The organism is Paraburkholderia acidicola, from assembly GCF_002362315.1.
GTDB classification, from domain to species: Bacteria; Pseudomonadota; Gammaproteobacteria; order Burkholderiales; family Burkholderiaceae; genus Paraburkholderia; species Paraburkholderia acidicola.
The window spans coordinates 1,599,293-1,654,601 of sequence record NZ_MTZV01000004.1 but is presented as its reverse complement, the minus strand read 5'-3'; the positions used below and the strand labels follow the sequence as shown (position 1 = coordinate 1,654,601).

Here is a 55,309-nt window from a genome sequence, read left to right as displayed (position 1 = left end):
TACGCCGCGGCCACCGACAACGTTGGCTTGTTCTTCGGCGAAGACATCTTCGTGGCATTCGGCGCGATCGTGCTGATGGTCACGTTCCTGAAGGAACTGGGCATCGTCGTCGAGCCGCTGCACGTCGCGGTGTGGGGTATCCCGACGGCCATCTGCGCGTTCCTGATTCATGGCTTCCGGTTGCTGTTGCTCGATCGCAGGCTCGAGCGAGAACTGCGCGGCAATAACGACGCAGCAAACACATCGGCGACGGGAGACCGCACATGACGATCACCATCAACTATCTGTTCTGGCTGCTCGGCATCGTGCTGCTGGTGGTGGGCGGAATGATCCTCAGCGATCGCGACCATCCGCGCCGCTTCACAGCCGGCGGCTTCTGGATCCTGTACGCACTGATCTTCCTGATCGGCGACCGTCTGCCCGCGGAAGTGGTCGGTGTGCTGGTCATCGCGATGGCGCTGATCGCCGGCTTCGGCGGCGTGACGGCGGCCAAACCGAAGGTGCTATCCGGCGAAGCGCGCGAAGCCAGCGCAAAACGTCTCGGCAACCGGCTCTTCATCCCCGCGCTGACCATTCCGGTCGTCACCGTCATCATCACGCTCGGCGCGAGCCACCTCGTGTTCGGCGGCGTGCCGCTCGTCGAGCTGAAGAGCGTCACGCTGATTGGCTTTGGCATCGGCTGTGTGATCGCGCTCGCTATCGCATGCGTGATCACACGCGACACGGTCGGCCAGTCGATGAAGGAAACGCGCCGGCTCGTCGATGCGCTGTCGTGGGCCGCGGTGCTGCCGCAGATGCTCGGCATGCTCGGCCTCGTGTTCTCGGATGCGGGTGTCGGCAAGGCGGTCGCGCACGTGACGACCGCGTACATCAGCCTCGACTACCGGCTCGTCGCCGTGGCGGTGTACTGCATCGGGATGGCGCTCTTCACGATGGTGATGGGCAACGGCTTCGCGGCGTTTCCGGTGATGACAGGCGGCGTCGGTGTGCCGATTCTCGTCAATGTGTTTCACGGCAACCCGGCGGTGATGGTCGCGATCGGCATGTTCTCCGGCTACTGCGGCACGCTGATGACGCCGATGGCCGCGAACTTCAACATGGTGCCGGCCGCGCTGCTCGAACTGCCTGACAAGAACGCGGTCATCAAGGTGCAGATACCGACTGCGTTGAGTCTGCTGGTCGTGAATATCTTCCTGCTTAACTTCCTGATGTTCCGCTGAGCTGCGTTGAGTTGTGTTTATGCCGCGGTGCGCTCAGTAGGGATCGACGATGAACCCGTGCTGCCGCAACAGCTGCAGCACGCCCTTCGGCCCACCCAGATGCAATGCGCCGATCGCCACGAACACCGGCTTGTTCGACCCGGCGATCAGCAGCATCCGCGCGACGAAGCGCCGGTTGCGTTCAACCAGGATCTTGTTGTCGATCGACGCGGCGACCCGTGGATCGTGCGCGAGCTTTTCCGACTTCGCGGTTTCCCACGCGGCGATCGCATCCGCATCACCGACCCGCCATAGACGCAGCAACGCTTCCACATCCGCGACGTTTTCCGCCGGTGTCTGCGCGAGGTCCTGCGCGAGCATTTCACGCTGCTGGGCCAGCGAGAGTCCGGTGAACGCGCGCATCTGTTCCGACAACGTCTCGAGCCCGACGATCTTGCCCTTCGAGCGCAGATAGATGTTTTGCAACTGCGCCTCGGTGCCGTATTCGGTCTGCAGGCCGGCGCTCAGCGAATCGTAGGTTTCGACGAGCAGCGATGCGAGCCACGGCCGCATCTTCTTGATCTCGTCGAGCGCGTCGGGATTGCCGCGCAGTCGTGCTTCGAGCTTGCGCCATAGCGGCTCGGGCAGCAGCCGTGGCAAGCATGGCCGCGAACAGACGCCGTAGCGCGACACGTCGTCCTGCGATACCAGCAGATCGTCCGGCGAGAGTTCGAGCGCGAGCGTCGGCGATGCGGCAAGCGCGCCGAGAATTGGCCGACGAAACGGTTGATTCGGCGGGTAGTCGGCGGGGTCGCCTACGTGCAGCGTGCCGAGCAGATAGATGGTGGTCGTGCCGCGCGTGGCGACATAGAACGGCATGCGGGCGGGCTGGGTGCGCACCCGGCCGCTCGCGGTCGTGCCGGCACTGGGCGGCGGTGGATTGAAACCGGGCAGCGTTGCGCGCGGTGGTGCGGATGGTGCCGCCAGCGCGGCCCGTCCGCTCTGCGTCGGCGTGTTGGCCGACGCGCCGGCTGCATACGCGGAGGCAAGCAGAAAACCGGAGAAATACAGGTGTGGCGCGAATGTCGCGTAACCGCAGCTCAACGCAACGGCAAACGCCAGCGCGAGCGTCGCCCGGCGCCGCGTGAAAACGGCGCGGCGGCCGCCCTCACGCAGGCGGCGCGCAGGACGACGCGCCGCCGACGCTTCAGGCATCCGCTTCCCCCACCTCCTCAGCACGGTGACACGACACCTGGCGCCCATCCACTTCGCGCAGCTTCGGTTCTTCGCTGCGGCAGCGGTCGATGACATACGGGCACCGCTGATGGAACGTGCAACCCGACGGCGGATTGAGCGGCGACGGCATTTCTCCCTGCAGCTTGATCTTGATGCTGCGATCCGCCTCGAAGATCGACGGCGTGGCCGACATCAATGCCCGCGTGTACGGATGCCGCGGATGCGAAAAGATCCGCTGCTTGTCGCCCAGTTCCGCCACGCCGCCGAAGTACATCACCATCACATCGTCGGCGATGTGTTCAACCACCGACAGGTTGTGCGAGATGAACACATAGCTGGTCTTGAACTGCTCCTGCAGATCCATGAACAGATTGAGAATCTGCGCCTGGATCGACACGTCGAGCGCGGAGACCGGTTCGTCAGCAACGACGATCTGCGGATCGAGGATCATCGCTCGCGCGATCGCGACGCGCTGGCGCTGGCCGCCGGAGAACATGTGCGGATAGCGCTTCGCGTGCTCCGGCCGCAGGCCGACGGTGCGCATCATCTGCGCGATCCGGTCGGCGCGCTCGGTGGCGCTGGCCGGCGTATTGATCGCGAGCGGTTCGCCGAGTGTTTGCTCGACGGTCTTGCGCGGATTCAGCGACGCAAACGGGTTCTGGAACACCATCTGCACACGGCGGCGCAGCGCCGCGACCTTTGCACGATCGGCACCGGCCACGTCCTCGCCGTCCACGAGCAGGCGGCCCGAGGTGGGCGGCTCGATCATCGTCAGTTGCCGCGCGAGCGTCGATTTGCCGCAGCCGGACTCGCCGACTACCGCTAACGTCTTGCCGCGTTCGAGCGCAAACGACACACCGTTCAGCGCCTTCACCGTACCGCTGCTGAACATGCTGCGGCGCACGTCGTAGTGCTTCGCCAGTTGCTCGGCGACGAGTACGGGGCCGCCGGGATGCGCGTCACGGCGCGCTTCGGGTACTGCATTCATCGTGCGCCTCCGTGTCGAATTGCGTCGGTGGTGAGGTTGAGCGGCTTGATACAGCGAACCAGCATCGCATCGCTGTGGTCAGGAAGCGGTGCAAGCGCCGGCCGTGCCTTCATGCAATCGTCGACGACATACTTGCAGCGCGGCGCGAACAGGCAACCGCGCGGGCGGTCGTCGCGCCCTGGCACCATACCCGGCAACGCGGCAAGCCGCACAGCCCCCACATTGTGCTCGGGAATCGCCGCGAGCAGCGCCTCCGTATACGGATGATGCGGGGCCGCGAAAATATCGGGCACGCGATTCGTCTCGATCACCTCGCCGGCATACATGACGGCGACGCGCTGCGCGACTTCGGAGACAACCGCAAGATCGTGCGAAATCAGCACGAGCGCCATGCCGCGTTCCTTCTGCAGCTTGACGAGCAGCTCCATGATCTGCGCCTGGATCGTCACGTCGAGTGCGGTGGTCGGTTCGTCGGCAATCAGCAGCTTCGGGTTGCACGCCACCGCCATTGCGATCATGACGCGCTGGTTCATGCCGCCTGACATCTGGTGCGGAAACGAGCCGATGCGGTTCTTCGCATCGGGAATGCCGACCTGGTCGAGCAGTTCGAGCGCGCGCCGGTTCAACGTGTCGCCACGCAGCCCTTCGTGCAGCTTCAGCACTTCCTTGATCTGGTAGCCGACGGTGTAGCTCGGGTTCAGGCTCGTCAGCGCGTCCTGGAACACCATCGCGACATCTTTGCCAATGATCTTGCGGCGCTCTCTTGCCGAGGCGTTCAGCAGATCCTTGCCGTCGAACGTGACCTCGTCGGCGCTGACCTTGCCGGGCGCATCGATCAGGCCCATCAGCGCCATCATCGTGACGCTCTTGCCGGAACCCGATTCGCCGACGACGCCGACGACTTCGCCGGGCGCGACGTCGAGGTTGAGGCGGTCCACTGCGGGCAGGCCGTTGAAATTCACAGCCAGATTGCGGATGGTCAGTAAATTACTCATCTCATGCCATCCGTTTCAGTTTGGGATCGAGTGCATCGCGCAGCCCGTCGCCGAGCAGATTGATCGCGAGCACCGAGATCAGGATGGAGAGACCCGGCATGGTGACGATCCACCACGCGCTATCGATGTAGTCACGCGCGGATGCGAGCATCGCACCCCACTCCGCCGACGGCGGTTGCACACCGAGCCCGAGAAAGCCGAGCGCGGCCGCATCGAGAATCGCCGACGAGAAACCCAGCGTGGCCTGCACGATCAACGGTGCGGTGCAGTTCGGCAGCACCTGCGAGAACATCAGCCGCAGCGTGCCCGCTCCGGCAACGCGCGATGCGGTCACGTACTCCTTCTGCAATTCGCCAAGCGCCGACGCGCGCGTGAGACGCACATAGCCGGGCAGCGCGACGATTGCGATCGCGAGCATCGTGTTGACGAGCCCCGGTCCGATGATCGCGACCACCGCAACCGCGAGCAGCAGCGACGGCAGCGCAAGCAGCACGTCCATGATGCGCATGATCGGCGTATCGGCCCAGCGCTGGAAGAACGCGGCGATCAGACCGAGCACGATGCCCGGAATCAGCGCCAGCACGACGGAAACGAAGCCGATCCAGAACGACAGACGCGCGCCGTACATCAGGCGCGAGAGGATGTCGCGGCCTGCTTCGTCGGTGCCGAGAATGAACTTCCAGTTCCCGCCGTCAAGCCACGCAGGCGGAATCTTCACGAAGTCGCGGTACTGCTCGATCGGGCTATGCGGTGAAATGAGCGGCGCGAAGATCGCAACGAAGATCAGCACCAGCACGATCAGGCCCGCGCCGACGGCGCCGCGGTTGCGCGAGAAATTCGCCCAGAATTCGCGGACGGCCAGCGCTCGACCGCTGGGGGGAGTGACTGCCTGGGGGATTGTATTTTGTAGGTCGGCCATATCTGTTTTCTACCTCGTATGGCGAATGCGTGGGTTTAACACGCCGTACAGCAAGTCGACGACGAGGTTCACGACGATCACGAGCGTCGCGATCATCAGGATGCCGCCCTGCACGACCGGATAGTCGCGCCGGCCGATCGCATCGATCAACCATTTACCGATACCGGGCCACGAGAACAGCGTTTCCGTCAGCACCGCGCCGGCGAGCAGCGTGCCGACCTGCAGGCCGATCACAGTCACAACCGGAATCAGCGCGTTACGCAGCGCATGCACGACGATCACGCGCACCGGCGACAACCCCTTCGCACGCGCAGTCCGGATGTAGTCTTCGCGCAGCACTTCGAGCATCGACGAGCGTGTCATGCGGGCGACCACGGCGAGCGGGATCGTACCGAGCACGATCGCCGGCAGGATCAGGTGGCTCAGCGCCGACTTGAACGAACCTTCATCGGGGGCGAGCAGCGCATCGATCAGCATGAAGCCGGTGACGTGCGGAATGTCGTACTCGACTGCGATGCGCCCGGACACCGGCGTCCAGCCAAGCTTTGACGAGAAGAACATGATGAGGATCAAGCCCCACCAGAAGATCGGCATCGAGTAGCCGGTCAACGCCGTGCCCATCACGCCGTGATCGACGACCGTGCCGCGTCGCAACGCAGCGAATACACCGGCAGGCAAACCGACAAGCAGCGCAAACAGCATCGCGCAGATGGATAGTTCGATCGTGGCGGGAAAGCGCGCGAGGAATTCGTCCATCACACTGGTATTCGTGATGATCGAGGTACCGAGGTTGCCATGCAGCGCATGGCCCACATAGTGGATGTACTGCATCGGCAGGGGCTCATCGAGCCCGAGGCGGTGCATCGCGTCGGCGTGCATCGCGGGATCGACTCCACGCTCGCCCATCATCACTTCGATGGGATCGCCCGGAATCAGGTGAATCAGCGCAAACGCCAGGATCGTAATACCGATGAAGGTCGGTATCACCATCCCGATGCGGCGCAAAACAAAGCGGAACATGATTCGTCCCTATGGTCTTGATGAACGGAAAACACAACCGGCGACGAGGGCTTGTGACCCCGGTCGCCGGACCATTTCGACCAGTTTTCTAACCGTGCGAAAAGCTTAACGCGAAAGTCTTACTGCATGCCCACACCGTCGAAACGCAGGTAACCGAGCGGCTCGATGCGCATGTCGATCACCTTCTTGCTGACCGGCTGATACACCGTCGAGTGCGCGATCGGCGAGAACGGCAGTTGCTGCGCGAAGATCTGTTGTGCCTGCGTGTAGATCTTCGTGCGCTCGGCCTGATCGGACGTCGTGCGGCCCTTCTGCACGAGGTCGTCGAACGGCTTATAGCACCACTTCGAGAAGTTGTTGCCGTTCACCGCTTCGCAGCCGAGCAACGTGCCGAGCCAGTTGTCCGGATCGCCATTGTCGCCAGTCCAGCCAATCAGCATCGAATCGTCTTCACCCGCGTGGGCGCGCTTGATGTACTCGCCCCACTCATACGTAACGATCTTCGCGCGCACGCCGATCTTCGCCCAGTCGGCCTGGATCATTTCGGCCATCAGCTTGCCGTTCGGATTGTACGGACGTTGCACCGGCATCGCCCACAACGTCATGTCGAAACCGTTCGCAAAACCGGCCTTGGCGAGCAGCGCCTTCGCCTTTTCCGGATCGTAGGCTGCGCTCTTCAGGCTCTTGTCGTAGGACCATTGCGTCGGCGGCAGCGGGTTCGTCGCTGGCTGCCCCGCACCCTGATACACGGACTCGATGATCGCCTTCTTGTTGATCGCCATGTCGAGCGCCTGACGCACGACCAGGTTGTCGATCGGCTTGTGCGACACGTTGTACGACAGATAACCGAGGTTGAAGCCCGGTTGCGACGGCATCGCGATGTTCGGCTCGGCCTTCAGCGGCGCGATGTCGGCCGGACGCGGATAGCTCATCACCTGGCATTCGTCGCGCTTCAACTTCTGCACGCGCACGCCTGCATCCGGTGTGATCGAGAAGATCAGCTTCGAGATCTTCACGGCACCCGGCTTCCAGTAATCCGGATTGCCGTCGAAGCGGATCGTCGCGTCCTTCGTATAGCTGCGGAAAATAAACGGACCCGTACCCACCGGCTTCTGGTTGATGTCGGCGGCTTTGCCGGCCTTCAGCAGCGAATCTGCGTATTCAGCAGACAGGATCGAGGCGAATTCCATCCCGAGGTTCTGGATGAACGGCGCGTTCACTTCCTTCAGCGTAAAGCGGACCGTGTACGGGTCGATCTTTTCGACGCTCGTGATCAGCTTGTCGAGGCCCATGTCGGTGAAGTACGGGAACGATGCCGGGTACGCCTTGCGGAACGGCTGGTTCGGATCGAGCATGCGCTGGAACGAGAACACGACGTCGTCCGCGTTGAATTCGCGGGTGGGTTTGAAGTACGCCGTGGTCTGGAACTTCACGCCATGACGCAGATGGAACGTGTAGGTCTTGCCGTCCGGCGAGATGTCCCACGATTCGGCGAGGCCGGGTTCGACCTTGGTGCCGCCGCGCTCGAATTCGACGAGGCGGTTATAGACGGTGAATGTATTCGCCGTGAAATCGGTGCCGGTGGTGTACTGGCTCGGATCGAAACCCGCAGGGCTGCCTTCTGAGCAGTAGACGAGGGTCTTGTTCGGGATGTCGGCGGCGTTCGCCAGTTGAGCGCCCGCCATCGATGCCGCTGCGGCCGCGACGAGCGTCGTGAGCCGTGCCGCGCGCAACAGTTTGTTTTGCTTCATGTTTCCTCCAGGTTTCGGCGCCGGCCAAAGCCAGCGTAGCGCGATATTACTGAGCTTTACGGGACGCCACAAGCGGACTAAATTCGCCGCGCGGCACGGCGCGAGCGCGGTGTGGCGGGTGTCTGCGGAGGTTTTGTGGGTCGGGGCGCGCGATTTTGGGATAGATAATGGCGCCTGGCCGGGCACACGCCCGGCCGTTACTCAGGTACCCAGCCGTTCGCAGATCGATTTTGTCGCGGCCGCGCCGTTCAGCGTGTAGAAATGCAGGCCCGGCGCACCCCCGTCGATCAACCGCCGACACAGGTTCGTCACGACGTCGAGTCCGAACGCCCTGATCGCATCGCGATCGTCGCCGAAACTCTCGAGCTGCCGTGCGATCCAGCGCGGCACTTCGGCACCGCACATTTCGGAGAAGCGCATCAGTTGCGAAAAATTCGTGATCGGCATGATGCCCGGCACGATCGGCACATCGACGCCGAGCTTGCGCGCATCGTCGATGAAGCGGAAGTACGCATCCGGGTTGAAGAAGTACTGCGTGATCGCCGAGTTCGCGCCGGCCTTGACCTTGCGCGCGAAATTTTCCAGATCGTGACGCGGCGAACGCGACTGCGGATGGTACTCGGGATAACCCGCCACTTCGATGAAGAACCAGTCGCCGAACTCGGAGCGGATGAAGCTCACCAGTTCCGACGCATAGCGCAGTTCACCGACTTCGCCCATACCGGACGGCAGGTCGCCGCGCAGCGCGACGATATGGCGAATGCCGTGCGAGCGGTACTCGTTGAGAATGGCGCGCAGGTTCTCGCGCGACGAGCCGATGCACGACAGATGCGGCGCCGCCTCGAGACCTTCCTTCGCGATATCGACGACGGTATCGAGCGTGCCCTGCTGCGTCGAGCCGCCGGCGCCGAACGTGACGGACACGAACTTCGGCTTGAGCGCCGCGAGCTGCACGCACGTCAGACGCAGCTTGTCGACACCTTCCTGCGTCTTCGGCGGGAAGAATTCGAATGACAGTTCTATCGGATTCATGGATGTGGATGCCAGGCGAAAGGAGCGGCGTGCGTCAGATCAGCGAACGATTGCCGAAAATCAGCGCGGACAGCAGCCACGACACGATGCTGTACAGGATCGAGCCGAAGAACGCGGACCAGAAGCCCGACACCTCGAAACCCTTCAGCAGCGATGCGCACAACCAGAAGCACAGCGCATTGACGACGAGGATGAAGAGACCGAGCGTGACGATGGTGACCGGGAGCGTCAGCAGGATCAGGATCGGCCGCAGTACCGTGTTGATCAGCCCGAGCACCACGGCGACGATCAGCGCGGTGCCGAAACTCTTGATGTGGATCGACGGTACGAGGTACGTAATGATCAGCAGCGCGAGCGCGTTGATGAGCCAGGTCAGCAGTACGGTCATGTCAAGCTCCTTGGAAGCGCGAAGTCCGGATTGAGCGAAGCGGCCGGATACCGTGTGAGTTGCACGATACCGGCCGCCCTGTCTGCAGCGTCGTGCGACGCCCGCGGCCTGATTGCCCGCCGCGGGCGCCATCACGATGTCGTAGCGCTATTAGTAACGATAGTGATTCGGCTTGAACGGACCGTCCTTGTCGACACCGATATAGCCGGCCTGCGTGTCGGACAGCACGGTGAGGTTCGCACCGATGCGCGCCAGATGCAGACGCGCCACCTTCTCGTCGAGCTGCTTCGGCAGTACGTACACCTTGTTCTCGTACTTGTTGCCTTCCGTGAACAGTTCGATCTGCGCGAGCGTCTGGTTCGTGAACGAATTCGACATCACGAACGAAGGATGGCCCGTTGCGCAGCCGAGGTTCACGAGGCGGCCTTCAGCGAGCAGGATCACGCGCTTGCCGTCCGGGAAGATGATGTGGTCGACTTGCGGCTTGATGTTGTCCCACGTGTACTGGCGCGTCGACGCGATGTCGATTTCCGAATCGAAGTGACCGATGTTGCAGACAATCGCGTTGTTGCGCATCGCCTTCAGGTGGTCATGGCCGATCACGTGGAAGTTGCCGGTTGCCGTGACGAAGATGTCGGCCTTGTCGGCCGCGTATTCCATCGTGACCACGCGGTAGCCTTCCATCGCCGCCTGCAATGCGCAGATCGGATCGATTTCCGTCACCCACACCGTCGCACCGAGGCCACGCAGCGACTGTGCACAGCCCTTGCCCACATCGCCGTAACCGGCGATAACCGCGATCTTGCCTGCGATCATCACATCGGTCGCGCGCTTGATACCGTCGACGAGCGACTCGCGGCAACCGTACAGGTTGTCGAACTTCGACTTCGTCACCGAATCGTTGACGTTGATGGCCGGGAACGGCAGACGCCCTTCCTTTTCCATCTGGTACAGGCGGTGCACGCCCGTCGTCGTTTCTTCGGTAACACCCTTGATGTGCGCGAGACGCGTCGAGTACCAGGTCGGATCGGCTTCGAGGTGGCTCGCGATCGACTTGTACAGCGCGACTTCTTCTTCGTTGGTCGGCTTGGAGATGACCGAACGGTCCTTCTCAGCCTTCGAACCCAGGATGAGCAGCAACGTGGCGTCGCCGCCGTCGTCGAGGATCATGTTGGCGAATTCGCCGTTCGGCCATTCGAAGATGCGGTGCGAGAACTCCCAGTATTCGTCGAGCGATTCGCCCTTGTACGCGAACACCGGCGTGCCGGTCTTCGCGATTGCGGCAGCGGCGTGGTCCTGGGTCGAGAAGATGTTGCACGACGCCCAGCGGACATCGGCACCGAGCGCTTTCAGCGTCTCGATCAGCACACCGGTCTGGATCGTCATGTGCAGCGAACCGGCTACACGTGCGCCCTTCAGCGGCTGCTGGACCTTGTACTCCTCACGGATCTGCACGAGGCCCGGCATTTCCGTTTCGGCGATGTTGAGTTCCTTGCGGCCCCAGTCGGCCAGCGACAGGTCGGCAACGGAGAAATCTTGAGTACTTGCGGAATCGTAGACTGCGGCGTTCATCACGCCCTCCTTTCTAAAAATGACTAGAAATTTGACGTGAGCGCCGTTCGATGCGGTGGTTTGCGAAGCGCTACGTGCACTCTTCAAGCCGTCCGATTGAAAGCCTCCAAGCCTGGCGGGGTGAACCCGTCGCAACGCTCCTCGAAGGCGAACCGCGATTGTAGCAAATCGCGATGACGGCGTTGGGTGGGTTTTTTCTGGTTTTTCTGGTTCTGGCTACGACAGCCGCTAGACGGGCAGGAAGCCGAGCAGCGGTGCGATCAGTACCATGACGACGCCAGCGATCATCATCGTCAGGCTCGCGACGACACCCTCCTCGCCGCCCAGCTCGCGCGCCTTCGCGGTGCCGACGCCATGCGCGGCCGCTCCGAACAATGCGCCGCGCGCGAGCCGCGTGCGCAGTGGCACGAGCGCCAGCACGAGTTCGCCGAACAGCATCCCGACGATACCGGTCGCGATCACGAACAGCGCAGTCAGCTCGCGTGGCGCGTGGATCTTGTCGGACACGGCGAGCGCAAACGGCGTCGAGATCGAGCGTGTCATCAGGCTGCGCTGTAGCTCCGGCGACAGATGCAGCAGTCTCGCCAGCAACAGCGACCCACCGACCGCGACCACGATGCCGACCGTCACGCCAACGGCGAGCGAGATCCAGTGACGCTTCAGCAGCTCGCGATATTCGTAGATCGGCACGGCAAACGCGACCGTCGCGGGCCCGAGCAGCCACATCAGGCAGCGCGTGTCGCGGAAGTACACCGGATACGGAATATGCGCGATCAGCACAATCGCGGCCAGCACGGCCGGCACGGCAACGAGCGGCGTCAACCACGGCGAGCGGAAGCGCGCGTACAGCGCCTTCGAGACGAAGTAGAGCGCGATCGTCACGACGAAACAGCCGGCCGCGATCAGGCGTGAAGCGCCATCCGCGAACAGGGAGGTATAGAGCGCGCTCATGGTCGTCTCAGGCCCGCGCCAGATGGCGCGCCAGCCGCACGCGCCGCAGCGCGACACGGCGCTCGATCTTCGCAGCCTGTTCCACGGCGAATGCGACCGCGAACATCACCATCAGCGTCCCACCGACGACCACCAGCGCCAGCCGCCAGCCATCCTCGCGAAACAGACCGCCGTACTGCACGACCGCGACCGCAGCCGGGATAAAGAACAGCAGCATGTCGGACAGCAGCCAGTCGGCGCCAGCCTTGACCCAGCGTGTCGTCACGCCGCCGCAGAACAGCAGCGCGAGCAGGACGACGAGGCCGACCACACCACCGGGCACCGGCAGGTCGAGCATGCGCACGACGAAATCGGCGGCGAGCCAGATGCCCGCCAGCGCAGCGCTTTGCACCGCAATCCGCGCGATCCGCACAATCCGGACGATTTGCAGCACGCCGGCAGCGCGGCTGTTCGCGACGGCGCGCAACAACGGCGGCAAGTGGGCAAAGGCGCGGGAGATCATGGAAAACCCTTAGTTTTTTGACGTAACCGAGTATAGGGAGCACCACGCCATAAATATAATGACTTAGAATCATCCACATCATTCCGAATTGGAATTCTCCTGCACCGAGGGCCTTCAGCCATGGAACTGCGCGCGCTCCGTTATTTCGTCGAAGTCGTTCGTCAGCAGAGCTTCACCGTGGCGGCCGAGCAGATGTTCGTCACGCAGCCGACCATCAGCAAGATGGTGAAGTCGCTGGAAGATGAGATCGGCTCGCCGCTGCTGCTGCGCGATGGCCGCCAGATGGTGCTCACCGATGCCGGGCGCATCGTGTTTCAGCGCGGTCAGGAGGTGCTGGCCGCGCACGCACAGTTGCAGGCAGAACTCGACGATCTGGACAAGCTCGGCCGCGGCCAGCTGACCATCGGCATCCCGCCGATGGGCGGCTCGCTGTTCACGCCGACCATCGCGGCGTTCCGCCAGCGCTATCCGAAAGTCGAACTGAAACTCTTCGAGCAGGGTGCGCGCGGCATCGAAGCCGCGTTGATCGCCGGTGAACTCGAACTGGGCGGCGTGTTGCAGCCCGTCGATCCGCAAGCACTCGACGTGCTACCAATGACGCGCCAGCTACTGTGGCTCGTCGCGCGTCGCGGCTCGCGCTGGGACGGCGCGCAGCAGGTGCCGCTCGGAGATCTGGCCACCGAGCCGTTCGTGTTCTACGGGGAAAGCCTCGCGCTCAACGATGTTGTGCTGAATGCGTGCCGCACGGCCGGCTTTGCGCCGATCATCGTGGGTCGTAGCGGTCATTGGGATTTCATGGCGGCGCTCGTGCAGGCTGGCGTCGGCATCGCCCTGCTACCGGCGCCGTATTGCCGGCGGCTCGATCCGGTGCAGTTCACGTGTCTGCCGGTCGTCGAACCGGAGATTCCATGGGAGATGGCGATCGGCTGGCGCCGCAATGGCTATCTGTCGCATGCCGCGCGCGCGTGGCTCGATGTGGCGCGCGAAACGCTGCCGAGCCAGGCCGGCGACGAGTTCATGCATACGCCGGTGTAGCGGCAACCGGCCGGCGCGCGAGACGATTCGCGCGGCCGGCCTGTCCGTTCGACATCAACGCGGCTTGTTCGCCGCGTTTTCCGCCTCGGCACGCAGACGCTGCTCCTGAGCCTGCAGTTCGGGCGTGAGTTCGGCGCCGAAATCAGCGGCTTCGAACAGCGGACGAATTTCGATTTCGGAATCGCTTTCCATCGGGTTCGGGCAACGCTTGACCCATTCGACGGCTTCCTCCATCGACTTGACCTGCCACAGCCAGAAACCAGCGACCAGTTCCTTCGTCTCCGCAAACGGCCCGTCGACCACAGTCCGCCCGCTGCCCGAAAATTGCACGCGCTTGCCGCGCGAGCTTGGGTGCAGCCCCTCGCCCGCCTGCATCACACCCGCCTTGACGAGTTCTTCGTTGAAGTTGCCCATCGCGGTCAACAGCTCCGTGCTGGGCATCTTGCCGGCTTCCGATTCGCTGCTTGCTTTTACCATCACCATGACACGCATCGTCTTCTCCTTGAGTGGGTAGTGGGAACCGTGCAGATTGTGCTGCGGTTCTACCACTACGACGAACGGAAATCCCGGGAATCGACATCGCTTTCAGAAATTCTTCGTCATGGCCGATATCGTCGGTATGTCGGTATCGGCCCACAAGTCCTGGTTTGTATGCCAGTATCGAGTGCATGGAACTCCGTAACGTCCCGATCAGATCCCATCATCACGGCCGCAGCTCATTGCGCCGTGGTTCGTTACGTCCATAGCACGGAACCCGGGACCTCTCGAGTCCCTTCCATGCACCAACGACCAGGGCGCCCACGGCGCCCTTTTTTATTGTCTATTGTCTACAGGGAGTTCAGCATGACCATGATTCGTGGAACCCGTTTCGTCGTCGGCAATGAAGCCGCGCAAATCCGTACGCTCGAAAGTCGCTTCAGGAGCTATCTTCATTGACGCAGGCGCCGAAGAGGCCATCGTGCCCGCGCTGTGGTCGCAAGACACGTTCATCGAGAAGGCCGGCGGCAGTGAAATCATCGGCCAGATGTGGGCGTTCCCCGACAAGAAGGGGCGCCCGTGTTGTCTGATTCCCGAAGCGACCGCCCTCTTCCAGGAACAGTGCGAAGCATTGCTCGGGCGTCGGCGGGAACGCATGCTGTTTTATATCGCGCGATGCTATCGATACGAGCGGCCGCAAGCCGGCCGCTACCGTGAGTTCTCGCAACTGGGATTCGAATATCTTTGCCCTGATCCACAACAGGCGGCTGTGCGCAGTCAGGCCATCGCCGCGGGATTTTTCGATTCGCTGGGGTTGCGGTATGTCGTCGATGACGCGGCTCGCAGAGGGCTTAGCTACTATCTCGACGGCCGTGGGTTCGAGATGCGCTGCACGGAACTCGGCGCCCAGCAGCAGGTGGCGGGCGGCGGAGCGTATCGCGAGGGAGCCGGGTTTGGCATCGGTGCCGAACGGCTATTGCTGGCGATGACGGCGCAGGGAATCGATAGCCTGTCGCCGTAGTATTTCTTCCATGTAGAGACGCAGTGGCGATCAAAGGTACGTTGCCAGCAACGTCACCACGATCGCCGCTGCGGCCAGTGCCACCAGCGCGCGCCACACCGGCGCTCGTCGCGGCGCGCGGATCGAAGCCGGCAGCGGCTTGCGCCCGGTCAGCATCGGGCGCAGCAGATTGTTTCCCTTCGCGACCGCGTAAAGGACGATTGCGCCAACGTGCAGCGCAACTGCGGCAATCAACACGTACCATCCGATCGCGTGAACCGTCGAAATCGCGTTGGCGATGGAAGCGGGAACCCATGCGCTCAGCGGTCCCTCGTCGGCGACTTCGTTATAGACATAGATGCCGCTCAACGTTTCTACGAAGAGCAACGCGAGGAGCAGCAGCACCATCCAGCCGCCAGCCGGGTTGTGGCCAACCTGCAGATCCGCCTCGCGACGAAAGACATGGCGAAGATGAGCCCATGCGGCAGCAGGTGAAGCGACGAAACTGCGAAACCGCGCGGTCTCGCTGCCGAAGCAACCCCACAACAACCGGAACAACACGAGCGCGAATAACGTCTCGCCGATGCGCACATGCCAGTCGATCCAGTTAAATCGCTCGGTTATGTAGGCGCCGGCTACCAGCAGGACAGTTAGCCAGTGGAACAGGCGTATTGGGAGGTCCCAGACCTGGACGGGGCGAGTGCTGTTGTCCGCGGATGAGCCTGGCTGTTGTTGAGTATCCATCGCCTGACCTCTGTACGCCCGTGTGAACCGGAATGCAGCGCATCGCAGAAGAATCGACAAGGCTCGCGATGGCTACCAATGCAACAAGGCTGTCGCGACGCGAGAGCCCTGGCCATGATAAGTCAGGCGCGAGAGCGATGCGCTGTGAAGACACCATTCGGCTAACTTGAGACGACCGACATTGCACACTAGATTGTCGATCATCGCTCCCCCCAGAGAGTACGAACTCCGGTACAGGGCCCCAAGAGACCGCCCGGATAAATGAAGACCATTCACCGGTGACCCTTCGTGCCCTCCGGCACGACCAGGGCACTTGTCACGTATTAACATATTTGCTAACATCATCTATGACATGGACCGTCACTTACTACAACGATCGTGTCAAACGCGACGTGTTCGCCTTTCCGGTAGGCGTTCTGGCTGACTACCTGCGGCTGCTCGATCTAATGCAGGAATTCGGAGCCGATTTGCGCATGCCGCATTCGCGCGCGATGGGCGACGGTCTTTTTGAGTTGCGCCCGAGAGGGCGGGAGGGTATCGGGCGTGTGTTTTATTGCACGCACGTCGGCCGACACGTCGTTGTCCTGCATTCCTTCGTAAAGAAAACACAGGAAACGCCACCGAACGAACTGCGCACTGCTCACGCGCGTCTGAAAGAGGTACGTAATGGCTAAGGTACAACCGAAATATGCGCGCGCCGATGGATTCAACCCGGTGCCGCACACGAAGGATGACACGGCACGCCTGCTCAGCAAGCCGGCCGTTAAGGCCGCATATGATGCATTGGGTGATGAATATTCAGCCCTGCATGTGATTCTGTCGGCCCGTCGCGATGCAGGGTTGACGCAGGCGCAAATTGCCGAGCGCATGGGCACGACCGCTTCTGCGGTGTCCCGGCTTGAAGCATCGCTGTCGAGCGAAAAGCATTCGCCGTCGTTCGCGACGCTGCGTAAATACGCGGCAGCGTGCGGTAAGAAACTGGTGATTTCGTTTGCTTGATTGCGGTGCGCAGTACTGCCTTCGCCCGACGGCAGGCAAACCCGCACCGCCGGGCGAAGCAACCGCATAAACAACCGCGTTAGCGCAAACCACCACCCGCAAGAAGCTGTTCCCCCGTCAACCACCGGGCATCATCCGACGCGAGGAACACTGCGACCGCAGCGATATCGTCGGGCTGGCCAACACGGCCGAGCGGCGTCTGGCTGACGAGCCCCGTTTCCATCTCCGAACCGATGAAGCCGGCACCGCGTGCGCCTTCGGTGTTCACCATGCCCGGGTTCAATGCGTTGACACGGATCTTCTTCGGTCCAAGTTCCTTGGCGAGCACACCGGTGATCGCATCGACAGCGCCCTTGGTCGCCGTATACACGGCGCTTCCCGGCGGCGTAAGGCGACTGACGACTGAACCGATATTGATCACGCTCGCACCTTCGCCCAGATGTTTTGCAGCAGCCTGCGTCGTAAGTAGCAGACCCAGCACGTTCACATTGAACTGCTTGTGAAAGTGTTCTTCGGTGATCTCTTCGAGCGGCGAAAACTCATACACGCCCGAATTGTTGACGAGGATGTCGAGGCGGTCGTAGGTGTTGATAGCCGCATCGATGATGCCTTTTGCGTCCGCAGCTTTCGACACGTCACCGCGCACGGCAATTGCCTTGCCGCCTGCCGCCGTAATGGTCTGGACAACTGCGTCCGCGCCTTCCCTGCTGGACGCATAGTTGACAACAACCGACGCGCCTTCCGCCGCGAGCGCAACTGCGATACCCGCGCCGATACCTTTCGATGCGCCCGTTACAACAGCTACTTTGCCAGTCAGCTTGCCCATGATCGCTTCCTTTGAGATTCGATGGTTCGATGTGTCGATGCACCGTCGGGACGTTGCCCGGATCTGAGAACGGTGCGACTGGAGCCACTCTACTCAGCGAAAGGCGTGGGATAAATGTGTCTGTGGCGAATACATTTGCCACAATTTCCGAACAGTGCAATCCCGGTCAGCTCGGACGCCACACAAGAAAAAGCCTTCTCTACCCGCCGCGAAGCAGGCAGAGAAGGCCGAAGCACATCTCTTCACGAAACCAACGCTACCGCGGGCACGATCGCCCCCGGGGCATCAGACCATCCGCTTAAAACCGGTGGGTCATACCCACAATCGCCGCCACCTGATGGTTCGTCGATGAGTACGACGATCCGCTGAAGTCCGCCACCGCCTTCTTGCCCGTCGAGTCGACGCCCGAAGCGGTTTCGTAGAAACCGATCGCGTAGAGCGACGTGCGCTTCGACAGCGAATAGATGGTGCCGAGGTTGACCTGGTTGTAGCTGGCGCTGCCAACGCCATCGGCGCCGCCGTTGTGCGTATAGATGTAGGCGCCGGCCAGGATCAGGGCGGGCGTCAACTGGTACTTCACGTTCAGTTCGCCCGAATTGAACGTCGCTGTTCCACCGTTGTATTTGGTGCCGTAGCTGCCTACCGCATTGACCGCACCGAGGTTCTGGAACTGCGTATTCGAGTACAGCACGGCAATCGTTGCCGAGCCGAGCACATACGAACCGCCGGCCGTGATGATCTGCTGCGCACCCGCCGACGCGTAGCCGCCGTAAATACGGCTAGGCATGTTGTTGTTCGCGCCCGTAGCCGACGATGTCGGCGACGACGAGTTGCCCTGATCGCCGAACGTCGCGTAGTACGGGTTCTTGGTGAACATGTAGCTCGCGCCGAGCCGCAGCGGGCCGTTCAGATACGAAACGGCTCCGTCGATGACCTCGTTCTTCGTGAACTGCCCCGCCTGACCGCCAAGGCTGTACAGCAGGCCAACCGACAGGCCGTGGAAGCTGGGGCTCTGATACTTGATCGAGTTCTGCACCCGGTTCGACGTATCGACGTTATCGACGTCGCCGGCGCGCGTTCCGTAACCGAGGCCCGATGCAGCCCAGTCGGCGCCCGACGCAAAGACGGCCGTCGCATCGTTACTGGCGGAATACTGGCGCCCCGCCGTCACCGTACCGTAGGTGTCGCTCTTCAGGCCGACAAACGCCTTTCGTCCGAACTCGAGGCCGCCCTGGCTCAATCCGCCCGTGCCGAGGGTAAAGCCGTTTTCCAGATCGAAGATCGCCTTCAATCCGCCGCCCAGGTCTTCAGCGCCCAACACACCCCAGCGCGACGAGGTGCCGCTGGATTGCGCAAATTGCTGCCCGCCCTTGACGTTGTTGTTGAACAGAATACCGCCGTCGGCAACACCGTACAGCGTCACGCTGCTCTGCGCGTGTGCAACACCCGCAAATGCGCCCATCGCCATGAAGGCGACCGTGGTCTTTTGAATTTTCATCGCAGCCTTTTTCGTTCTCTAAAAGAGGATTTAACCTTGTTGATAAGATCTCTAAACCGTGTACCGCTTGATTGCTTTTATTGTTTAATTGCTATTCGATTAATTTGAAGAATCGTACGATCAAAATAATCTGCACGCTCAAACGTCCAGCATGCCGGTAGCCTGACCAGGGGCGGGGAAACCGCCTCTGGTGCCCAACGGAGAGGACTATCCGGAGCTTCCTGACGTGCGGCCAGACGAACCTTAGAGAGGCCCGGTTTCATTTCTGTGACTGTGAATCGACTTTTATTTTGTCCGAAATATTTGGTCAGAATGCGTGTTATCCGGACAACAGATTTATTGAAATCCTTTAAATCCGGTGGCGTTTCAAGTAGGTTCCGGCGCGAGATGGCGAGCCATAAAGACACAACCCGCCGTCACGCATCGCGACGGCGGGTTGTGTGCTTGCTATCTGCCGCATTCAGGAATCTGCGGTCTGCTTCACCGCTCGCGTGATCAGGCCGTCACGCCCTCCGCTGCCGGCTCGCCCACGCGTCGCGCGGCCGCGATGAACTCCGCCGCGCGCTCGCCGATCATCACGGTCGGCGCATTCGTATTGCCGCCGATCAGCGTCGGCATCACCGACGCATCGACGATCCGCAGCCCCGACACGCCGCGCACCCGCAACTTCAGATCGACCACCGACCTTTCGTCCGGACCCATCCTGCAGGTCGCGACCGGGTGATAGATCGTGTCGGCACGCTCGGTGATGGTCCGGCGCAGATCCGCGTCGTTCTGATCGGGACTTGTGTACAGCTCCTTGCCGCCGGACAGCGCGAGCGAAGGCGCATCGAGAATCCGTCGGGCAATATGCGCGCCTTCGACAAGCAGATCGAGATCGCGCGAATCGCTCAGAAAGCGCGGATCGATGAGCGGCGCGACGCGCGCATCGGCGCTCGCGAGCGTGACGGTGCCGCGGCTCTTCGGTCGCAGCACGCAGGTGTGCAGCGAATAGCCGTGGCCCCAATGCATGTGACGGTTGTGATCGTCGACGAGCGCTGCGCAGAAATGCAGTTGCAGGTCGGGCCGATCGAGGGTCGGTCGGCTCTTCAGGAAACCACCGGCCTCCGCAACGTTGCTCGACAGCATGCCGCGTCCGTGGCGGGTGAACGTGACTAACTGCGGCAGCATGCGCGCGATGCCGCGCAGCGAGAAACCGGTCGGCTCAATCGAACGTACGCGCTTGTTGATCGTGAAGTCGATGTGATCGATGAGGTTCTGTCCGACTTCCGGCGCATCGTGCAGCACCGGTATGCCGAGCGCCTGCAGATGGTCTGCAGGGCCGATGCCCGAACACATCAGCAGTTGCGGCGAATTGAACGCGCCGCTCGCAAGCACGACTTCCGCGCGTGCTTCGAGTGTTTCGGTGCGGCCACCGCGCACCACTTCGACGCCGCTCGCGCGCTTGCCATTGAACGTCACGCGCAGCACGGTGGCATCGGCGATCAGATGCAGATTCGAGCGCGGACGGTCGTAAATGTATGCCCGCGCCACGCTGCAACGGCGACCGTCGCGCTGTGTCACCTGATAGAACCCGATACCCTCCTGATCGAGCCCGTTGAAGTCGTTGTTCGGCCGATGCCCTGCTTCGAGCGCGGCCTGCACGAAACGCTGCGAAAAGGGATTGCGAAAGCGCAGATCACTGACCGTCAACGGACCGTCAGCGCCGTGCCACGCATCGGCGCCGCGCTCGTTGCCCTCGGCGCGACGAAAGTACGGCAGCACATCGGGCCAGCCCCAACCGTCGCAGCCGAGCTGTGCCCATTCGTCGTAGTCGAGCGGATGGCCGCGCGTGTAGATCATCGCGTTGATCGCACTCGATCCGCCGAAGCCGCGGCCACGCGGCTGATAACCGCGCCGCCCGGCCAGACCCGGTTGCGGTTCGGTTTCGTAACCGTAGTTGGTTTTCAGCTTGTACGGCACGGCAACGGCCACGCCGGTCGGCATGTTGACGAACATGTTGCGGTCCGTATGCGGCCCCGCCTCGATCAGCGCGATCGTTGCATCGGGGCAGCTGTCCGCGAGGCGGCTGGCAAGCGAGCAACCGCCCGATCCAGCGCCGACGATGATGTAGTCGTATTGCATCCCTGTCTCCGTCTATTAGCCACTTGAGCCTGCAACATCAGCGCCCACATTGCCCGTGCGGCATGTTGCGTGCACACTTGTCTACGTGCGTCTCATGCCGCATTGTAGGGAGCGCGACGGTGCGCGCGGCGCCCGATGTCAGAGCGATCCCTCTAAACGGATCGCATCCCGTCCCCCTATGATGAAAGATGCTGCTCGCGCCCCCGGCGCCGCCTCGCCGTCATTCAAACACCCTACGCCACAGGCAGGCTTTGCACGACAGGGCGCCGCATCGAGCGGTAAAACGACACCTCGCGACAGACGGCCCGGCACGTACCGGTGAACGGAGACAGTAGATGGAATGGCACGCCCCCGGCAAAACGCACGACGTGACGAATCAGGTCCCGCCGCTCGCGGACTACAACCTGTTCGCCACCGACGCGGTACTCGCTTCCGCCGTCGAACGCGAAGGGGCGACGTGGCATCGCGATGCGTTGTTGCGCGACGGCGCCCAACTCGGCACACCCGACATCATTGCGCTCGCAGGGCTCGCCAACCGGCATGAACCCGAGCTCTTCACGCATAGCCCGCGCGGCGAACGCATCGATGCGCTCGAATTCCATCCCGCGTGGCACTCGCTAGTCGCGTTGCTGCGCCACGAAGGTCTGCACGCGCTACCGTTTTCCGATCCGCAGCCGGGCGCGATGGCCGCGCGCTGCGCCGGTTACTTCCTGCACGGGCAGCTCGAATCGGGTTCGCTGTGCCCACTGACGATGACCTTCGCGAGCATCCCGGTGCTGCAACGCGAACCCGCGCTGTTCGCCATGCTGCGCGACAAACTGTATGCACGCGAGCACGATCCGCGCGACGCACCGCTCGCGCAGAAACGATCCGCGATGATCGGCATGGGCATGACCGAGAAACAGGGCGGCTCCGATGTGCGCAGCAACCAGACACACGCGTTCTCCACGGACGGTGGCGGCGGCCGCGGCGCCGCCTACCGCCTGGTTGGCCACAAGTGGTTTTTCTCGGCGCCGCAATGCGACGCGCATCTGGTGCTCGCGCGTACCGACGATCACGAGGGGCTGTCGTGCTTCTTCGTACCGCGCTTCGCACCGGACGGCAGCAAGAACGCAGTGCAGGTGCAGCGTCTGAAGGACAAGCTCGGCAACCGCTCGAACGCGAGCAGCGAAGTCGAATTTCTCGATGCCTATGGCGTGCTGATAGGCGACGAAGGCCGCGGCGTGCCGACCATCATCGAGATGGCAAATTACACGCGGCTCGATTGTGTGATTGGCAGCGCGGCGCTGATGCGCGCGGCGCTCGTGCAGGCGGTGCATCACGCGCGGCATCGCAGCGCCTTTGGCAAGCATCTCGTCGATCAACCGCTGATGCGCAACGTGCTCGCCGATCTCGCGCTGGAATCGGAGGCTGCGACCGTGCTGTTCATGCGCCTCGCGCGTGCGTTCGAAGACACCGCGAACCTTCCCGAAGAACGCGCCTGGCGACGCATCGTTACGCCGGCGGCGAAATACTGGGTGTGCAAGCGCACGCTCGAATTCACCGGCGAAGCGATGGAAGTGTGGGGCGGTAACGGTTATGTCGAAGAAGGCCCGATGGCGCGCTTCTATCGCGAGGCACCGGTCAATTCGATCTGGGAAGGCTCCGGCAACGTGATGTGCCTCGACGTGCTGCGCGCGATGGAGCGTGAACCCGACGCCGCACACGCGCTACTGGCCGCATGGCGTGCCGATGCCCATGCGCATCCCGCGCTCGGCGCTGCAGTGGAACGTTTGCTCGCGACGCTCACCTCGGCACCGGACACACGCGAAGCATCCGCGCGCCGCATCGCGCAACAGATCGTGCTAGTCGCGCAGGCCACGCTGCTGGTCAAACATGCGCCGTCGTATGTGGCCGATGCATTCATCGCAACGAGGCTCGCCGACGGTTGTGGCGATAGCGGTCGCGTGTACGGCACGCTGCCTGCAACGTTCGATCATGCGGCGATCGTCGCGCGCACGTTTCCGGCCTGATGTAGCCAACACAAACGAAGCAGACTACCCCGTCGAAAGCACAACGCGACGACACGCGATCGCCGTCAAGATCGACATTCGAACCACGGAGAGCATATGAAGAACGATTTGCCGGACATCGCAGCGCTCGACGCATTGCTGGGAGAACAACGCCAGGCGTATCTGCGCGAGCCGTATCCATCGTGGCAGACGCGCGCCGGACATCTGAAGGCCTTGCGCGCGATGCTGCTCGACAATCGCGACGCACTCGCCGATGCGATGAATGCCGACTTCGGCAATCGATCGAAAGCCGAAATACTGCTCGCGGAATTCTTTATCGCGAAGGAAGAGATCGATGCCGCGCTGAAGCATGGCAAGGGCTGGATGCGGCCGCAGCGGCGCAGCACCAATAAATGGCTGATGCCGGCGCGTGCGCGGGTCGTACCGCAACCGCTCGGCGTGGTAGGCATCATCGTGCCGTGGAACTACCCGGTGTTGCTCGCGGCCGGACCGCTTATCAGCGCGCTGACGGCGGGCAACCGCGCGATGATCAAGATGTCGGAACTGACGCCGCGCACCTCGGCGCTTTTCGAACAGTTGATCGCGAAGACGTTTTCGCGCGATCACGTCGCGGTCGTGAACGGTGACGCACAGGTCGCGGCCGCGTTCAGCTCGTTACCGTTCGATCACTTGTTGTTCACCGGTTCGACGAAGGTAGGTCACGACGTGATGCGCGCCGCCGCCGAACACCTGACGCCGGTCACGCTTGAACTGGGCGGCAAGTCGCCGGCAATCATCGGGCCGCATGCGCGCTTCGACTACGCGGTGGACAGTCTGCTGGGCGGCAAGACGCTCAATGCGGGACAAACCTGCATCGCACCCGATTACGTGCTGGTGCCACGCGGCAAGGAACAAGCGTTCATCGAACGCGCGCGCACGCGGATCGCGAAGATGTACCCGGACTTCGCGCATAACAGCGACTACACGTCGATCATTTCCGATCGTCACTACGCACGCTTGCAGCGACTCGCCGACGAAGCCGTCGAAGCGGGCGCGCACGTGCATCCGCTAACCAGCGCGCCAGCTGATCCGGCGACACGACGTTTTCCACCGACGGTACTCACCAATGCGCCCGATCACGTCACGGTGATGCAGGAGGAGATTTTCGGGCCGTTGCTGCCGGTTATTCCGTACGACACGCTCGACGATGCGATCGCGTGGATCAATGCACGGCCGCGACCGCTGGCGCTGTATCTGTACGACGATGATCGCGCGACTATTGAGCGTGTGACGCGCGAGACGATTGCCGGGGGGATGGCGATCAACGAGACGCTGATGCATATCGCCTGCGAGAGTTTGCCGTTTGGTGGGGTTGGGGCGAGTGGGATGGGGGCTTATCACGGGTATGAAGGGTTTGCGACGTTTTCGCAGATGAAGCCCGTCCTCGCGCAGGCACGATTCAACGCGCGCGGGTTGATTGCGCCGCCGTACGGCAAACGCTTTCATGCGCTGCTGCGCGTGATGATGAAGTTTTAGCGGGTTTCCCTCAGCCGGCGGTTCCTGCGGGATGTTCAGATGCCGGAAACAGATGACGTAACATTCGTCTGTGAGTCGAGGAATAAGGAATGAAGTAATGAGCAAAAAGGTAGCGTTGGTGACAGGTGCGGCACATCGGACGGGAAAGGAGATTGCACAGTACCTTTGCCAGAATGGCTACGAAACGGTGATTCACTTCAATACGTCTCACGAAGACGCTGAGTCGACCGTCAAGGAGATCGTGGCTGCTGGCGGTCACGCGTTTGCGCTTCGAGCGGATCTGGCCGAAGAAGCCAGCATCGAAAAGCTGATCGATGATGTGTATGAGCATGCCGGCCAGCTCGATCTGCTGGTGAACAACGCGTCGGTGTTCTGGCAGGAGCACTTCCCGGACTTCGCCACGCAAGATCTGGATCTCGCATGGAAAGTCAATTGCCGGGCGCCGATTCTGCTCACCCGCGCTTTCTACCGGAAAGCTAAGGAGGCGGGCACCACCGGCGTAGTGGTGAATGTCGTGGATCAGAAGGTGAAGGACAACTTCAACCGTGATCACTTCAGCTACACCGTTGCAAAGACCGCGCTCGGCAATCTCACTCAAATGCTGGCCATATCTGCAGAGCCCGTTCTGAGAGTCAACGCTGTATTCCCCGGTTTGATGCTTCGCAGCGACAACCAGACCGACGCCGATTTTGAGTATGCAAGTCGGACCGCCAATCTCTTAGGCCGAGCGGCAAACCCTCGGGATCTGGCGAGCGCGATCCTTTTACTCACCGCGCCTAGCTTCGTTGGAACAGATTTTGTCGTCGACGCAGGGCAGAATCTGATTCCGGTCACGCAGGACGTGATTTACTCGCATCGGTCACCGGGTAAGGTTGAAGAGTGACATCCGCACCACTCTCCAGCCTGTGCAACCACCCCAGCAACTCCGCCACCGCCAGGTAAAGCTCCGGCGGAATCCTCTCGTCGAGATCCACCTGCATCAACAACGACACCATCTCGGGTGCTTCGTGCACGTAAAGGCCCGCTTCCTTCGCGCGCTGCACGATCATCTCCGCGACCAGACCGTACCCCTTCGCTACCACGCGCGGCGCGGCGTCCCCGCTCTGCGCGTCATAGCTCAGTGCGGCTGCGCTCTTGCGGCGGATGCGGCTCATCACGCGTCCCAGTCGAATTCGTCGGAGTGCGGCAGCGGCGTGTCGGGCTGTGTCGCGTAGGCCGGACGCACCGGGTCGGTAACAGCCGCCGCCGAACGTGCATAAGCCGTCGCCGCGGCTTGCGGCGTCATCCTTGCAGGTGCTTCGTGAGTCGTCTGCGATGCGGTCGCGCCACTTGCCTGCAACGTCTCCGACAACGCCGCCGCCCCACCGATCTCGCGAATCGACAAACCGCCCAGCTCGATGCCCACCATCGCGAGTCGCTGTCTGAATGTCTCGCCATGTGCCGCGAGCCGCGCTGCGCCGCCCGGGCTCGCCTGCACCCGTGCGATTAATTGCGTGCCCGTCAACGTCAGTTCGGCATCGACGGTACCGAGCGTCGGTAGCGACAGCGTGAGGCGGGTGCGCCACGGTAGATCATCGGTGGTGCTGCTATCTGATGCGCCGCGGCGACGTTCGTCGTTCTCCTGTTCGATGGTCCAGTCGAGCCGCGTGCCCGGCCACGCTTCGCCCGTCCAGCGGAACTGCCCGGTCGCCAGCAGATCGAGTTGCTGACGCACCAGTGGAATCGTCGCCGCGTGGATTGCCGCGGCATTTGGCTGCGCGGTGTCGGCGGCTGCACCAGTAGGTGTGTCACCGGACGCAGCAGCGTGCAATGCGGAACGTTGCAGGGAGCCAGCGGGTGTTTGTGGATCGGCGGAAGGAAAGCGCACCGGCACGCCGGCAAACTGCGCACCAGCCTGCGCATGTGCAGACGCAGCCGCACCAGCGGAATTCGTCGAGGCCTGTGAAGCCGGTTGCTCCGTCACACCGGCGCGCGACGGTTGCGCTGGCCCACTCCACGCGGATGGGTCGTTCTCATCGATCCATTCGAGCGGCAACTGAGCGGACGCGGTGGCCAGCCGATTCTGCGGCTCGCCGGCCAGCGACGCCGGCGTGCGTTGTCCCGCGAGCCACTGCGCGAGATGCGCTTCATAGAAGAGCCCGCTCTGCGCAACCGTTTGCTGAAGCGCAGCGGCCAGCGCCGCCACCGGCAACGGCGACGGCGACGCGGCGACACCAGACATAGGTGCGGAAGCAAACGTCGATGAAAACGGCGCCGGCGAGCTACCAGCAACGCCAGCGCCGACGCTGCCGCTAGAAAGCAGCGCATCGGCAGCAGGCCCGGCAGCGATATCGAACAGCGGCAGTGCAGAACCAGCGCGTGCCGCCAGGTCAGCCAACCCAGCGGTCAACACCGGAACCGCAACCAGCGCAACCGGCCACACCGGCACCTGCCCCACCACCGCAGGCGTCGCCTCCCCACCGGAGCGCATGATCGCGTCGAGCGTCAACGCCACCGCCGACAACGCCGTCTGAGTCGACGCCGTCGCGCCCGCCGGATTCCCCGCGAGCGAGCCCGCGCCTTGTGGCGACGGCGTATCGACACTCAGCGCGGAAGCGCCGGTCTGCGACGCGGTTGCATCGCCCGCGGCACTCCCCGAGAGCAGGCTGTCGATCCGGCTCGCAAGCAGCGAAGCGATGGCCGTGTCGATTCCGTTCATCCCGAGTCCCTTATCAGAGAGGTCCGTGCTCACGCTGCGCCGGCGCAGCGGCAGCCCGGACCGGCTCAGCGCGCGCCGTACAACTCCTTCAGCACCCGGCCGGGTCGCCCGGATGCGAAGAGCGTCGACAGCTTCGCGAGGCGCGGGCTGGCCAGTTCGCGGATCGCGGCATCGTCGGCGAGAATCCGGCGCAGCAGTTCGTATTTGCGCAGCCGTTCCGCGTCGTTGAGCTGCACGTCGAGTTCCGCTTCTTTCAACGCCTCGACGAGGAACCGGTACTCGTCCTGCAGGTGTTCCAGCTCGTTCCACAGGGAACGCTGCGCGGCGGCCAGCATGCAACTGGAAATCGCGGCGATCGCCTCATAGCGGGCGAAATACTCTGCGTGGTTGGTCATCTGATGTTTTCTGCCGGCGACTGGGCCGCCATGCGCGCCACTTCGGGTGCAATTCCGATCCATGCGTCTTCGAGCGTCGCGAGCAGGCCGTCCACCTCGATCAGCATCGCTTCGCTTTGCTTCAGGTTGGCTTCCAGCAAACGCCGCGTCATATAGCCGTACAACCCATCCAGCCGTTGCGCGATTTCGCCACCGGCCTCGACATTCAGCGACGGCTGCAAACCGCTCGCGACGATCTGGATCGCCTTGCCGATCGCTTCGCCACGCGCCGCGATATTGCCTTGCTGCAGATGCAGACGCGCCAGCGCGATCGCCTTACGCGCCCCCTGATACAGCATCACGATCAGACGATGCGGACTCGCGCCCATCACCCCTGTTTCGACTCCGACGCGTGCGTACGCATTGGCTCCAGAGTGTCCTGGGGAAAACATTGGCGCTCCTCCTGTTGATGCTGTTTCGATTCGATCGAGGCACCGTCGCGACGCGCTTTGCCGCCGTCTCGATGGACCTGTATCCGGGTTATCGGATGGCCATCGGGAAAGCTTTAGGCTGCTGCAAGAGGGAATGCAGAGAAATTTGTCGTGCCGGCGGGAGGTGTGACAAACGCAGGCGCAGACAGGCCGCCGGCATAGCCGGTGCGCCGCGCGCGGCAATGGCGTTACACGGTGACGTATTGCGGGGAGGAGAAATCCGGCGCGACGGTGACCGGCATGCAGCCGGCATCCGCCCTGCCGCGTTCAGACCGAGATCTGCGAGATTTCGTTGTACGCGGCGACCAGCTTGTTGCGCACCTGCAGACCGAACTGGAAGCCGACATTGGCTTTTTGCATGTCGACCATCACGTCGTTCAGCGACACGTTCGCCGAGCCGAGTTCGAACGCTTTCGCCTCGCCGAGTGCGTTCTGCTGGTCGTTGCTGATCTTGTCGATCGATGCCTTCAGCGCCGATGCGAAGCCGCCGACATCCGCGGCGTCGGACGCGCTGTCCGTGGCCTTCGGGGTCGAGCCGCCCGCCGCCTGGGCGGCCATCGACTGCATCTGTTGCAGCGCGGACGCAATGGGATTCACGGACACAGTCATGTTCGCTCCAGTAAAAAAGAGAAGGCGGCGGCGCTGCGGGGCTTCGCAGCCTGGTCTCACCGCGACAAAGGCGCACCTGCCGATCTGACGAAAAGCATAGCAGCGGGCCATTTCCGACAGCCGCGAAAGTAGGGGGGAAACCCCGCTCTATTCGGTCAATCGCCTTACACGGCGCTGCGGATAATCCCCATCGTGAAAGTCTCTGTCCACGCGCCTCGCCGTCCGCTTCCTGCCGGACCGCCGGGCCACCGGCAGACGCAAGGCATCCCGGAGATACCCGACGCATGGATTCGTCAGCCAATTCTTTGATCACCCCCGACGCCCGCATGGGCCTCGCCAGCGCGCCGCCCGGCGCGGGCGCGGCCGGTGCGGCCGGCGGCGCGGCGGGCAGCGGCGCCGACCTGGGCGGTCTGGGCGGCGGTTTTGCCCAGCGCCTGCCGTCGCTCACGCAGATGCGCGGCAATCCGCGCGCCCCGCTGATCTTCGCCGTCGCCCTGCTCGTCGCCGTCGTGGCGGCGCTGGTGCTGTGGTCGCGTGCACCGGACTACAAGGTGCTCTACAGCAATCTGTCGGACCGCGACGGCGGCTCGATCATCGCCGCGCTGCAACAGGCCAACATCCCGTACAAGTTCAGCGACGTCGGTGGTGCGATCCTCGTACCGGCCGATCAGGTTCACGAAATGCGCCTGCGTCTCGCCGCGGCGGGCCTGCCCAAGAACGGCTCGGTTGGCTTCGAGCTGATGGACAACCAGAAATTCGGCATCAGCCAGTTTGCCGAGCAGATCAACTATCAGCGCGCGCTAGAAGGCGAACTGCAACAGACGATCGAATCGATCTCGTCGGTCCACTCGGCGCGCGTGCATCTGGCCATTCCGAAGCCGTCGGTGTTCGTGCGCGATCGTGAGTCGCCGTCGGCGTCGGTACTCGTGGACCTGTACCCGGGCCGCGTGCTCGACGACGGCCAGGTGGTGGCGATCACGCATATGGTGGCGTCGGCGGTGCCCGAGCTGCCGGTGCGCAACGTGACGATCGTCGACCAGGACGGTAACCTGCTCACGCAGCCGTCTTCCGGCACGGGGCTCGATGCGACCCAGCTCAAGTACGTGCAGCAGATCGAACGCAGCACGCAGCAGCGCATCGACGCGATCCTCGCGCCGCTGTTCGGCGCCGGCAACGCGCATTCGCAGGTCAGCGCCGACATCGACTTCTCGAAGCTCGAACAGACCGCCGAAACCTACACGCCAAACGGCACGCCGCAGCAGTCGGCGATCCGCAGCCAGCAGTCGAGCACTTCAACCGAACTGTCGCAAGGCGGCGCGTCGGGCGTGCCAGGCGCGCTGTCGAACCAGCCGCCGCAGCCCGCGTCCGCGCCGCTCGTCGCCGCCAACGGCGCGAGCGCGCCGGCCGCGACACCGGTCAGCGATCGCAAGGACTCGACCACCAACTACGAACTCGACAAGACGGTCCGCCATTTCGAGCAGGGCTCGGGCGGGATCAAGCGGCTGTCGGTGGCGGTGGTGGTCAACTATCAACCGCAGATGGACGCGAAGGGCCACGCGACGATGCAGCCACTCGCTACCGACAAGCTCGCGCAGGTCGAGCAACTCGTGAAGGATGCGATGGGCTACGACGCGAAGCGCGGCGACTCGGTGAACGTGGTGAACAGCGCGTTCATGACCGACGTCGAGCCGACCGTGGATGTGCCGTGGTGGCGCGCGCCGGACATGATCGCGCTGGCAAAGCAGGTCGCGACGTACCTCGGCATTGGCGCAGTCGCCCTGTTCCTCTACTTCGTGATGGTAAAGCCGGCGCTGCGCCGTGCCTTCCCACAAGCCGTGCCGGCCGGCTCGGGCCACGCACTGCCCGCCCCCGACGAACCACTGCTGCTAGACGGTCTGCCGACCACGCAACACGCCGGCGATACCGAAGACACCAACAGCCTGCTCGCGTTCGAAAACGAGAAACACAAGTTCGAGCGGAACCTGGAATATGCGCGCAAGATCGCGCGCCAGGATCCGAAGATCGTCGCAACCGTCGTCAAGAACTGGGTGTCCGATGAAAGCTGAAGGCGTAGCCAAGAGCGCGCTCCTGCTGATGTCGATCGGCGAAGAGGAAGCCGCGCAGGTGTTCAAGTTTCTCGCGCCGCGCGAGGTGCAGAAGATCGGCGTCGCGATGGCCGCGCTGAAGAACGTGACGCGCGAACAGGTCGAGGAAGTGCTGACCGAGTTCGCGAAAGAAGCCGAGCAGCACACCGCGCTGTCGCTCGATTCAAGCGACTACATTCGCACCGTGCTGACCAAGGCGCTTGGCGAGGACAAGGCCGGTGCGATCATCGACCGTATCCTGCAAGGCAGCGATACGAGCGGGATCGAAGGCTTGAAGTGGATGGATTCGGGCGCCGTTGCCGAACTCATCAAGAACGAACATCCGCAGATCATCGCGACGATCCTCGTGCATCTCGATCGCGATCAGGCGTCGGAGATTGCCGCGTTTCTCAGCGAACGTCTGCGCAACGACGTGCTGCTGCGTATCGCGACGCTCGATGGCATCCAGCCGGCTGCGCTGCGCGAACTCGACGATGTGCTGACCGGCCTGCTGTCCGGCAGCGACAACCTCAAGCGTAGCCCGATGGGCGGCATCCGCACAGCCGCGGAAATTCTCAACTTCATGTCGACGAGCCACGAAGAAGCGGTGCTCGAGAACGTGCGTCAGTACGACGCCGAACTCGCGCAGAAGATCGTCGACCAGATGTTCGTGTTCGAGAACCTGCTCGATCTCGAAGATCGCGCGATCCAGTTGCTGCTGAAGGAAGTCGAATCGGAATCGCTGATCATCTCGCTGAAGGGCGCGCCGCCCGCGCTGCGGCAGAAGTTCCTGTCGAACATGTCGCAACGCGCCGCCGAACTGCTCGCCGAAGATCTCGATTCGCGCGGTCCGGTGCGTGTGTCGGAGGTCGAGACGCAGCAGCGCCGCATCCTGCAGGTCGTGCGCAATCTCGCCGAAAGCGGGCAGATCGCGCTAGGCGGCAAGGCCGAAGATGCGTATGTCTGACCAGGACCCCTCGTCGGGCAAACCCGGCAGCGGCGGTCTCTCGGCGTACCAGCGCTGGGAGATGGCATCGTTCGACCCGGCCCCGCCACCCGAGCCCACCGACGAACACGCCTTCGAAGCCGAACTGCAACGGCTGCGCGATGCCGCGCATGCGCAGGGCGTCGCGTCGGGGCATGTCGCTGGGCAGGCGCTCGGCTATCAGGCCGGCTACGAACAGGGTCATACGCAGGGCTTCGAACAGGGCATCGCCGAAGCGCACGCGCAGGCCGCGAGCCTCGCGGCGCTTGCGCAATCGTTCAAGACGGCACTCGACGGCGCGCAAGCGGACGTGTCGGAAACGCTCGTCGCACTTGCGCTCGATATTGCGCAACAGGTTGTGCGACAGCATGTGCAGCACGATCCGACTGCGTTGATCGCGGCCGCGCGCGAAGTACTTGCCGCGGAACCGGCGCTCTCGGGTGCGCCGCATCTCGTTGTCAGTCCCGCCGATCTGCCGGTTGTCGAAGCCTATCTGCTCGAAGAACTGCAGGCGCGCGGCTGGACGCTGCGCACCGATCCCGCGGTGGATCGTGGCGGCTGCCGCGCGCACGCCGCGACCGGCGAAATCGACGCGGGCATTGCGACGCGCTGGGAACGCGTTGCAGCGGCACTCGGCAAGGTGAGCACATGGTGAAGCCGACGCTCGACGACATCCGCGCCAGCGATCTGACGCCGCTCGAACGTGAGCTGGCGTTGGCATCGTTTGGTGTGGTCGAGACGTTGGAGACTGTCGGTCGTGAGGTTGCGACTGTTGCCGCGGCGGTGCCGGTTACACGCGCTGCACACGCCACATTTCGCAACGATGAGGTACGGGCAACGGCATCGACCACAGGCAACCCGCACACGCTCGCGTGGCACGCTCGGCTCGACGGGCTGCGGGCCCGCAATGCAATTGCGCGTCCGCTGCGTGCATGCGGACGACTCACACGGGCAGCCGGTCTCGTGCTCGAAGCAGTCGGACTGCGGCTGTCGGTGGGCTCGGAAGTGATGATCGAATTGCCGCCGGGCAGCTCGCTGCCGATGGCCGAAGCGGAAGTCGTTGGCTTCGCCGGCGACCGGCTGTTCCTGATGCCGACCACCGAAGTCGCCGGCCTGTTGCCCGGTGCACGCGTCTATCCGCTCGAAAGCGCGCCGATCGCCGACCCGCTCGCGGGCGCGAAGCGTTTGCCGGTCGGTTGGGAACTGCTCGGGCGTGTGGTCGATGCCTCAGGACGACCGCTCGACGGCTTCGGCCCGCTCGGCACACAACGCGACGCCCCGCTCTCTGCGCCGACGATCAACCCGCTCAAGCGCGAACCGATTCACCAGGTACTCGACGTCGGCGTGCGCGCAATCAACGCGCTCCTCACCGTCGGACGTGGCCAGCGCATGGGGCTTTTCGCGGGGTCCGGCGTGGGCAAGTCGGTGCTGCTCGGCACGATGGCGCGCTACACCAGCGCCGAAGTCATCGTGATCGGACTGATCGGCGAACGCGGCCGCGAAGTGAAGGAATTCATCGAACAGATTCTCGGCGAAGAAGGACTCGCGCGCGCGGTCGTCGTCGCGGCACCCGCCGATGTGTCGCCGCTGCTGCGCATGCAGGGCGCGGCCTATGCGACGTCGCTGGCCGAATACTTCCGCGACGAAGGCAAGCACGTACTGCTGCTGATGGATTCGCTGACACGCTATGCGATGGCGCAGCGTGAAATCGCGCTGGCGGTCGGCGAACCGCCGGCGACCAAGGGCTACCCGCCGTCGGTGTTTGCGAAGCTGCCCGCGCTCGTCGAGCGCACCGGCAACGGCCCAGCAGGCGGCGGCTCGATCACCGCGTTCTACACGGTGCTGACCGAAGGCGATGACCAGCAGGACCCGATCGCCGATTCGGCGCGCGCGATTCTCGACGGCCATATCGTGCTGTCACGCTCGCTGGCGGAAGCCGGCCACTATCCGGCCATCGATATCGAAGCATCGATCAGCCGCGCGATGACCGCGCTGATCGACGACGCGCATCTCGAGAAAACGCGGCTCTTCAAGCAGATGCTGTCGCGCTACCAGCGCAATCGCGACCTGATCAACGTGGGCGCTTATTCGAGCGGCCGCGACGCGCTGCTCGACCGCGCGATCGTACTGTATCCGCGCATCGAAGCGTTTCTGCAGCAAGGCATGGCCGAATGCGCGGGCTTCGCATCGAGTGTCGAGTTGCTCGACGCACTGTTCACCCAGGGAGGCTGACGATGGGCCAACATCTTCCGCTCAAGACGCTGATCGACCTCGCCCAGGACGCCGTCGATGCCGCGGCGCAGCGACTTGGCCGCGCGCAGCGCGACCGCGGCGACGTGCAGGCACAGCTCGACGCGTTGATCCAGTACCGCGACGAATATCACGCGCGCTTTGCGAATTCGGCGCAGGCGGGCATGCCGGCCGGCAACATGCGCAACTTCCAGGCGTTTATCGACACGCTCAATGCCGCGATCGAGCAGCAGCGCGCGCTGCTCGTGACGGCGAGCGCCCGCGTCGAGGCGGCGAAGCCGGACTGGCAGCGCCAGCGCCAGAAACTCGGTTCTTACGAAGTGCTGCAGGCGCGGGGTGCCGCGATCGAAGCGCAGCAAAGCGCGCGCCGCGAACAGCGCGACACCGACGAACACGCGGCAAGGATTCTCCGGATGCGGGCCGAAGGCGTATGACGCCGGGCCTGACATCGATTGAACGGACTCACGGTAGAGGAAACGTATGTCGACTCTTTCACTGATCGGAGCGCTGACCGGCGCGAGCAGCGGCGCATCGTCTGCCGGGTCTGGCGGGGCGGCGTCGAATGGCGTGTCGTCGTTTGCGCAGACGCTGCAGCAGAGTATTGGTGCACAGAGCGGTGCTGCGAATTCGAATGCGAGTTCGGGTAGTAGCGCGGCGCAGAAGGCACCGGCTTCTGCATCGTCTTCGTCCGCTGCGTCGTCTACCCCGGGTGTGCACGATGTGCCGGCGCAGGACAACAGCGGCGTGTCGAACAATGCAGCGGCGACGAACGGCCAGCAGGATGCGGGCAGCTCGCCGGCTGCTTCGTCGGGCGATGCATCGCAGACTGCCGGCAGCGATGCTGCAAACAAGCCGTCAGGCGGCGGCGCATCGAAGCCGAAGGGTACGGACGGCACGACGACACCGATGACGGCCGCCGAAGCTGCGGCTGCGGCAGCCGCGGCGCAAGCGCAAGTTCAGGCGAGCGCGGTAGCAACCCAGGCCACGGCCCTCCCCGAGAATGCCGGCACAGCACAGCAAACCGACGCCACCGCGACGACTGACACACCGGCCACGGCACCGGACAAGAAAACAGCTGCCACCGATCCCAAGTCAGTCCGCGATGCATTGCAGGCCGCGTTGAATGCGCTGACGAGCGCCCAGAGCCCGGTGCCCGTGCCCGCCATCGGTGCAGGTGCGAGTGCGACTGCGATCAACGCCGCATCGACGACTGGCGCGAACACCGGCGATGCGAGCATGACGCTACGCGGCTCGTCGACGAGCAAGGGTTTCGCGCTCGGTGCATCGCTGGCCGACGGCAAAGGTCCGCACGCAGGTAACGCAACGACGGTGGCGACGACTGGCAGCGCAACGACTGGCGCTGTGGACACAGATGCCGCCCGCAGCGCGGCGGATGCGCTGATGGCCACCACGACGGATACATCGAACACCCAGGTCGCAAAGGACAACGCGGACGCGGTGCGCGCAACGCTTGCCGCCTCGCAGGCTGCAGCGAACACACCGACTGCGGCCGCGCAGAGCGCCAACCCAGCCGTAGCCGCAACGGCTGCAGCCATCGCACCGCAGGTCGGCACCCCTGACTGGGAAGACGCGTTGAGCCAGAAGGTGGTGTTCCTGTCGAACGCCCACCAGCAGACTGCGGAACTCACGTTGAATCCACACGATCTCGGACCGTTGCAGGTGGTGCTGCAGGTGGCGGACAACCATGCGCATGCGTTGTTTGTGTCGCAGCATCAGCAGGTACGCGATGCGGTGGAAGCAGCGCTACCGAAGCTGCGCGAGGCGATGGAATCGGGTGGCATCGGTTTGGGCAGTGCGAGTGTTAGCGATGGTTTTGCACGGCAAACGGGGCAACAGGCGCAGGGGGAAGGAGGACGCGGACGCGGGCGAGGCCGCTCAAGTAACGACGGCACAACCGAACTATCCGGCGCGGTCACCGCACCAACGCGACGTACGGTGGGACTGGTCGATACGTTTGTCTGAACGAGCAAACTAGACCGCGACAAACACTCGCCGTAGGCATCGCTGTCCCGCGGCCCAATCTGCGTTCCGAAGTGGTCACCCGACCGCGAGCACGAAGTGCGAGCGGGATGAATGACAGCCTGGTCACTACCGCTGAATGCGCGAGAGATGATCTCGTCTCGGACCACTACCGCATCAGTGCGAAGACGACACTTAGGCGCGGGCCACTTCGGCTACACATGGAAATGACCCGCTATCGTATCGAGCGGCTTTCTTTGCCTTCTTTCTTTGCCGCGCAAAGAAAGAAGGTGCCGCCCCGCACAGGGGCAACGCCTGCGCCGCGAGGCGCTAACAAGAAGCCGCCGGCCCAGGCAAACAGCAAAGCCCAGCAGCCCGCACGGGCAAACCAAAGAGATAACCTAAATTCCCCCTTCTTTTCCCCCCATCGCGCGGCCTGCCAATAGACAACAATCCACCCTACCAGCACTGAAGCACGCAAACGCAAACGCAAGCACAAACGCAAACGTAAAACACGAACAAATCTCATGGCATCCACAACCCCAAACCAGCCGGCCATTGTCCAGGTGGCCACGCCGGGCCCGATCAAGCGCATTCTGCTGATCGTGCTGATCGCCCTGCTCGCCGCCGCAGCAGCGGGCGCAGGCGTGTGGTTCTTCATGAGCAAACGGATAGCAGCACCCACAACCGCGCCAACAGCACCCGCTCCATCCGCGGTACCGGTGTTCTTCCCGCTCGAACCCATGACCGTCAACCTGCAATCCGACGACGGCCAGCAACACTACCTGCGCATCGGTCTCACGTTGAAACTGAACGACCAGCGCACGCAAGACCACTTAACTGAACACATGCCCGAAATCCGCAGCCGCGTGCTGCTGGCGCTGTCGAACAAACACCCCGACGAACTCGCGCCGCTCGATGGCAAGCGCGCGCTCGCCCAGGAACTGAAAACGCTGATCGAACAGCCAACCGAGCCGGGCGGCCAACCGGCGCGCGTCCAGGACGTGCTGTTCACCGAATTCGTCGTGCAGTGACCTCGCGTCACGCTGCGCCGACCCTCAACCGCGAACGGATGCACGAGGAACAGGAATGGGCCACGAAGAGTTCATGTCCCAGGAGGAGGTCGATGCGCTCCTCAAGGGCGTCACCGGCGAAACCGACGCCGAGACCGAGCCGGCCGACCGCTCGGGTGTACGCCCGTACAACATCGCGACGCAGGAACGCATCGTCCGCGGTCGGATGCCCGGCCTCGAAATCATCAACGATCGCTTCGCGCGGCTGTTGCGCGTCGGCATCTTCAACTTCATGCGGCGTACCGCGGAGATCTCCGTTGGTCCCGTGAAGGTTTTGAAGTACAGCGAATTCACCCGCAACCTGCCGATCCCGACCAACCTCAATCTCGTTCACGTGAAGCCGCTGCGCGGCACGTCGCTGTTCGTCTTCGATCCGAATCTCGTGTTCTTCGTCGTCGACAACCTGTTCGGCGGCGACGGCCGGTTTCATACGCGTGTCGAAGGGCGCGACTTCACGGCGACCGAGCAGCGCATCATCAGCAAGCTGCTGAACCTCGTGTTCGAGCACTACGGCAGCGCGTGGAAAAGCGTGCGGCCGCTGCAGTTCGAATTCGTGCGCTCGGAGATGCACACGCAGTTCGCGAACGTCGCGACGCCGAACGAGATCGTCATCGTCACGCAGTTCTCGATCGAGTTCGGTTCGACCGGCGGCACGCTGCATATCTGCATGCCGTATTCGATGATCGAGCCGATCCGCGACGTGCTGTCCTCGCCGATCCAGGGCGAAGCGCTCGAAGTCGATCGTCGCTGGGTGCGCGTGCTGTCGCAGCAGGTGCAGGCCGCGGAAGTCGAACTCACCGCCGATCTCGCACAGATCCCGGTGACGTTCCAGCAGATTCTCAACATGCGCGCCGGCGATGTGCTGCCGATCAACATTCCCGAGCACATCGTCGCGAAGGTCGACGGCGTGCCGGTAATGGAATGCGGCTACGGAATTTTCAATGGTCAGTACGCGTTGCGCGTCCAGAAGATGATCAGCGCAACCGACACGACGAAGGAAGGTGGATATGAGTGACCTCAATAGCGCGCCGGAAGCCGAACTGCCGCCCCGCGAACCGCAACTCGCCAGTCCTGAAACGGCCGCGGACCCGGCGCTCGACGACTGGGCCAGCGCGCTCGCTGAGCAGAACAATGGCGCGGAATTGAACGCCTCGACTGCGGGCGTATTCCAGCCGCTGTCGAAGGTCGAACCGACCGCCACGCGCAACGACATCGACATGATCCTGGACATCCCCGTCCAGATGACCGTCGAACTCGGCCGCACGAAGATCGCGATCCGCAACCTGCTGCAGCTTGCTCAGGGCTCGGTCGTGGAACTTGATGGGCTCGCCGGCGAACCGATGGATGTGCTCGTGAACGGTTGCCTGATCGCTCAAGGCGAGGTGGTCGTCGTCAACGACAAGTTCGGTATTCGGCTGACGGACATCATCACGCCGTCGGAACGCATCCGGAAGCTCAATCGATGAAGTCTGTCGTCTATCCGAACGTTGCGCGAAGTACCGCCAGCCGCTTTCGGATGCTGCCTGCGCTCGCAGTGTCGACGCTGTTCGTCTGCTGCGCCCACGTCGCCCAGGCCGCCGATATCAACGCAGTGAACAACGCCGCGCAAATCGCCTCCGGTGTCGGTGCGGGGACTGCGGTGCCGTCGCTGGGTGTAGGTGCGGTTTTGCAGACCGTCGTCGGTCTTGTCGTTGTGATCGGTATCGTGTTCGGTTTTGCGTGGCTCGCGCGGCGTCTCGGCTTTCAGCCCGCGCAGCGCAGTGGGCTCGTGAAGACGATCGGTGGTGCATCGCTCGGCGGTAAGGAACGCGTTGCGCTGGTCGAGATCGGCGATACGTGGCTCGTGCTCGGCGCGGCGCCGGGCCAGGTGCGTCTGCTGCATACGATGCCGGCAGGGCAAGCCGTAGCCGAACCCGGCGCGGAACAGTCTGTCGCGCCCCTCGCCGGCACGTTCGGCCAGCGCTTTCGCGAAGCGCTCAAAGGCGAGGTGGGCAAGCGCCTGAACCGCCCCGGCAGCGGAGACCAGTAAATGCCGCTCTACCGCTCTCACGCACGCAACCTGCTGCGCGCCCTCTGCCGCCTTGCACCGCTCGCACTGCCCGCGCTGATGCTCGCGCTGCCGTCGCTGTCATTCGCGCAAACCGCAGGGTTGCCCGCTTTCAACACGAGCCCCGGCCCGAACGGCGGCACGACTTATTCGCTGAGCGTGCAGACGATGCTGCTGCTCACGATGCTGTCGTTCCTGCCCGCGATGGTGCTGACGATGACGAGCTTCACGCGCATCATCATCGTGCTGTCGCTGCTGCGCCAGGCGCTCGGCACCAACACGACGCCGCCCAACCAGGTGCTGGTCGGCCTCGCGCTGTTTCTCACGCTGTTCGTGATGTCGCCGGTGCTCGACAAGGCCTACACCGACGGCTACAAGCCGTTTTCCGAAGGCACGATCCAGATGGACGACGCGCTGTCGCGCGGCGTCGCGCCGTTCAAGGCGTTCATGCTGCGTCAGACCCGCGAAACCGATCTCGCGCTGTTCGCGCGCATTTCGCACGCGGCGCCGATGCAGGGCCCCGAGGACGTGCCGCTCTCGCTGCTCGTGCCGGCCTTCATCACGAGTGAACTGAAGACCGGCTTCCAGATCGGTTTCACGATCTTCATTCCGTTTCTCATCATCGATATGGTGGTGGCGAGCGTGTTGATGTCGATGGGGATGATGATGATCTCGCCCGCGACGATCTCGCTGCCGTTCAAACTGATGCTGTTCGTGCTCGTCGACGGCTGGCAGTTGCTGCTCGGCTCGCTGGCACAGAGCTTCACGTGATGCAGCCGCCTACCGGGGACGCTCGACCATGACGCCAGAAAACGTCACCACGATTGCCCACGAAGCGATGTACGTCGCACTGGCGCTGGCCGCGCCGCCGTTGCTCGTGGGACTGGTCGTCGGATTGATCGTGAGCCTGTTCCAGGCCGCAACACAGATCAACGAGGCGACGCTGTCGTTCATCCCGAAGCTGGCGGCCATCGCACTGACGCTCGTGCTGATCGGCCCGTGGATGCTCACGACCATGCTCGACTACATGCGCCATATGTTCACCAGCATTCCGATGCTCGCGAACTGAACGACGATGTTCACCGTCACCTACGCGCAACTGAACGCATGGCTCACCGCGTTTCTGTGGCCGTTCGTGCGGGTGCTCGCCCTGGTCGCGACCGCGCCAGCGTTTAGCGAGAAGTCGGTGCCGGTACGCGTGAAGGTCGCCATCGCCGCGTTCGTCACGCTGATCGTCGCTCCGACGCTTGGACCGTTGCCGCAGGTCACCGTGTTCTCCGCGACGGGCATCTGGATCATCGTTAATCAGTTTCTGATCGGTGTGGCGCTTGGCTTCACGATGCAGATCGTATTCGCGGCCATTCAGGCCACCGGCGAAATCATCGGCTTCGGCATGGGGCTCGGCTTCGCGACCTTCTTCGATCCGCATGCAAGTGGATCGAGCGCCGTTGTCTCGAAGTACATGAACACCATCGCGATGCTCGCGTTCATTGCACTGGACGGCCATCTACAGATGCTGACCGCGCTGCTCGGTACCTTCCAGACGGCGCCGGTCGCGGCCAACATACTCGGCGCCGGAGGCTGGCGAATGCTCGCGGGATGGGGCGCGACGGTGTTTTCGGCGGGGTTGCTGCTGTCGTTGCCGGTGGTGGCAGCGCTGCTGATCGCCAACCTGTCGCTCGGCATCCTGAACCGGGCGGCGCCGCAGATCGGCGTGTTCCAGATCGGCTTTCCACTGACGATCCTCGTTGGCATGCTGCTCGTGCAACTGATGGCGCCGAATATGATTCCGTTTTTTGCGCGGTTGTTTGACAGCGGGATTGATGAGATGGGGCGGGTGGCGTTGGGGTTCAGGTAAGGCGATATTCCCGATCGGGAATAATTGGCTTACTCGGACGCCATATTTACGGTCATATTCCCGATCGGGAATAATCGACTTGCCCGGGCATCACACTCGCGATAATATTCCCGATCGGGAATATTCAAGAGACTCGCCCATGAATTCCAGCGTAATCACACCGATCGGGAAGATCCTGAACGCCAGGGATCTGGGAAAACTCGTGCGTGATCTCCGAGAAAAACAGGGCGCAACACAGGCGGATCTCGCTAACTTCGCTCAGACCGGACAGCGTTTCATTGTGGACCTGGAAGGCGGCAAAGCGACCGTCCGGTTCGACAAGGTGCTCCAGGTGCTCAACATTCTTGGTGTAGAGCTGACTGCGACGAGGCGTAAATGAACACACTCGACGTTTTTCGCGACGGTCAGATCGTAGGCTCACTCATCGATACGGACGGTGTCCTGGGATTCCGCTACGCGTCGACGTGGATCGCGGCCAGCGGACAGCCGCTTTCACCAGATTTACCGTTACCGGAAAATGAAGGAGACAGTCGCGCATTCAGCGACGCAGCAGTTCGCGCGTTTTTCGAGAATCTGCTACCCGAAGGAACGATCCGCGAATTTATATCTCAAGCGCTCAAGATTTCATCCGACAACGTCTTCGCGTTGCTGGAGCGTTTCGGTGGTGATACGGCGGGCGCTTATTCGATCCTGCCGGCAGGAGATTTGCCCTCGGACAAGCCGCGTTATGTGCAGATCAACGCCGCGCAGCTCGCGGACTGGTTCGGTAAGTCCCGCGGTGTACCCCTAATGCTGGAAGAAGGGCCCGCGCGAATGTCATTGAGCGGGGCCCAGGACAAGATCACCGTCTACATCGGCGAAGATGGTGCAATGGCGTTGCCGCTCGCAGATGCACCGTCATCACACATCATCAAGCCAGCGATCAGCTATCGTCCCGGCCTGGCGGCGTCGGCTGCCAACGAGGTCTATGTGATGCGCCTTGCGGCAGCATCTGGCCTGCAGGTCCCCGAGGTTCGATTTGATGCAGCGCTCAATGCGGCGATCATCCAACGCTACGATCGTCAGCGCCTGCCTAACGGCCGGTTGGGAAGACTGCACCAGGTAGATCTTTGCCAGGCGATGGGCTTGCCATCGTCTCGCAAGTATGAAGCTGAGGGAGGCCCGACCTTTGCCGAATGTCTGCGGTATGTGACCAGCCATAGCAGCGCGGCCCTTGCAGACGGTCGACGTCTGATTGGCTGGGTGGCCTACAACCTGATCGTCGGGAACATGGACAGCCATGCCAAAAACCTGTCACTGCTCCATGATCCGGAAGATGGAGATCGCCCGAGGCTCTCGCCGTTCTACGACATGGTGTCGACGACGATCTACCCGCAACTCAGTAGCCGTTTTGCTTTCAAGATCGGTGGAGAGAATCGCCCCGCATGGATCATGGCGCGCCACTGGGAACGCATGGCAAACGAAACCAGCCTTTCGATTCGCTATGTGCGAGACATCGTCACGTCGATGGCCAGATCGGTTCAGATAGCGCTCCCCTCCGTTCATGAGGAGATGCTTCGTGAAATCCCGGGCGAAGCCAACGCGAAAGTCCTGAAGAGCGTGCGCGAGGAAATTGAGAAGCAGAGCCGCTTGTTGTTGGACCGTATAGTCAACGCAAACGAAGATGCTCCGCCTTCAGATATCTGAAGATTTCGCCTAATTCAGATAATTGAACAACGACATATTCTGAATCTTCGCAAACCCTTCCTGCGCCGCCTGCAACGCGTTCTGCGTCATCGTGTACTGGCTGACGATCGTCGTGAGGTTGGTCGTCGTCAGATCCGCGAGGTTGCTTTGCGTCTGCAGCGAGTTGGTCTGCGTGACCGCCTGCAGCGCCTGAATTTCCTGCTCGCGCCCACCCACCGATGCCTGCACGGTAATGACGTTGTTGCGCGTGTTGCCGAGCTGCGCCATGCCGGTCGTCAACGCGTTCTGCAGATTCGCGCTCGAAGCCGTACCGGTGACCGGCGTCTGCAAGGCCTTGACCACTGAATCGATGGTGGCGAACACATCGGTGCCGGCCTGCGCGGCCGGCTTCACCGTGAACGCGTCGCCGGCTGCCGGTGCGCCGGTAATCGCCACGCTCTGACCGTTGCCGAGCGAGATCGCCGAGCCCGCGGTGAAGGGCGTCGGTGCGCTCACCGTCACCGGGTTGGTCGACTGGTCGGTAACCGTGTAGGTCGTCGCGCTCGAGAACGCAATCGAAAACGTGTGCGAGTTGGTCGCGCTGGCTGCATTCGTCGTGCTCACCGCGCCGATCACGCCCGTACCGGTGTTCGCCGGGTTGCCCGACGGAATCGAGCTAGTGCCGACCGTCGCAACGCTCTGGAACACGGACGCGCCGTTGTCGGCCGTCGAGATGTCGCGTGTGCCGGCCACCTGCATCGTTCGATTACCGGCGTCGCCGGTGTAGACCACCGCACCGGTCGCGCTGGTCGAGAACGGCGCGGACGTGTTCTGGAAGCCGCCGAACAGATAGTTTCCCTGCGCATCGGTGGCATTGCCGAGCGTCACCAGCTGGCTGCGCAACCCTTGCAGCTGGGTCGCGAGCGCGCTGCGATTGCTGTCGCTGAGCGAGCCGTCGCCGGCACGCACGAGCAGCGTGTTGATGTTCGTCAGCACCGTGCTGACGCTGCCGAGCGTCGAATCTTCGGCCTGCAGCGACGACAGCGCGGTGTTCTGGTTGGCCGAGTACTGCGACAGCGTCGCACCCTGCGCGCTCAGTTGCACGGCCTGCGCGGCGCCGAGCGGATTGTCCGATGGCGTCGCGAGACTCACACCGCTCGACAGCTGCTGGTACAGCTGCGCAAGCGTGTTCTGCTGGTCGTTCATCGCCTGAACGCCCATGTTGAAATACTGCGTCGTAGAGATACGCATGGCTCAACGCCTCACTGGAAAATGCCGAGCAGCGTCTGGAACAACGTCGACGCCGTCTGGATAACTTTGCTGTTGGCCTGATACAGCTGCTGGTACTGCAACAGGTTCGCGGCTTCCTCGTTGATGTTCACGCCCGACACCGATTGTTGCGCGGTCGTGATCTGCGAGACGAGCGAGGTTTGTGCCTTGTTTTGCGACTGGACCTGGTTTGTCTGATTGCCGATCGTGTTCACGTAGTTTGCGTACGCGCTGGTCAGCGTGGACGTTCCGCCGTTGAGCGCCTTCGCGGTGACAAGATTCGACAGCGCCAGTGCGTTGCGGCCGTCGTTGCTGCCGCCGGTGTTCTGGCCGATCGTGAAGGTGTCGCCGGCGTTCGGTGTGCCGCTGATCGTGACCGTCACGGCGTTCATTGTTCCGGCAGGTGCAGGCGGCGGCGGGTTGTTGATCGTCATCGTCGCGCCAGTGGCCGGGTTGTACGGAACCGGTGTGTCGCCTGCCGCGTCGATCGTGGTGCTGGTCGGCGGCGAGCCTGCAATGGTCACGACCGAGCCCGGCGGAAAACCTGTCAAAACACCGGTGGGCGGTGTAGTCGACGGCGACGGGGTGTAGGTCAGCGTAGTCGTCCCCGTCGGCAGCGTGTAACCCGCCCCCACCGAACCCTGTGAAATAGTCGCCGCACCGGTGTTGCTGCTGCCCTTCGCCGCCAGCACCGGCGAGGCCGCAGCGATCGCACCGGCATTGGTCGTCGCGAGCGCGAAGTTGTCGAGCGCGCCGCGCGTCGGCTGCACGGTGAACGAATCGCCCGCTTTCATCGTGCCGGTTAGCGAGAACTGCAGGCCATTGATTGGCTTCGTGAGGTCAGGTGCCGTGGTCGTCGCACCGGTTTCACTGTCGGTCAGCGTGTACTGCGTGCCATCGTAGGACAACGTGTAATCGCTCGTAGTCGGCTGCGCGGCATTCGCAAACGATGCCGACAACGTCGCGCCACCCGTGTTGCGCTGGTTCGCATAGACAGTGGGCGAGCCAACCGTGAACAGATTGCCCCCGGCCTTACCCGACAGATCGATACCCAGCGCATTCTGCGCATTGACCTGCGCTGCGAAGCTCGTCGCGATCGCGCCAAGCTGCGCGGCGGCCGGATCGAGCGTCTGGCTGCGGAATGTCAGCAGCCCACCGAGTGTCCCACCCGATACCGCGCTATCCGGCATCGTCTGCGGAGTCGGCGCGGGCGTCGCGCCGGCGAGACCGAGGTAGGTCACCGACTGCTCGGTAGGATCGCCGGGCGAAGTCGCCGTGCCGAGATTGAAGCTCTTGTCAGCGAGGACCAAAGGCTGCCCGCTGCTCATGAACAGGCTATAGCTGTTGCCGTTCTGCACGACCTGCACACCGACGAGTTGCGACAGGTTCGACACCGCGAGATCGCGCTGATCGAGCAACTGGTTCGGTGGCTGCCCCGAGCTGCTGCCCGCCACGATCTGCGCATTGAGTTGTGCGATCTGCGCGGTGTAGCTGTTGATCGACTGTACGGTGCTCGACAACTGCGTGTTGACGCTCGCGCGCAACTGGTCGTACTGCTGGCCGGCCGCGTTGATCTGGTTCGCGAGTGTCTGCGCGCTGCTAATCGCCGTCTGGCGCGCGGACTGGTCAGCCGGATTGTTCGACACACCCTGCAGGCCGGTGAAGTAACCCGTGATCGCGCTCGCGATACCCGTGGTCGGGCTGCCGACCAGGTTGTTGAGCTGCGCGATCAGCGTGTAGTAGGTGTTGAGCGATCCACCTTGCGACTGCGCGTTGTTCAGCTGGGTCGTCAGGTACTGGCTGTACTGGCGCTGCACGGTCGAGGTCGACACGCCTTGCGGCAGATAACCCGAGCCGGTGTACTGGCCGCCCGTCTCCTGATAGACGGGACGTTCCACCGAATAGCCCGGCGTCGACGCGTTGCTGATGTTCTGGCCGGTCGTCGTCAGTCCCCATTGCGCGGCGTTGAGTCCGCTGAGGCCGATGTTCAAGAGGTTGCTGGACATGCGTCATCCTGGAGTGGCGAGCGTCGGATAGCGTCCCGGCGCATTGCGTGAACTTCCTGTATATCGGCTCGCCGGCAGGAAAATTGAGGCCGGCGCACTCGCTTGCACCGGCCCGGCATCAGGCCCGTATCAGCGAACGGCGCTTCATCTCCAGCTGCGTGATGAGCCGCTGCAGGGTGTTTTCCGCGCTGCCCGGCAGCGCGACGAAACGAAATCCGAGCTGGCAGCGCTGCGTGCCGTCCGGCAGCGCGACCGCGCGGTGCGATACGAGTTGCACATCGAGCGACAGCATGTTGAGGCCACCGAGGCTCAATTCGACATCGGGCAGCGTGACGCCGATCGGCAGACCGGCGATGCGCTCGTCCGCGGTGTACACGCCCACGCCGCCCAGCGACAGGTCATGCACCTCGCAGCGAAACGTCTCGCCATCCGGCAGACGGCCGCGGCAAATATACGGTTCCAGCACCGGCGCATCGACGCGGAAATATTCGCGCCGCTGCACGTGATACAGCACCTCGGGGAAGTCCGCCTCGAACGCGGGCAATCCTTCGAAATGTCGTTCGCGCGGCGTCGACGTCGCAAACTCGACGCGCACGCCGTTTTGCGAGGCGCGGAACTGGCAGCGCGACGCCGCGAGCGCGCCGCGGTTCTGCTCAGGCAGCGCACCCCAGTCGAACGTGAACGTCTGGCCGCGTACATCGACTGCGAGAATTCGCGTCACCAGTTGACCACCCCTGTACTGCACCGTCAGAAAGTCCCGGCGATTCACGAGATTGCGCAACTGCACGCCGATCTCGAGCGGATTGCGCCGGCCGAAGTCGTGGCCGTCATGGGCGATCTGCCCGCTTGCACCGTCTTCAAGATAGCGGGCGATGTCGTTCTGGCCGGTCGACTGCGAAGTATCCATAGGCTTGCCGGTATGCAGGTTCTCTCGGGCGCGCGGTGCTTCTCTGGCTGGGCAGCCACCGGGGTCTCCTCGGCAGTCGCGCGCAATCGACCGGAACGACAAAGCCTTCCGGTTCTCGGATCTTCCTGAATAGCGGCAGCGCGCCCCAAAAGTTTAGGGGCGCCTTGCTAAATATTTCACTGCTCCGGGCTGGCGCCAGGGCACCTGCCCAATCTGCGGTTAGGCCAGCCGTCGTACGGACGGCCGGCGGTCCCGTCTTGTTCTGCGACATGGCCCCGTCGCTTCCCTGCCTCGTTATGCCAGCTGTCAGAAGACGGCTATGCCATCTTCTGCATGATCGAAATCAGTTTCTTCGCGTAATGCGGATCGGTCGCGTAGCCCGCGCGCTGCATGCCGTGCGCGAACCCGGCTACGTCGTGCGATGAATTCAGCACCTGCGCATAGCGCGGATTTGCCTTCAGCAGGTTCGCGTAGTCGGTCATCGCGTCTTCGTATGAGTCGTACGCGCGAAACTTCTCGACTACACGCTGCGGCTGGCCGTTCACGTATTCGGTTGTCAGCGTCGACACGGTCTTGCCGGTCCAGTCTTTGGTCGCCTTGATGCCGAACACGTTGTGGCTCGACGAGCCGTCCGTTTTGCGGATCTCGCTCTTGCCCCAGCCCGATTCGAGCGCCGCCTGACCGATGATGAAGCGCGCCGGAATGCCAGTCGCCGCACTCGCCGCCTGCGCAGGCGCCGCGAGCTTGTCGACGAACGCATCGACCTTCTGCGACGAACCGTCGCCGCGCAACGGCGGCGTCAGCGCGCTGTTCGCCGAATAGCCCTTGCCCGCTGCGAGCGCGCCGTTCGCCGCGCTGTTGCTGTACGCGTTGGCGAGCGCGTTCAGCGCCGCGTTGTTGCCGGCATTCGCGTCGCCGCCACCCTGGCCCGCGTTGCGCATCAATTGCTTGAGCATCGCATCGGCTACGCCGATGCCCTTCGACGACATCTGCTGCGACAACTGCTGGTCGAGCATCGACGTGAAAGACGCGCTGTCGTGTGAATCGAACGGGCCGTCGGACGGCGTCGCATCGCGCATGCTCTTGAGCATCATCTGCGTGAACACCGCATCGAACTGCTGCGCGGCCATCTTCAGACCGGCCTGCGGCGACGCGTTGACTTGCGCGCGCAGGCTGTCGAACCCCTGCACGTCGAGCGCGAAGCGCTGGCTCAGGTCGTTTGCGGTCCGGGAAGGATCAGAGTTCATCGCCGTCGTCCTTAGATGATTTCCAGATCGGCACGCAGCGCGCCTGCTGCCTTCATCGCCTGCAGGATCGACATCAGATCCGCGGGCGTTGCACCCAATGCGTTGAGCGCCTTCACGACTTCGGCGAGATTCGCACCGGCGGAGACGAGCTTGACCGCACCGTTATCCTGCTTGAGCTGGATCTGCGACTGTTGCGCGACCACCGTCTGGCCATTCGAGAACGCGCCCGGCTGGCTCACCACCGGCTGCGTATTGATCACCACCGAGAGGTTGCCGTGTGCCACGGCGCAGCTTTGCAGCGTGACCATCTGGTTCATCACGATCGACCCCGTGCGCGCGTTCAGGATCACCTTCGCTGCGGCCAACGCAGGCCGCACATCGAGGTTCTGCAACTGCGCCATGAAGGCGACCTGCTGTTCGCTGTCGGTTGGCGCACGCAACTGGATCGTGCGGCCGTCGAGCGCCATCGCTGTACCGCCGCCGAACGCGTTGTTCACCGCCGCGACAATGCGCTGCGTCGTGTCGTAGTCCATGTCGTTCAGTTCGAGCTGCATCATGCCGCCTTGCGACGCGGCCGTCTGCACCGCCCGCTCGACGATCGCGCCCGCCGCGATGCGACCAGCCGCGAGCTGGTTCACCTGCACGCGGCTGCCGTTCGCACTCGCGCCGGCGCCGCCCACGGCGAGGTTGCCCTGGGCGAGCGCGTAGACCTGGCCGTCCGCGCCCTTCATCGGTGTGAGCAGCAGCGTGCCGCCGCGCAGGCTCTTCGCGTTGCCGAGCGACGACACGGTGACGTCGATGGCCTCGCCGGGGCGCGCGAACGGCGGCAGCGTCGCGGTCACCATCACGGCCGCGACGTTCTTCAACTGGATCGTGCTCAGCGCCGAGGTGCCCGAATTGTTCGAGCCCGCCGACTGGTTGTTGATCGAGATGCCGAGATTCGCGAGCATGTTCGCGAGTGTCTGCGTCGTGAATGGCGTTTGCGTCGTCTGGTCGCCGGTTCCGTCGAGCCCGACGACGAGGCCGTAGCCGATCAACGGGTTATCGCGCACGCCTTGAATCGAGACGAGGTCTTTCAGGCGCTCGGCGTGTGCATCAGGTGCAGCGAATGCGAACGCGACACAGGCCAGCGCGAGCCCGACCGTAAGGGGTCCGGTGACAGTGCGCACAGCGCGGCGAAAGAAAGCGAAGTTCATCATCACCACGGCGCCACGTTAAGGAAGAACCGCTGCAACCAGCCCATGTTCTCCGCTTCGTTGATATAGCCCTTCGCCGAGTATTCGATTTTTGCGTCGGCCACCTGGGTTGAGTACACCGAGTTCAAACCCGAGATCGTGTTGGGATTGACGACACCCGAGAAGCGTACGAACTCGTTGCCCTGGTTGATCAGCATCTGCTTCTCGCCGCTCACGACGAGGTTGCCGTTCGGCAGTACGTTCGTCACGGTGACGGTGATGGTGCCGTTGAACGTGTTCGACGCATTCGCACCGCCCGTCGAATTGAACGTGTTGTCGCCCTTCGCGCTGAGGTTCGCCTTGCCGAACAGGCCGCCCAGAAAACCGGCTGTCGGCACGTTGAAGTCCGTCGCCGAATTGCGGTTGGTGGCCGCCCCCGACGACTTCGTCGCGTTGATGTTCTCCTGAATCACGATAGTCAGGATGTCGCCGATATTGCGCGGGCGCTGGTCTTCGAACAGCGGCCGGCCTGCGTAGCCCGGGTTGTAGATCGAGCCCGCCGTCTGCATCTGCGGCGGCGTGGCCGGGTAAGCCGTCATCGGCTGCTGGACGATCGGCTGCCGCGGCGCGAGCCCGCAGCCGCCGAGTGCGGCAGTGGTCGCGGCAACAAGCAGCGCCACGCAGCAGCGTGTCCGAAGCGGAATACGGTTGAAGTACGACATCTTGATTACCGTCTGTGTATTTCCGACTGCACGTGCCCGATCACACCGGCATCTGGCTAAGCGTCTGCAGCATCTGGTCGGACGTCGTCACGGCCTTGCTGTTGATTTCATAGGCGCGCTGGGTCTGGATCATGTTCACCAGTTCCTGCACCACGTTCACGTTCGAGGCTTCGACATAGTTCTGATTCAGCGTTCCCGCACCGTTCAGACCCGGCGTCGTGACATTCGGCGTACCCGACGACGACGTCTCCACGAACAGGTTCTCGCCTCGCGCATCAAGCCCGGTCGGGTTGATGAACGTCGCGATCTGCAGTGCGCCGATCTGCACGCTGTTGCTCGATCCGGCCTGGGTCACCGACACGGTCCCGTCGCTACCGATCGTCAGCGACGTGGCGTTCTGCGGAATCGTGATTGCCGGGATCACCTGGTAGCCGCTCGATGTCACGAGTTGCCCCTGCGAGTTGGTCTGGAACGAGCCATCGCGTGTGTAGGCGTTGGTGCCGTCGGGCATCTGTACCTGGAAGAAGCCCTGGCCATTAATCGCCACGTCCTTCGAGTTGCCGGTCTGCGTCAGGCCGCCCTGCGTATAAAGCCGCTCCGTCGCCACCTGCTGAACCCCGGTGCCGAGCTGGATACCGGACGGCAGTTCGGTCTGCTGCGTCGAGTTCGCGCCAGGCTGCCGCACGGTCTGATACAGCAGGTCCTCGAACACCGCGCGCGAACCCTTGAAGCCGTTCGTGCTGACGTTCGCGAGGTTGTTCGAGATCACGTCCATCTGCGCCTGCTGCGCATTCATGCCGGTAGCGGCGATATACAGTGAGCGGTTCACGGTGTTCTTCTCCTGGCTAAGCTTAAGCAACGCAGCGCGTTAAGCGCCGCGCGACCATCAGCTGAAATTGAGCAACTGGTTCGCAGCCTGTTCGTTCTGGTCCGCCGATTCGAGCAGCTTCGTCTGCATCTGAAACTGCCGCGCGTTGGTGATCATCGAGACCATCGCCGCAACCGGGTTCACGTTGCTGCCCTCCAGCGATTCCGGTGCGAGCACGACGCTCGGGTCCGCGTCGGCGGGGTTGCCGTCGGCGGTGCGAAACAGACCGTCGTCGCCGCGCTGGAGCGTAGACGGATCGGGATTCACGAGCTTCAACTGATCGACGATCGCAATCGCCGTCGGCGGATCGCCCGCTATCAGCGCGGACACCGTGCCGTCCTTGCCGATCGTCACATCCGCACCCGGCGGCACCGACAGCGGACCGCCGTTGCCGACCACCGGCTGGTTCGTCGCGGTGACGAGCTGGCCGTTTTCGTCGACGTGCAGGTTGCCCGCGCGCGTGTACGCTTCGTTGCCGTCGGCGGTCAGCACCGACAGCCAGCCCTGGCCCTGCACCGCGACATCGAGCGGATTGCCGGTGCGCTGCAACGGGCCCGGCGTGAAGTCCGCGCCCGGCGTCGAAGCAAGCACGAACGTGCGGGTCGTGTCGGTCGCGGTCTGACTGCCGTCGCCGAAATTCATCGGCACGGCACGAAACGTCGCGAGCTGCGCGCGAAACGCCGTCGTCGACGTATTCGCGAGATTGTTCGCGACCACGGCCTGCTGCTCGAGCGCCTGCGAGGCGCCCGTCATCGCGGTGTAGATCAGACGATCCATGGTGAGCTCAGTGAGTGCCGCGCTTACAGGTTGATCAGCGTGTTATCGACGGTCTGTTGCGTCTTGATCGTCTGTGCGTTCGCCTGATAGTTGCGCTGCGCGGTGATCAGGTTCACGAGTTCGCTCGTCAGGTTGACGTTCGAGCCCTCCAGCGCGCCACCCTGCAGCGTGCCGTGGTTCGTGCTGCCCGGCGTCGAGATCTGCGCCACGCCCGAGGACGCGGTCGCCGCATACTGGTTGCCGCCGAGGCTCACGAGGCCGTTCTGGTTGCTGAAGTTCGCCAGCACGATCTGGCCGAGCGCCTGGGTCTGGCCGTTCGAGTAGTTGCCCGTCAGCGTGCCGTCGGTGCCTACCGTGAAGTTCGACAATGTGCCGGCCGCATAACCGTCCGGCTGCATTTTGGTGACGCCATCCGTACTGCCGAACTGCGTCGTGCCCGCAATGCCCAACTGGATGTTCTGCGGTGTGGCCGAGCCGTCCGTGTTCGGAATCGAGAAGCTGAACGTGAGCGGTGGGTTGGTTGCAACCGGCGGCGTGCCCGTCGTCGTGCCGGTCAGATTGCCCGAGGTATCGAAGCTGGCCGTACCGATCTTCGACGGCGTGCCGCCGCTTGCCGCGCCCGCGTAGACGTCCCACGAACCGGTGGCCGACTTCACGAAGTACATGTTCACCTGCTGCGAGCCGCCCAGCGAGTCGTACACCTGGGTCGAGGTCGTGTAGCTGTAGGTGCTTTTGTTGGTCGGATCGAAGGTCGTGCCGGCCGGTACTGTCGGGTCCTGCGCATTCAGGTTGAGGCCGGCCGTAATGGTCTTCGTCGCGACCGGCGGAATATTCCCGGTCGGCAGTTGCAGCGGCACCGTCTGCGCGGTATTGATCACGCCGCCTGCATTCGCCGCGTAACCCATCAACTGCAACCCGTCCGAGCTGACGATATAGCCGTTCTTGTCGAGCTGGAAAACTCCGTTGCGAGAGTAGGTCAGCGTGCCGTTGTTCGACATCTGGTAGAAACCATTGCCGTTGATCGCGACATCGAGTGCCTGGTTCGTCGTCGCGATCTGGCCTTCGGAGAACTGCTGCTGCACTTGCGCGAGCCGCGTGCCGAGACCGATCTGCGTGTTGACCGCAGTCGCAACCGAGTTCGCGTAGACATCGGCGAACTGCGCCTGCCCCTGCTTGAAGCCGGTCGTGTTCGCGTTCGCGATGTTGTTGCCGATCACGTCCAGATCGTTTGCTGCCCCTGCCAGTCCGCTCAAACCTTGTTGGTAGCCCATGACGGTCTCCGTATTCAGTGAATGCAGTGAATGCGATGAATCTGCAAAGCGTTAGAGAATTGCGCCGATCTGCGTGAGGCCGACCGTCGTGCCGTTCGACAACTGCAGGCCCGGTGTGCCGTCTGCCTGCGTGACGACGCTTTGCACCGTGGCGGCTGACAGCGTGGTCGCCGTGCCCGCCTTGCCGTTGATCGTGCCAGTCGCCGTGAAGGTGTAAGTCCCGTCGGGCAGCGGGTTGCCAGAGGAGTCGGTCGGTGTCCACGTCACCGGAACCGAACCGGCCTTCTGGCTACCGAGGTTGATCGTGCTGACGATCTTGCCAGCCGAGTTCGTCACGTTGACCTGCAGGTTGGTGGCGTCGTTGGCGAGCTGCACACCGATCGGTGCCGCTTTGCCGCTGGCTACCGCCACCGTGTTACCCGGCGTGAGCACGGTCGAGCCGATCAGCAGTGCGGCCTGCGGCTGCTGGCCCGCCGACAGCTGCGTCGCCAGCGACGTAAGCGACGTGTTCAACTGACTGATGCCCGTCACCGTATTGATCTGGGCCAGCTGCGAAGTCATCTGCGAGCTGTCCATCGGGTTGGTCGGGTCCTGGTTCTGCATCTGCGCGATCAGCAACTGCAAGAACGTGTTCTGCAGACTGGCGCCCGACGTCGCGCTCGTCGACGAACTCGACGAACTACCCGTCGTGCTGTTCGTACTGCTCGTGCCGTTCATCGTGTTGAGCAGCGTCGGCGATACGGTCGTGCCGCTGCCGCCGATAGTGGTTTGGGTGGTCAAGGAAACTCTCCTCAGGTTCCGATCGTGAGCGTCTTCAGCATCAGCTGTTTCGCGGTATTCAGTGTCTCGACGTTGGCCTGATACGAGCGCGACGCCGAAATCATGTTGACCATTTCCTGCACCGGGTCGACGTTCGGCAACGTCACATAGCCGTCCGGATTGGCGGCCGGGTTGCCGGGGTCGTAGGCGGTCTTCATCGGCGTCGGATCGTCGATCACGCCGGTCACCTGGACACCGCCCACCTGCTGGCCGGAGGCCGTGCGCGAGCCGCCGAGCGGGTCCACCGCGAACACGACCTGCTTCGCCTTGTACGGCTGGCCGTCGGGGCCGGTCGTGCTGTCCGCGTTCGCGAGGTTCGACGCCGTGACGTTGAGTCGCTGCGACTGGGCGGATAACGCCGAGCCCGCGACGTTGAAGATGTTCATCAGGGATGGCATGGCTGATCTCTCCGGGTGTGTGCGATGGGCCGTCCGGTTACAGGGTTACGAGCTGCCCGACGTGATCGCCGAGAGCATCGTCTTGATCTGCTGCGACAGCACCGTCATGCCCGATTCGAAATGCAGCGAGTTGTCCGCGAACTGCACGCGCTCGGTGTCGAGATCGACCGTGTTGCCGTCGAGTGAGGGCTGCGTCGGCATGCGGTACTGCGGTGTGCCGTAGTCGTCGGTGGAGCCGCCTGTCGGTGCGAGTCGCGATGTGCCGGGCATGTGCCCCGCGTGCGTCGACACCATCTGCATGCCGCTCGTCACGCCGGCCGGTTGCGCCATCGCGAGCGGCGCGGCATTCGACCCGCCCGCTGCACCCGCGCTCTGCTTCATCGCGTTCGCGAGCGACGCGCCGAAGTCGACGTCGCGCGCCTTGTAGCCAGGTGTATCGGCGTTCGCAATGTTCGACGACAGCAGTTCCTGCCGGTACGCGCGCACATCGAGCGCCTGGCGTCCAAAAGCGAATTCGGCATCGAGTTTGTCCAGCATCGAAATCTCCCGGAAGCAGTCACGATCGTCTGCGGTGCGGTGTCGCGCGAGGGCTGCAGCACCCGGCACAAACCGCAGAGACCTTTATCCATGACGAGCATCTTATGAGCCGCACGCAAGCGGCAATCGGACGAATAACCGGGGAAGCCGCCCTCTATTCAACGTTTGCTCCGGCGGGTGCCTCTCTAGAATGCAAGTCGTACTGTTGGATTCGATGGAGAAGCCCGATGCCTGTCGCCGCCTTTGCTGTCCGGCCGTCTGTGTGCCGCGCAACCGGTGTGGTGGGACGGGCTGTGCGCACGCTGGGCGCCGCTGCAGCGCTCGTTGTCTTCACGATGCCGGGGCTCGCTGTCGCGCAGGACGCGGGTGGTCCGATTGTGATTCCGGGGCCGGCGGAGAAGAATCCCGCAGCGCTC

Annotated in this window: 58 protein-coding genes and 1 riboswitch (2 of these 59 cut by a window edge); of the genes, 25 read left to right on the top strand and 33 right to left on the bottom strand. The window is 63.2% G+C overall.

Features of this window, described 5'->3' with window-relative positions:
• Together BWP39_RS17780 and BWP39_RS17775 are read left to right on the top strand one after the other, a co-directional pair.
• A protein-coding gene (locus BWP39_RS17780; RefSeq protein WP_096722273.1) for a DUF969 domain-containing protein crosses the window boundary here: on the top strand, positions 1–267 show its 3' end. 465 nt of this gene lie to the left of the window's left edge; the window shows 267 of its 732 coding nt (coding positions 466–732); its start codon lies beyond the left edge, outside the window; its stop codon occupies positions 265–267.
• Positions 264–1,220: a DUF979 domain-containing protein gene (locus BWP39_RS17775; protein ID WP_096722271.1), complete on the top strand. Its 957-nt coding sequence runs from the start codon at positions 264–266 to the stop codon at positions 1,218–1,220. Before BWP39_RS17780 ends, BWP39_RS17775 begins: the two co-directional genes overlap by 4 nt.
• A 33-nt stretch (positions 1,221–1,253) precedes the next feature.
• Here BWP39_RS17775 and BWP39_RS17770 read toward each other — a convergent pair whose 3' ends face one another.
• The 11 genes from BWP39_RS17770 to BWP39_RS17720 all read right to left on the bottom strand — a co-directional run bounded on the left by BWP39_RS17770 (position 1,254) and on the right by BWP39_RS17720 (position 12,553).
• Positions 1,254–2,414, bottom strand: coding sequence for a TraB/GumN family protein (locus BWP39_RS17770; RefSeq protein WP_096722269.1), 1,161 nt, complete (start codon positions 2,412–2,414; stop codon positions 1,254–1,256).
• Positions 2,407–3,423 (bottom strand): peptide ABC transporter ATP-binding protein, encoded by a 1,017-nt coding sequence (locus BWP39_RS17765; protein ID WP_096722267.1) that lies wholly within the window; start codon positions 3,421–3,423, stop codon positions 2,407–2,409. The genes BWP39_RS17770 and BWP39_RS17765 overlap by 8 nt, the downstream gene beginning before the upstream one ends.
• Complete coding sequence (locus BWP39_RS17760) at positions 3,420–4,418, bottom strand: ABC transporter ATP-binding protein (protein WP_091017365.1); 999 nt, start codon at positions 4,416–4,418, stop codon at positions 3,420–3,422. The genes BWP39_RS17765 and BWP39_RS17760 overlap by 4 nt, the downstream gene beginning before the upstream one ends.
• A gap of 1 nt (position 4,419) precedes the next feature.
• Positions 4,420–5,337, bottom strand: coding sequence for an ABC transporter permease subunit (locus tag BWP39_RS17755; protein ID WP_091017363.1), 918 nt, complete (start codon positions 5,335–5,337; stop codon positions 4,420–4,422).
• A 9-nt stretch (positions 5,338–5,346) separates the two neighbouring features.
• The gene (locus BWP39_RS17750) at positions 5,347–6,357 is read right to left on the bottom strand and encodes an ABC transporter permease subunit (protein ID WP_096722265.1); all 1,011 of its coding nucleotides are present in this window, start codon (positions 6,355–6,357) and stop codon (positions 5,347–5,349) included.
• A 119-nt stretch (positions 6,358–6,476) separates the two neighbouring features.
• Complete coding sequence (locus BWP39_RS17745) at positions 6,477–8,108, bottom strand: ABC transporter substrate-binding protein (protein WP_096722263.1); 1,632 nt, start codon at positions 8,106–8,108, stop codon at positions 6,477–6,479.
• A gap of 201 nt (positions 8,109–8,309) precedes the next feature.
• Complete coding sequence (gene metF, locus BWP39_RS17740; RefSeq protein WP_096722261.1) at positions 8,310–9,140, bottom strand: methylenetetrahydrofolate reductase [NAD(P)H]; 831 nt, start codon at positions 9,138–9,140, stop codon at positions 8,310–8,312.
• A gap of 34 nt (positions 9,141–9,174) precedes the next feature.
• Positions 9,175–9,528, bottom strand: coding sequence for a phage holin family protein (locus tag BWP39_RS17735; protein WP_091017354.1), 354 nt, complete (start codon positions 9,526–9,528; stop codon positions 9,175–9,177).
• Between the two features lie 150 nt (positions 9,529–9,678).
• Positions 9,679–11,100 carry an adenosylhomocysteinase gene (ahcY, locus tag BWP39_RS17730; protein WP_096722258.1) on the bottom strand — a complete coding sequence of 474 codons (1,422 nt, stop codon included), beginning with the start codon at positions 11,098–11,100 and terminating at the stop codon, positions 9,679–9,681.
• 31 nt (positions 11,101–11,131) lie between these two features.
• Positions 11,132–11,249, bottom strand: a riboswitch (S-adenosyl-L-homocysteine riboswitch).
• 79 nt (positions 11,250–11,328) lie between these two features.
• Positions 11,329–12,051 carry an LrgB family protein gene (locus tag BWP39_RS17725; RefSeq protein ID WP_096722714.1) on the bottom strand — a complete coding sequence of 241 codons (723 nt, stop codon included), beginning with the start codon at positions 12,049–12,051 and terminating at the stop codon, positions 11,329–11,331.
• 7 nt (positions 12,052–12,058) lie between these two features.
• Positions 12,059–12,553: a CidA/LrgA family protein gene (locus BWP39_RS17720; protein WP_096722256.1), complete on the bottom strand. Its 495-nt coding sequence runs from the start codon at positions 12,551–12,553 to the stop codon at positions 12,059–12,061.
• Positions 12,554–12,673: 120 nt separating this feature from the next.
• Between BWP39_RS17720 and BWP39_RS17715 the strand changes: the two genes are divergently transcribed.
• A complete protein-coding gene (locus tag BWP39_RS17715; RefSeq protein ID WP_096722254.1) occupies positions 12,674–13,588 on the top strand; it encodes a LysR family transcriptional regulator in 915 nt (304 codons plus the stop codon).
• A gap of 54 nt (positions 13,589–13,642) precedes the next feature.
• Here BWP39_RS17715 and BWP39_RS17710 read toward each other — a convergent pair whose 3' ends face one another.
• Positions 13,643–14,080, bottom strand: a complete 438-nt coding sequence (locus BWP39_RS17710) for a YciI family protein (protein WP_096722712.1) — start codon at positions 14,078–14,080, stop codon at positions 13,643–13,645.
• 364 nt (positions 14,081–14,444) lie between these two features.
• On the opposite strand from BWP39_RS17710, the gene BWP39_RS17705 reads away from it, so the two are divergent.
• Positions 14,445–15,086 (top strand): ATP phosphoribosyltransferase regulatory subunit, encoded by a 642-nt coding sequence (locus tag BWP39_RS17705; RefSeq protein ID WP_235851433.1) that lies wholly within the window; start codon positions 14,445–14,447, stop codon positions 15,084–15,086.
• A gap of 30 nt (positions 15,087–15,116) precedes the next feature.
• Here the strand turns inward: BWP39_RS17705 and BWP39_RS17700 are convergent, their stop codons facing one another.
• Positions 15,117–15,809, bottom strand: a complete 693-nt coding sequence (locus tag BWP39_RS17700; protein WP_096722250.1) for a cytochrome b/b6 domain-containing protein — start codon at positions 15,807–15,809, stop codon at positions 15,117–15,119.
• Between the two features lie 347 nt (positions 15,810–16,156).
• Here BWP39_RS17700 and BWP39_RS17695 point away from each other — a divergent pair, with 347 nt between their 5' ends.
• Together BWP39_RS17695 and BWP39_RS17690 are read left to right on the top strand one after the other, a co-directional pair.
• Positions 16,157–16,483 carry a type II toxin-antitoxin system RelE/ParE family toxin gene (locus BWP39_RS17695; RefSeq protein ID WP_096722248.1) on the top strand — a complete coding sequence of 109 codons (327 nt, stop codon included), beginning with the start codon at positions 16,157–16,159 and terminating at the stop codon, positions 16,481–16,483.
• Positions 16,476–16,808, top strand: coding sequence for a helix-turn-helix domain-containing protein (locus BWP39_RS17690; RefSeq protein WP_096722246.1), 333 nt, complete (start codon positions 16,476–16,478; stop codon positions 16,806–16,808). The genes BWP39_RS17695 and BWP39_RS17690 overlap by 8 nt, the downstream gene beginning before the upstream one ends.
• A 79-nt stretch (positions 16,809–16,887) precedes the next feature.
• Here the strand turns inward: BWP39_RS17690 and BWP39_RS17685 are convergent, their stop codons facing one another.
• The 3 genes from BWP39_RS17685 to BWP39_RS17675 all read right to left on the bottom strand — a co-directional run bounded on the left by BWP39_RS17685 (position 16,888) and on the right by BWP39_RS17675 (position 21,256).
• Complete coding sequence (locus tag BWP39_RS17685) at positions 16,888–17,634, bottom strand: glucose 1-dehydrogenase (RefSeq protein ID WP_096722244.1); 747 nt, start codon at positions 17,632–17,634, stop codon at positions 16,888–16,890.
• A gap of 298 nt (positions 17,635–17,932) precedes the next feature.
• The gene (locus BWP39_RS17680) at positions 17,933–19,132 is read right to left on the bottom strand and encodes a porin (protein WP_207556880.1); all 1,200 of its coding nucleotides are present in this window, start codon (positions 19,130–19,132) and stop codon (positions 17,933–17,935) included.
• Between the two features lie 495 nt (positions 19,133–19,627).
• The gene (locus BWP39_RS17675; RefSeq protein ID WP_096722242.1) at positions 19,628–21,256 is read right to left on the bottom strand and encodes a GMC family oxidoreductase; all 1,629 of its coding nucleotides are present in this window, start codon (positions 21,254–21,256) and stop codon (positions 19,628–19,630) included.
• Positions 21,257–21,591: 335 nt separating this feature from the next.
• On the opposite strand from BWP39_RS17675, the gene BWP39_RS17670 reads away from it, so the two are divergent.
• The 3 genes from BWP39_RS17670 (at position 21,592) to BWP39_RS17660 (ending at position 25,666) form a co-directional block, all read left to right on the top strand.
• Complete coding sequence (locus tag BWP39_RS17670) at positions 21,592–23,268, top strand: isovaleryl-CoA dehydrogenase (protein WP_096722240.1); 1,677 nt, start codon at positions 21,592–21,594, stop codon at positions 23,266–23,268.
• Between the two features lie 96 nt (positions 23,269–23,364).
• Positions 23,365–24,783: a coniferyl aldehyde dehydrogenase gene (locus BWP39_RS17665; RefSeq protein WP_096722238.1), complete on the top strand. Its 1,419-nt coding sequence runs from the start codon at positions 23,365–23,367 to the stop codon at positions 24,781–24,783.
• 97 nt (positions 24,784–24,880) lie between these two features.
• A complete protein-coding gene (locus BWP39_RS17660; protein WP_096722236.1) occupies positions 24,881–25,666 on the top strand; it encodes an SDR family oxidoreductase in 786 nt (261 codons plus the stop codon).
• On the opposite strand, the gene BWP39_RS17655 is transcribed toward BWP39_RS17660, so the two are convergent.
• The 5 genes from BWP39_RS17655 to fliE form a co-directional block, all read right to left on the bottom strand.
• Positions 25,614–25,937 (bottom strand): EscU/YscU/HrcU family type III secretion system export apparatus switch protein, encoded by a 324-nt coding sequence (locus tag BWP39_RS17655; protein ID WP_096722234.1) that lies wholly within the window; start codon positions 25,935–25,937, stop codon positions 25,614–25,616. The genes BWP39_RS17660 and BWP39_RS17655 overlap by 53 nt on opposite strands.
• Positions 25,937–27,481 carry a flagellar hook-length control protein FliK gene (gene fliK / locus BWP39_RS17650; protein WP_096722232.1) on the bottom strand — a complete coding sequence of 515 codons (1,545 nt, stop codon included), beginning with the start codon at positions 27,479–27,481 and terminating at the stop codon, positions 25,937–25,939. The genes BWP39_RS17655 and fliK overlap by 1 nt, the downstream gene beginning before the upstream one ends.
• 65 nt (positions 27,482–27,546) lie before the next feature.
• Complete coding sequence (locus BWP39_RS17645; RefSeq protein WP_091017322.1) at positions 27,547–27,876, bottom strand: flagellar protein FliT; 330 nt, start codon at positions 27,874–27,876, stop codon at positions 27,547–27,549.
• Positions 27,873–28,307, bottom strand: a complete 435-nt coding sequence (gene fliS / locus BWP39_RS17640; protein ID WP_096722230.1) for a flagellar export chaperone FliS — start codon at positions 28,305–28,307, stop codon at positions 27,873–27,875. The genes BWP39_RS17645 and fliS overlap by 4 nt, the downstream gene beginning before the upstream one ends.
• 306 nt (positions 28,308–28,613) lie before the next feature.
• Positions 28,614–28,955, bottom strand: a complete 342-nt coding sequence (gene fliE / locus BWP39_RS17635) for a flagellar hook-basal body complex protein FliE (RefSeq protein WP_096722228.1) — start codon at positions 28,953–28,955, stop codon at positions 28,614–28,616.
• Positions 28,956–29,239: 284 nt separating this feature from the next.
• On the opposite strand from fliE, the gene fliF reads away from it, so the two are divergent.
• The 15 genes from fliF (at position 29,240) to BWP39_RS17560 (ending at position 42,918) form a co-directional block, all read left to right on the top strand.
• Positions 29,240–31,021 (top strand): flagellar basal-body MS-ring/collar protein FliF, encoded by a 1,782-nt coding sequence (gene fliF / locus BWP39_RS17630; protein WP_096722226.1) that lies wholly within the window; start codon positions 29,240–29,242, stop codon positions 31,019–31,021.
• Positions 31,011–32,006, top strand: coding sequence for a flagellar motor switch protein FliG (gene fliG, locus BWP39_RS17625; RefSeq protein WP_091017314.1), 996 nt, complete (start codon positions 31,011–31,013; stop codon positions 32,004–32,006). The genes fliF and fliG overlap by 11 nt, the downstream gene beginning before the upstream one ends.
• Positions 31,993–32,679, top strand: coding sequence for a flagellar assembly protein FliH (gene fliH / locus BWP39_RS17620; RefSeq protein ID WP_096722224.1), 687 nt, complete (start codon positions 31,993–31,995; stop codon positions 32,677–32,679). Before fliG ends, fliH begins: the two co-directional genes overlap by 14 nt.
• Positions 32,673–34,256, top strand: coding sequence for a flagellar protein export ATPase FliI (gene fliI, locus BWP39_RS17615; protein WP_096722222.1), 1,584 nt, complete (start codon positions 32,673–32,675; stop codon positions 34,254–34,256). The genes fliH and fliI overlap by 7 nt, the downstream gene beginning before the upstream one ends.
• Positions 34,257–34,258: 2 nt before the next feature.
• Positions 34,259–34,708 carry a flagellar export protein FliJ gene (gene fliJ / locus BWP39_RS17610; RefSeq protein ID WP_096722220.1) on the top strand — a complete coding sequence of 150 codons (450 nt, stop codon included), beginning with the start codon at positions 34,259–34,261 and terminating at the stop codon, positions 34,706–34,708.
• 46 nt (positions 34,709–34,754) lie between these two features.
• The gene (locus BWP39_RS17605; protein ID WP_096722216.1) at positions 34,755–36,257 is read left to right on the top strand and encodes a flagellar hook-length control protein FliK; all 1,503 of its coding nucleotides are present in this window, start codon (positions 34,755–34,757) and stop codon (positions 36,255–36,257) included.
• A 524-nt stretch (positions 36,258–36,781) separates the two neighbouring features.
• Positions 36,782–37,288, top strand: a complete 507-nt coding sequence (fliL, locus tag BWP39_RS17600) for a flagellar basal body-associated protein FliL (RefSeq protein ID WP_096722214.1) — start codon at positions 36,782–36,784, stop codon at positions 37,286–37,288.
• A 55-nt stretch (positions 37,289–37,343) separates the two neighbouring features.
• The gene (gene fliM, locus BWP39_RS17595; RefSeq protein ID WP_096722212.1) at positions 37,344–38,342 is read left to right on the top strand and encodes a flagellar motor switch protein FliM; all 999 of its coding nucleotides are present in this window, start codon (positions 37,344–37,346) and stop codon (positions 38,340–38,342) included.
• Positions 38,335–38,793 carry a flagellar motor switch protein FliN gene (gene fliN, locus BWP39_RS17590; protein ID WP_096722210.1) on the top strand — a complete coding sequence of 153 codons (459 nt, stop codon included), beginning with the start codon at positions 38,335–38,337 and terminating at the stop codon, positions 38,791–38,793. Before fliM ends, fliN begins: the two co-directional genes overlap by 8 nt.
• A gap of 50 nt (positions 38,794–38,843) precedes the next feature.
• Complete coding sequence (fliO, locus tag BWP39_RS17585) at positions 38,844–39,356, top strand: flagellar biosynthetic protein FliO (RefSeq protein ID WP_096722708.1); 513 nt, start codon at positions 38,844–38,846, stop codon at positions 39,354–39,356.
• A gap of 78 nt (positions 39,357–39,434) precedes the next feature.
• On the top strand, positions 39,435–40,145 hold the full coding sequence (fliP, locus tag BWP39_RS17580; protein WP_091017604.1) for a flagellar type III secretion system pore protein FliP: 711 nt from the start codon (positions 39,435–39,437) through the stop codon (positions 40,143–40,145).
• A 28-nt stretch (positions 40,146–40,173) separates the two neighbouring features.
• Complete coding sequence (fliQ, locus tag BWP39_RS17575; protein WP_091017296.1) at positions 40,174–40,443, top strand: flagellar biosynthesis protein FliQ; 270 nt, start codon at positions 40,174–40,176, stop codon at positions 40,441–40,443.
• Positions 40,444–40,449: 6 nt separating this feature from the next.
• On the top strand, positions 40,450–41,232 hold the full coding sequence (fliR, locus tag BWP39_RS17570; protein ID WP_096722208.1) for a flagellar biosynthetic protein FliR: 783 nt from the start codon (positions 40,450–40,452) through the stop codon (positions 41,230–41,232).
• A gap of 139 nt (positions 41,233–41,371) precedes the next feature.
• Entirely contained in the window at positions 41,372–41,611 is a 240-nt protein-coding gene (locus tag BWP39_RS17565) for a helix-turn-helix transcriptional regulator (RefSeq protein WP_096722206.1), read from the top strand.
• A complete protein-coding gene (locus BWP39_RS17560; protein WP_096722204.1) occupies positions 41,608–42,918 on the top strand; it encodes a type II toxin-antitoxin system HipA family toxin in 1,311 nt (436 codons plus the stop codon). The genes BWP39_RS17565 and BWP39_RS17560 overlap by 4 nt, the downstream gene beginning before the upstream one ends.
• 9 nt (positions 42,919–42,927) lie before the next feature.
• On the opposite strand, the gene flgL is transcribed toward BWP39_RS17560, so the two are convergent.
• The 12 genes from flgL to flgB all read right to left on the bottom strand — a co-directional run bounded on the left by flgL (position 42,928) and on the right by flgB (position 54,893).
• The gene (gene flgL, locus BWP39_RS17555; RefSeq protein ID WP_096722202.1) at positions 42,928–44,148 is read right to left on the bottom strand and encodes a flagellar hook-associated protein FlgL; all 1,221 of its coding nucleotides are present in this window, start codon (positions 44,146–44,148) and stop codon (positions 42,928–42,930) included.
• An 11-nt stretch (positions 44,149–44,159) separates the two neighbouring features.
• Positions 44,160–46,172, bottom strand: a complete 2,013-nt coding sequence (gene flgK, locus BWP39_RS17550; RefSeq protein ID WP_096722200.1) for a flagellar hook-associated protein FlgK — start codon at positions 46,170–46,172, stop codon at positions 44,160–44,162.
• A gap of 118 nt (positions 46,173–46,290) precedes the next feature.
• A complete protein-coding gene (locus BWP39_RS17545; RefSeq protein ID WP_096722198.1) occupies positions 46,291–47,079 on the bottom strand; it encodes a flagellar brake protein in 789 nt (262 codons plus the stop codon).
• 317 nt (positions 47,080–47,396) lie between these two features.
• Positions 47,397–48,326 carry a flagellar assembly peptidoglycan hydrolase FlgJ gene (gene flgJ, locus BWP39_RS17540; RefSeq protein ID WP_096722196.1) on the bottom strand — a complete coding sequence of 310 codons (930 nt, stop codon included), beginning with the start codon at positions 48,324–48,326 and terminating at the stop codon, positions 47,397–47,399.
• An 11-nt stretch (positions 48,327–48,337) separates the two neighbouring features.
• Positions 48,338–49,522, bottom strand: a complete 1,185-nt coding sequence (locus BWP39_RS17535; protein ID WP_207556942.1) for a flagellar basal body P-ring protein FlgI — start codon at positions 49,520–49,522, stop codon at positions 48,338–48,340.
• 2 nt (positions 49,523–49,524) lie between these two features.
• Complete coding sequence (gene flgH, locus BWP39_RS17530) at positions 49,525–50,223, bottom strand: flagellar basal body L-ring protein FlgH (RefSeq protein WP_096722192.1); 699 nt, start codon at positions 50,221–50,223, stop codon at positions 49,525–49,527.
• 40 nt (positions 50,224–50,263) lie between these two features.
• Positions 50,264–51,052 (bottom strand): flagellar basal-body rod protein FlgG, encoded by a 789-nt coding sequence (gene flgG / locus BWP39_RS17525; protein WP_091017281.1) that lies wholly within the window; start codon positions 51,050–51,052, stop codon positions 50,264–50,266.
• A 57-nt stretch (positions 51,053–51,109) separates the two neighbouring features.
• On the bottom strand, positions 51,110–51,868 hold the full coding sequence (gene flgF, locus BWP39_RS17520) for a flagellar basal-body rod protein FlgF (protein WP_096722190.1): 759 nt from the start codon (positions 51,866–51,868) through the stop codon (positions 51,110–51,112).
• Positions 51,869–51,891: 23 nt separating this feature from the next.
• Positions 51,892–53,139 carry a flagellar hook protein FlgE gene (flgE, locus tag BWP39_RS17515; RefSeq protein ID WP_096722188.1) on the bottom strand — a complete coding sequence of 416 codons (1,248 nt, stop codon included), beginning with the start codon at positions 53,137–53,139 and terminating at the stop codon, positions 51,892–51,894.
• A gap of 51 nt (positions 53,140–53,190) precedes the next feature.
• The gene (locus BWP39_RS17510) at positions 53,191–53,919 is read right to left on the bottom strand and encodes a flagellar hook assembly protein FlgD (protein ID WP_096722186.1); all 729 of its coding nucleotides are present in this window, start codon (positions 53,917–53,919) and stop codon (positions 53,191–53,193) included.
• An 11-nt stretch (positions 53,920–53,930) separates the two neighbouring features.
• A complete protein-coding gene (gene flgC, locus BWP39_RS17505; RefSeq protein WP_096722184.1) occupies positions 53,931–54,356 on the bottom strand; it encodes a flagellar basal body rod protein FlgC in 426 nt (141 codons plus the stop codon).
• Positions 54,357–54,401: 45 nt separating this feature from the next.
• Positions 54,402–54,893, bottom strand: coding sequence for a flagellar basal body rod protein FlgB (gene flgB / locus BWP39_RS17500; RefSeq protein WP_096722182.1), 492 nt, complete (start codon positions 54,891–54,893; stop codon positions 54,402–54,404).
• 227 nt (positions 54,894–55,120) lie between these two features.
• Between flgB and flgA the strand changes: the two genes are divergently transcribed.
• Positions 55,121–55,309, top strand: partial view of a flagellar basal body P-ring formation chaperone FlgA gene (gene flgA, locus BWP39_RS17495; RefSeq protein ID WP_096722180.1) — the beginning only. The gene runs 1,092 nt beyond the window's last position; only the first 189 of its 1,281 coding nucleotides appear in the window; its start codon is at positions 55,121–55,123; its stop codon lies beyond the right edge, outside the window.

What these genes read in the sequence shown, in the direction of transcription:
- BWP39_RS17775 (WP_096722271.1), top strand. Translation starts at nt 264, where the DNA reads ATGACGATCACCATCAACTATCTGTTCTGGCTGCTCGGCATCGTGCTG.
- BWP39_RS17770 (WP_096722269.1), bottom strand. Translation starts at nt 2,414, where the DNA reads ATGCCTGAAGCGTCGGCGGCGCGTCGTCCTGCGCGCCGCCTGCGTGAG.
- BWP39_RS17765 (WP_096722267.1), bottom strand. Translation starts at nt 3,423, where the DNA reads ATGAATGCAGTACCCGAAGCGCGCCGTGACGCGCATCCCGGCGGCCCC.
- BWP39_RS17760 (WP_091017365.1), bottom strand. Translation starts at nt 4,418, where the DNA reads ATGAGTAATTTACTGACCATCCGCAATCTGGCTGTGAATTTCAACGGC.
- BWP39_RS17755 (WP_091017363.1), bottom strand. Translation starts at nt 5,337, where the DNA reads ATGGCCGACCTACAAAATACAATCCCCCAGGCAGTCACTCCCCCCAGC.
- BWP39_RS17750 (WP_096722265.1), bottom strand. Translation starts at nt 6,357, where the DNA reads ATGTTCCGCTTTGTTTTGCGCCGCATCGGGATGGTGATACCGACCTTC.
- BWP39_RS17745 (WP_096722263.1), bottom strand. Translation starts at nt 8,108, where the DNA reads ATGAAGCAAAACAAACTGTTGCGCGCGGCACGGCTCACGACGCTCGTC.
- metF (WP_096722261.1), bottom strand. Translation starts at nt 9,140, where the DNA reads ATGAATCCGATAGAACTGTCATTCGAATTCTTCCCGCCGAAGACGCAG.
- BWP39_RS17735 (WP_091017354.1), bottom strand. Translation starts at nt 9,528, where the DNA reads ATGACCGTACTGCTGACCTGGCTCATCAACGCGCTCGCGCTGCTGATC.
- ahcY (WP_096722258.1), bottom strand. Translation starts at nt 11,100, where the DNA reads ATGAACGCCGCAGTCTACGATTCCGCAAGTACTCAAGATTTCTCCGTT.
- BWP39_RS17725 (WP_096722714.1), bottom strand. Translation starts at nt 12,051, where the DNA reads ATGAGCGCGCTCTATACCTCCCTGTTCGCGGATGGCGCTTCACGCCTG.
- BWP39_RS17720 (WP_096722256.1), bottom strand. Translation starts at nt 12,553, where the DNA reads ATGATCTCCCGCGCCTTTGCCCACTTGCCGCCGTTGTTGCGCGCCGTC.
- BWP39_RS17715 (WP_096722254.1), top strand. Translation starts at nt 12,674, where the DNA reads ATGGAACTGCGCGCGCTCCGTTATTTCGTCGAAGTCGTTCGTCAGCAG.
- BWP39_RS17710 (WP_096722712.1), bottom strand. Translation starts at nt 14,080, where the DNA reads ATGCGTGTCATGGTGATGGTAAAAGCAAGCAGCGAATCGGAAGCCGGC.
- BWP39_RS17700 (WP_096722250.1), bottom strand. Translation starts at nt 15,809, where the DNA reads ATGGATACTCAACAACAGCCAGGCTCATCCGCGGACAACAGCACTCGC.
- BWP39_RS17695 (WP_096722248.1), top strand. Translation starts at nt 16,157, where the DNA reads ATGACATGGACCGTCACTTACTACAACGATCGTGTCAAACGCGACGTG.
- BWP39_RS17690 (WP_096722246.1), top strand. Translation starts at nt 16,476, where the DNA reads ATGGCTAAGGTACAACCGAAATATGCGCGCGCCGATGGATTCAACCCG.
- BWP39_RS17685 (WP_096722244.1), bottom strand. Translation starts at nt 17,634, where the DNA reads ATGGGCAAGCTGACTGGCAAAGTAGCTGTTGTAACGGGCGCATCGAAA.
- BWP39_RS17680 (WP_207556880.1), bottom strand. Translation starts at nt 19,132, where the DNA reads ATGAAAATTCAAAAGACCACGGTCGCCTTCATGGCGATGGGCGCATTT.
- BWP39_RS17675 (WP_096722242.1), bottom strand. Translation starts at nt 21,256, where the DNA reads ATGCAATACGACTACATCATCGTCGGCGCTGGATCGGGCGGTTGCTCG.
- BWP39_RS17670 (WP_096722240.1), top strand. Translation starts at nt 21,592, where the DNA reads ATGGAATGGCACGCCCCCGGCAAAACGCACGACGTGACGAATCAGGTC.
- BWP39_RS17665 (WP_096722238.1), top strand. Translation starts at nt 23,365, where the DNA reads ATGAAGAACGATTTGCCGGACATCGCAGCGCTCGACGCATTGCTGGGA.
- BWP39_RS17660 (WP_096722236.1), top strand. Translation starts at nt 24,881, where the DNA reads ATGAGCAAAAAGGTAGCGTTGGTGACAGGTGCGGCACATCGGACGGGA.
- BWP39_RS17655 (WP_096722234.1), bottom strand. Translation starts at nt 25,937, where the DNA reads ATGAGCCGCATCCGCCGCAAGAGCGCAGCCGCACTGAGCTATGACGCG.
- fliK (WP_096722232.1), bottom strand. Translation starts at nt 27,481, where the DNA reads ATGAACGGAATCGACACGGCCATCGCTTCGCTGCTTGCGAGCCGGATC.
- BWP39_RS17645 (WP_091017322.1), bottom strand. Translation starts at nt 27,876, where the DNA reads ATGACCAACCACGCAGAGTATTTCGCCCGCTATGAGGCGATCGCCGCG.
- fliS (WP_096722230.1), bottom strand. Translation starts at nt 28,307, where the DNA reads ATGTTTTCCCCAGGACACTCTGGAGCCAATGCGTACGCACGCGTCGGA.
- fliE (WP_096722228.1), bottom strand. Translation starts at nt 28,955, where the DNA reads ATGACTGTGTCCGTGAATCCCATTGCGTCCGCGCTGCAACAGATGCAG.
- fliF (WP_096722226.1), top strand. Translation starts at nt 29,240, where the DNA reads ATGGATTCGTCAGCCAATTCTTTGATCACCCCCGACGCCCGCATGGGC.
- fliG (WP_091017314.1), top strand. Translation starts at nt 31,011, where the DNA reads ATGAAAGCTGAAGGCGTAGCCAAGAGCGCGCTCCTGCTGATGTCGATC.
- fliH (WP_096722224.1), top strand. Translation starts at nt 31,993, where the DNA reads ATGCGTATGTCTGACCAGGACCCCTCGTCGGGCAAACCCGGCAGCGGC.
- fliI (WP_096722222.1), top strand. Translation starts at nt 32,673, where the DNA reads ATGGTGAAGCCGACGCTCGACGACATCCGCGCCAGCGATCTGACGCCG.
- fliJ (WP_096722220.1), top strand. Translation starts at nt 34,259, where the DNA reads ATGGGCCAACATCTTCCGCTCAAGACGCTGATCGACCTCGCCCAGGAC.
- BWP39_RS17605 (WP_096722216.1), top strand. Translation starts at nt 34,755, where the DNA reads ATGTCGACTCTTTCACTGATCGGAGCGCTGACCGGCGCGAGCAGCGGC.
- fliL (WP_096722214.1), top strand. Translation starts at nt 36,782, where the DNA reads ATGGCATCCACAACCCCAAACCAGCCGGCCATTGTCCAGGTGGCCACG.
- fliM (WP_096722212.1), top strand. Translation starts at nt 37,344, where the DNA reads ATGGGCCACGAAGAGTTCATGTCCCAGGAGGAGGTCGATGCGCTCCTC.
- fliN (WP_096722210.1), top strand. Translation starts at nt 38,335, where the DNA reads ATGAGTGACCTCAATAGCGCGCCGGAAGCCGAACTGCCGCCCCGCGAA.
- fliO (WP_096722708.1), top strand. Translation starts at nt 38,844, where the DNA reads ATGCTGCCTGCGCTCGCAGTGTCGACGCTGTTCGTCTGCTGCGCCCAC.
- fliP (WP_091017604.1), top strand. Translation starts at nt 39,435, where the DNA reads ATGCTCGCGCTGCCGTCGCTGTCATTCGCGCAAACCGCAGGGTTGCCC.
- fliQ (WP_091017296.1), top strand. Translation starts at nt 40,174, where the DNA reads ATGACGCCAGAAAACGTCACCACGATTGCCCACGAAGCGATGTACGTC.
- fliR (WP_096722208.1), top strand. Translation starts at nt 40,450, where the DNA reads ATGTTCACCGTCACCTACGCGCAACTGAACGCATGGCTCACCGCGTTT.
- BWP39_RS17565 (WP_096722206.1), top strand. Translation starts at nt 41,372, where the DNA reads ATGAATTCCAGCGTAATCACACCGATCGGGAAGATCCTGAACGCCAGG.
- BWP39_RS17560 (WP_096722204.1), top strand. Translation starts at nt 41,608, where the DNA reads ATGAACACACTCGACGTTTTTCGCGACGGTCAGATCGTAGGCTCACTC.
- flgL (WP_096722202.1), bottom strand. Translation starts at nt 44,148, where the DNA reads ATGCGTATCTCTACGACGCAGTATTTCAACATGGGCGTTCAGGCGATG.
- flgK (WP_096722200.1), bottom strand. Translation starts at nt 46,172, where the DNA reads ATGTCCAGCAACCTCTTGAACATCGGCCTCAGCGGACTCAACGCCGCG.
- BWP39_RS17545 (WP_096722198.1), bottom strand. Translation starts at nt 47,079, where the DNA reads ATGGATACTTCGCAGTCGACCGGCCAGAACGACATCGCCCGCTATCTT.
- flgJ (WP_096722196.1), bottom strand. Translation starts at nt 48,326, where the DNA reads ATGAACTCTGATCCTTCCCGGACCGCAAACGACCTGAGCCAGCGCTTC.
- BWP39_RS17535 (WP_207556942.1), bottom strand. Translation starts at nt 49,522, where the DNA reads ATGAACTTCGCTTTCTTTCGCCGCGCTGTGCGCACTGTCACCGGACCC.
- flgH (WP_096722192.1), bottom strand. Translation starts at nt 50,223, where the DNA reads ATGTCGTACTTCAACCGTATTCCGCTTCGGACACGCTGCTGCGTGGCG.
- flgF (WP_096722190.1), bottom strand. Translation starts at nt 51,868, where the DNA reads ATGGATCGTCTGATCTACACCGCGATGACGGGCGCCTCGCAGGCGCTC.
- flgE (WP_096722188.1), bottom strand. Translation starts at nt 53,139, where the DNA reads ATGGGCTACCAACAAGGTTTGAGCGGACTGGCAGGGGCAGCAAACGAT.
- flgC (WP_096722184.1), bottom strand. Translation starts at nt 54,356, where the DNA reads ATGCCATCCCTGATGAACATCTTCAACGTCGCGGGCTCGGCGTTATCC.
- flgB (WP_096722182.1), bottom strand. Translation starts at nt 54,893, where the DNA reads ATGCTGGACAAACTCGATGCCGAATTCGCTTTTGGACGCCAGGCGCTC.